General features: G+C 37.3%; 50 protein-coding genes and 1 pseudogene (1 of these 51 running past the window's edge). 13 read left to right on the plus strand and 38 right to left on the minus strand.

Annotated features, from left to right (window positions below; all coding sequences use genetic code 11):
* The 4 genes and pseudogenes from BM137_RS05700 to uvsE form a co-directional block, all read right to left on the minus strand.
* A pseudogene (locus BM137_RS05700) lies at positions 1-362 on the minus strand (helix-turn-helix domain-containing protein); the annotation flags it as partial.
* A 233-nt stretch (positions 363-595) separates the two neighbouring features.
* Complete coding sequence (locus tag BM137_RS05705; RefSeq protein ID WP_092480210.1) at positions 596-1573, minus strand: DUF308 domain-containing protein; 978 nt, start codon at positions 1571-1573, stop codon at positions 596-598.
* A 293-nt stretch (positions 1574-1866) separates the two neighbouring features.
* A complete protein-coding gene (locus BM137_RS05710; protein ID WP_244887660.1) occupies positions 1867-2559 on the minus strand; it encodes a nuclease-related domain-containing protein in 693 nt (230 codons plus the stop codon).
* A gap of 405 nt (positions 2560-2964) precedes the next feature.
* Complete coding sequence (gene uvsE / locus BM137_RS05720; RefSeq protein ID WP_092480212.1) at positions 2965-4221, minus strand: UV DNA damage repair endonuclease UvsE; 1257 nt, start codon at positions 4219-4221, stop codon at positions 2965-2967.
* 318 nt (positions 4222-4539) lie between these two features.
* Between uvsE and BM137_RS05725 the strand changes: the two genes are divergently transcribed.
* The gene (locus tag BM137_RS05725; protein WP_092480213.1) at positions 4540-5238 is read left to right on the plus strand and encodes a VIT1/CCC1 transporter family protein; all 699 of its coding nucleotides are present in this window, start codon (positions 4540-4542) and stop codon (positions 5236-5238) included.
* Between the two features lie 110 nt (positions 5239-5348).
* Here BM137_RS05725 and BM137_RS05730 read toward each other — a convergent pair whose 3' ends face one another.
* Entirely contained in the window at positions 5349-6050 is a 702-nt protein-coding gene (locus tag BM137_RS05730) for an HAD family hydrolase (RefSeq protein WP_177192506.1), read from the minus strand.
* Between the two features lie 289 nt (positions 6051-6339).
* Positions 6340-7650: an NCS2 family permease gene (locus BM137_RS05735; protein WP_092480215.1), complete on the minus strand. Its 1311-nt coding sequence runs from the start codon at positions 7648-7650 to the stop codon at positions 6340-6342.
* Between the two features lie 232 nt (positions 7651-7882).
* Here BM137_RS05735 and BM137_RS05740 point away from each other — a divergent pair, with 232 nt between their 5' ends.
* On the plus strand, positions 7883-8806 hold the full coding sequence (locus BM137_RS05740; protein ID WP_092480216.1) for a 1-phosphofructokinase family hexose kinase: 924 nt from the start codon (positions 7883-7885) through the stop codon (positions 8804-8806).
* Positions 8807-9175: 369 nt separating this feature from the next.
* Here the strand turns inward: BM137_RS05740 and BM137_RS05745 are convergent, their stop codons facing one another.
* Positions 9176-10336 carry a glycerate kinase gene (locus BM137_RS05745; RefSeq protein ID WP_092480217.1) on the minus strand — a complete coding sequence of 387 codons (1161 nt, stop codon included), beginning with the start codon at positions 10334-10336 and terminating at the stop codon, positions 9176-9178.
* 29 nt (positions 10337-10365) lie between these two features.
* Positions 10366-11637, minus strand: coding sequence for a GntP family permease (locus BM137_RS05750; RefSeq protein WP_092480218.1), 1272 nt, complete (start codon positions 11635-11637; stop codon positions 10366-10368).
* A gap of 169 nt (positions 11638-11806) precedes the next feature.
* Between BM137_RS05750 and BM137_RS05755 the strand changes: the two genes are divergently transcribed.
* On the plus strand, positions 11807-12925 hold the full coding sequence (locus tag BM137_RS05755; RefSeq protein ID WP_092480219.1) for a CdaR family transcriptional regulator: 1119 nt from the start codon (positions 11807-11809) through the stop codon (positions 12923-12925).
* A 56-nt stretch (positions 12926-12981) separates the two neighbouring features.
* Here the strand turns inward: BM137_RS05755 and BM137_RS05760 are convergent, their stop codons facing one another.
* Positions 12982-13704: a GDSL-type esterase/lipase family protein gene (locus BM137_RS05760; protein ID WP_177192507.1), complete on the minus strand. Its 723-nt coding sequence runs from the start codon at positions 13702-13704 to the stop codon at positions 12982-12984.
* 213 nt (positions 13705-13917) lie between these two features.
* Here BM137_RS05760 and BM137_RS05765 point away from each other — a divergent pair, with 213 nt between their 5' ends.
* A complete protein-coding gene (locus BM137_RS05765) occupies positions 13918-14091 on the plus strand; it encodes a type II toxin-antitoxin system HicA family toxin (protein ID WP_092480221.1) in 174 nt (57 codons plus the stop codon).
* Between the two features lie 32 nt (positions 14092-14123).
* Entirely contained in the window at positions 14124-14528 is a 405-nt protein-coding gene (locus tag BM137_RS05770) for a type II toxin-antitoxin system HicB family antitoxin (RefSeq protein WP_092480222.1), read from the plus strand.
* 139 nt (positions 14529-14667) lie between these two features.
* Here the strand turns inward: BM137_RS05770 and BM137_RS05775 are convergent, their stop codons facing one another.
* On the minus strand, positions 14668-15252 hold the full coding sequence (locus BM137_RS05775) for a YdcF family protein (protein ID WP_092480223.1): 585 nt from the start codon (positions 15250-15252) through the stop codon (positions 14668-14670).
* 356 nt (positions 15253-15608) lie between these two features.
* Here BM137_RS05775 and BM137_RS05780 point away from each other — a divergent pair, with 356 nt between their 5' ends.
* Both BM137_RS05780 and BM137_RS05785 read left to right on the plus strand, forming a co-directional pair.
* Entirely contained in the window at positions 15609-16700 is a 1092-nt protein-coding gene (locus BM137_RS05780; protein WP_092480224.1) for an AI-2E family transporter, read from the plus strand.
* Between the two features lie 139 nt (positions 16701-16839).
* Entirely contained in the window at positions 16840-19017 is a 2178-nt protein-coding gene (locus BM137_RS05785; protein ID WP_092480225.1) for a DNA topoisomerase III, read from the plus strand.
* A 1745-nt stretch (positions 19018-20762) separates the two neighbouring features.
* Here the strand turns inward: BM137_RS05785 and BM137_RS05795 are convergent.
* The 6 genes from BM137_RS05795 to BM137_RS05815 form a co-directional block, all read right to left on the minus strand.
* A protein-coding gene (locus BM137_RS05795; RefSeq protein WP_092480227.1) for an IS3 family transposase occupies positions 20763-21874 on the minus strand; the annotation gives its coding sequence in 2 pieces (ribosomal slippage) (positions 20763-21619 and positions 21619-21874; 1113 coding nt in all).
* A gap of 27 nt (positions 21875-21901) precedes the next feature.
* The gene (locus BM137_RS11215) at positions 21902-22039 is read right to left on the minus strand and encodes a transposase (RefSeq protein ID WP_143084242.1); all 138 of its coding nucleotides are present in this window, start codon (positions 22037-22039) and stop codon (positions 21902-21904) included.
* Between the two features lie 107 nt (positions 22040-22146).
* Positions 22147-23352 carry an ABC transporter permease gene (locus tag BM137_RS05800; RefSeq protein ID WP_092480228.1) on the minus strand — a complete coding sequence of 402 codons (1206 nt, stop codon included), beginning with the start codon at positions 23350-23352 and terminating at the stop codon, positions 22147-22149.
* 4 nt (positions 23353-23356) lie between these two features.
* Positions 23357-24031, minus strand: a complete 675-nt coding sequence (locus BM137_RS05805) for an ABC transporter ATP-binding protein (RefSeq protein WP_092480229.1) — start codon at positions 24029-24031, stop codon at positions 23357-23359.
* A complete protein-coding gene (locus BM137_RS05810) occupies positions 24024-25262 on the minus strand; it encodes an efflux RND transporter periplasmic adaptor subunit (protein WP_092480230.1) in 1239 nt (412 codons plus the stop codon). Before BM137_RS05810 ends, BM137_RS05805 begins: the two co-directional genes overlap by 8 nt.
* A 21-nt stretch (positions 25263-25283) precedes the next feature.
* Positions 25284-25817, minus strand: a complete 534-nt coding sequence (locus tag BM137_RS05815; protein ID WP_092480231.1) for a hypothetical protein — start codon at positions 25815-25817, stop codon at positions 25284-25286.
* Between the two features lie 328 nt (positions 25818-26145).
* Between BM137_RS05815 and BM137_RS05820 the strand changes: the two genes are divergently transcribed.
* Both BM137_RS05820 and BM137_RS05825 read left to right on the plus strand, forming a co-directional pair.
* On the plus strand, positions 26146-26691 hold the full coding sequence (locus BM137_RS05820; RefSeq protein ID WP_092480232.1) for a GNAT family N-acetyltransferase: 546 nt from the start codon (positions 26146-26148) through the stop codon (positions 26689-26691).
* Between the two features lie 31 nt (positions 26692-26722).
* The gene (locus BM137_RS05825; RefSeq protein WP_092480233.1) at positions 26723-27301 is read left to right on the plus strand and encodes a GNAT family N-acetyltransferase; all 579 of its coding nucleotides are present in this window, start codon (positions 26723-26725) and stop codon (positions 27299-27301) included.
* 160 nt (positions 27302-27461) lie between these two features.
* On the opposite strand, the gene licT is transcribed toward BM137_RS05825, so the two are convergent.
* The 12 genes from licT to BM137_RS05885 form a co-directional block, all read right to left on the minus strand.
* Positions 27462-28304: a BglG family transcription antiterminator LicT gene (licT, locus tag BM137_RS05830; protein ID WP_092480234.1), complete on the minus strand. Its 843-nt coding sequence runs from the start codon at positions 28302-28304 to the stop codon at positions 27462-27464.
* A gap of 36 nt (positions 28305-28340) precedes the next feature.
* A complete protein-coding gene (locus tag BM137_RS05835) occupies positions 28341-29807 on the minus strand; it encodes a glycoside hydrolase family 1 protein (RefSeq protein ID WP_092480235.1) in 1467 nt (488 codons plus the stop codon).
* A 59-nt stretch (positions 29808-29866) separates the two neighbouring features.
* Complete coding sequence (locus BM137_RS05840) at positions 29867-31711, minus strand: beta-glucoside-specific PTS transporter subunit IIABC (RefSeq protein ID WP_092480236.1); 1845 nt, start codon at positions 31709-31711, stop codon at positions 29867-29869.
* A 1007-nt stretch (positions 31712-32718) separates the two neighbouring features.
* Positions 32719-34911: an alpha-galactosidase gene (locus tag BM137_RS05845; RefSeq protein WP_092480237.1), complete on the minus strand. Its 2193-nt coding sequence runs from the start codon at positions 34909-34911 to the stop codon at positions 32719-32721.
* A gap of 28 nt (positions 34912-34939) precedes the next feature.
* Positions 34940-36382: a sucrose phosphorylase gene (gtfA, locus tag BM137_RS05850; RefSeq protein ID WP_092480238.1), complete on the minus strand. Its 1443-nt coding sequence runs from the start codon at positions 36380-36382 to the stop codon at positions 34940-34942.
* An 18-nt stretch (positions 36383-36400) separates the two neighbouring features.
* Complete coding sequence (locus BM137_RS05855) at positions 36401-37228, minus strand: carbohydrate ABC transporter permease (RefSeq protein ID WP_092480239.1); 828 nt, start codon at positions 37226-37228, stop codon at positions 36401-36403.
* Positions 37229-37240: 12 nt separating this feature from the next.
* On the minus strand, positions 37241-38173 hold the full coding sequence (locus BM137_RS05860) for a carbohydrate ABC transporter permease (RefSeq protein WP_425248177.1): 933 nt from the start codon (positions 38171-38173) through the stop codon (positions 37241-37243).
* Positions 38174-38236: 63 nt separating this feature from the next.
* Positions 38237-39508, minus strand: coding sequence for an ABC transporter substrate-binding protein (locus BM137_RS05865; protein WP_092480240.1), 1272 nt, complete (start codon positions 39506-39508; stop codon positions 38237-38239).
* 296 nt (positions 39509-39804) lie between these two features.
* Positions 39805-40641 carry an AraC family transcriptional regulator gene (locus BM137_RS05870; RefSeq protein ID WP_092480241.1) on the minus strand — a complete coding sequence of 279 codons (837 nt, stop codon included), beginning with the start codon at positions 40639-40641 and terminating at the stop codon, positions 39805-39807.
* 644 nt (positions 40642-41285) lie between these two features.
* Positions 41286-42698, minus strand: coding sequence for a PTS transporter subunit EIIC (locus BM137_RS05875; RefSeq protein ID WP_092480242.1), 1413 nt, complete (start codon positions 42696-42698; stop codon positions 41286-41288).
* A 33-nt stretch (positions 42699-42731) separates the two neighbouring features.
* The gene (gene chbG / locus BM137_RS05880; RefSeq protein WP_092480243.1) at positions 42732-43475 is read right to left on the minus strand and encodes a chitin disaccharide deacetylase; all 744 of its coding nucleotides are present in this window, start codon (positions 43473-43475) and stop codon (positions 42732-42734) included.
* A 21-nt stretch (positions 43476-43496) separates the two neighbouring features.
* On the minus strand, positions 43497-44807 hold the full coding sequence (locus BM137_RS05885) for a family 4 glycosyl hydrolase (RefSeq protein WP_092480244.1): 1311 nt from the start codon (positions 44805-44807) through the stop codon (positions 43497-43499).
* Between the two features lie 156 nt (positions 44808-44963).
* Here BM137_RS05885 and BM137_RS05890 point away from each other — a divergent pair, with 156 nt between their 5' ends.
* The 4 genes from BM137_RS05890 (at position 44964) to BM137_RS05905 (ending at position 48920) form a co-directional block, all read left to right on the plus strand.
* Positions 44964-45731 carry a MurR/RpiR family transcriptional regulator gene (locus tag BM137_RS05890; RefSeq protein ID WP_177192508.1) on the plus strand — a complete coding sequence of 256 codons (768 nt, stop codon included), beginning with the start codon at positions 44964-44966 and terminating at the stop codon, positions 45729-45731.
* Between the two features lie 19 nt (positions 45732-45750).
* On the plus strand, positions 45751-46479 hold the full coding sequence (gene chbG, locus BM137_RS05895) for a chitin disaccharide deacetylase (protein ID WP_092480246.1): 729 nt from the start codon (positions 45751-45753) through the stop codon (positions 46477-46479).
* A gap of 175 nt (positions 46480-46654) precedes the next feature.
* On the plus strand, positions 46655-47821 hold the full coding sequence (locus BM137_RS05900; protein ID WP_092480247.1) for a nucleotide sugar dehydrogenase: 1167 nt from the start codon (positions 46655-46657) through the stop codon (positions 47819-47821).
* Positions 47822-48056: 235 nt separating this feature from the next.
* Complete coding sequence (locus BM137_RS05905; RefSeq protein WP_092480248.1) at positions 48057-48920, plus strand: competence protein ComK; 864 nt, start codon at positions 48057-48059, stop codon at positions 48918-48920.
* A gap of 49 nt (positions 48921-48969) precedes the next feature.
* Here BM137_RS05905 and BM137_RS05910 read toward each other — a convergent pair whose 3' ends face one another.
* The 10 genes from BM137_RS05910 to rfbB form a co-directional block, all read right to left on the minus strand.
* Positions 48970-49518, minus strand: coding sequence for an RNA polymerase sigma factor (locus BM137_RS05910; protein WP_092480249.1), 549 nt, complete (start codon positions 49516-49518; stop codon positions 48970-48972).
* Between the two features lie 428 nt (positions 49519-49946).
* A complete protein-coding gene (locus BM137_RS05915) occupies positions 49947-51449 on the minus strand; it encodes a DUF4301 family protein (protein WP_280521791.1) in 1503 nt (500 codons plus the stop codon).
* Between the two features lie 269 nt (positions 51450-51718).
* Complete coding sequence (locus tag BM137_RS05920) at positions 51719-51970, minus strand: hypothetical protein (RefSeq protein WP_092480251.1); 252 nt, start codon at positions 51968-51970, stop codon at positions 51719-51721.
* 140 nt (positions 51971-52110) lie between these two features.
* Complete coding sequence (locus tag BM137_RS05925; protein ID WP_092480252.1) at positions 52111-52695, minus strand: YdcF family protein; 585 nt, start codon at positions 52693-52695, stop codon at positions 52111-52113.
* An 89-nt stretch (positions 52696-52784) separates the two neighbouring features.
* A complete protein-coding gene (locus tag BM137_RS05930) occupies positions 52785-53528 on the minus strand; it encodes a nucleotidyltransferase family protein (protein ID WP_092480253.1) in 744 nt (247 codons plus the stop codon).
* 149 nt (positions 53529-53677) lie between these two features.
* Positions 53678-54421, minus strand: coding sequence for a GHMP family kinase ATP-binding protein (locus tag BM137_RS05935; protein ID WP_092480254.1), 744 nt, complete (start codon positions 54419-54421; stop codon positions 53678-53680).
* A gap of 124 nt (positions 54422-54545) precedes the next feature.
* A complete protein-coding gene (locus BM137_RS05940) occupies positions 54546-54731 on the minus strand; it encodes a galactokinase family protein (protein WP_177192511.1) in 186 nt (61 codons plus the stop codon).
* Positions 54732-54754: 23 nt separating this feature from the next.
* Positions 54755-55771: an SDR family NAD(P)-dependent oxidoreductase gene (locus tag BM137_RS05945; RefSeq protein ID WP_092480256.1), complete on the minus strand. Its 1017-nt coding sequence runs from the start codon at positions 55769-55771 to the stop codon at positions 54755-54757.
* Positions 55772-55818: 47 nt separating this feature from the next.
* Positions 55819-56661: a dTDP-4-dehydrorhamnose reductase gene (gene rfbD, locus BM137_RS05950; protein ID WP_092480257.1), complete on the minus strand. Its 843-nt coding sequence runs from the start codon at positions 56659-56661 to the stop codon at positions 55819-55821.
* Positions 56662-56731: 70 nt separating this feature from the next.
* Positions 56732-57671, minus strand: the 3' portion of a protein-coding gene (rfbB, locus tag BM137_RS05955) for a dTDP-glucose 4,6-dehydratase (protein WP_092480462.1). The gene runs 89 nt beyond the window's last position; 940 of the gene's 1029 nt are visible here — the last part of the coding sequence; its start codon lies beyond the right edge, outside the window; its stop codon occupies positions 56732-56734.

Genomic DNA, 57671 nt, shown 5'->3' on the forward strand with positions numbered 1-57671 from the left:
GTAACTTCATCGAAGACTTTTTCTTTAAACTGCCGGTAAAGAGTTCGCATAGAACAGCTGATGATCATTTCTTTTCGTCCAATAATCACATCAGGAGTCCAGCCTTGATTTACTTTTTCCTTGATATAGGTCTGTTGTTCTTTTGGTAAGATGATTCTCTGTCTGCCACACCGTTTCTTATTTTCTTTATATTGTTGGTAGTAATCGAGGGCCGTATGGCCTTCTTTCAAGAAATGAATGCCATTATAAATGGTCGTTCGAGATCGTTTCAGGAACTCAGCAATTTTAGCGACTTTAATATTTTGGTGATAATAAGACTCTATCATCACTAATTCATCCGTGGTAAGATGGGTGTAGGTCATTCGTGATCACTCCTATGTTTTCTTTGGTCGGAAATACATTTTGAGTGTACCACGAATGGCTTTTTTATTTGTCTAGCTTAATTTTACAATCGGCGGTATTAGAAAAGTTAGGAGCTTTAATGAGTTTTTTTATTAATACAAATCGTACACCCTTTTGGTTAAATAATCTAGTCTTCCCATCCGCAAAGATCATAATCTTGAGATTGTGCGCTGCTGAGTGACATTTCTACCACCTAATTGGCATTATTTAATCCTCTGCAATTCGCACTGTAATGATATTTCGTTCCGCTGTCGGGCGCAACGTATACAACGTTAGAAATTTTTTCCGATTGTTTCGGTTGAGCTTGCGATTTTTGAGCTGCTTTCGACTCTTCAGCTTTTTTAGCTGCTTGTTTTTCTTCTTCTTTCTTCTCAGATGCAATCAGAGCTTGACGTTCTTCTTCTGCTTTTTGAGCAGCGATCTCAGCTTGACGTTCTTCTTCTGCTTTACGCTCCTCTTCAGCAACGCGCTCTTGTTCTTCAACGACAGTTTTTGTTTGTTGCAAACGTGAATTCAATGCGTCATTTTGAACCACTAGTCCAGCTGTTAGAACTTCTGCTTCTTCAACAGCAGCTCTTGTTTCTTCCTGTTCAGCTTTTTCGAGCGCAGCTTCTACAGCCAGGATTTTTTCTTCTTCAATTTTTACAGTTTCTTCTATTTTAGTTAAACGATCAGCAAACGATTCGTTTTCTTGAGTTAAGCTGCTGATCAACGTAAAGGCTTTATCGTAATTTTCTCTTGTTGGTTCGCTTTCAGCTAATTCTAGAGCACTTTCAATATCTTTCAGCTGTCGCGCTTGTTTTTCAGCTTCTTCTTTCTTTTCTTGCTCTTCCTGTTCCTTTTGAAGAGCAAGCTGCTCAGCTTTTTCTTTAGCTTCGATTTCTTGTTCAGCGGCAGACGGCTTCACTTCCACGATTGGCGACTCGCTATCAAAATCCCCATATTCATTTGCAAAAGCAAACATGATGACTCCTGCAAACAATATCCCAATAGCTTTTCGTTTATCTCTACGTCTAATAAGCGTATATACCAAACGTACTAACCCGAAAAGTATCGTGAACACTCCAATGACATACATAGTGTCAAAAAAACCGCCCGCTGTAATTAATATTAGAACAAATAGTCCCAAAACTATTCCTAAAACCACTTTTTTATTTTTTACCAAATTCATGCTTTTCCTCCTGTAACTCTTTCCCGACCTATGCATCCAACACGATTCTTATGTAAGTATTGTTTCTCTAAATGCCTTCTCCTTTCTTTATAAGTCTGTTATTTAACTTACTATAACAAAAAAACTGATGTCTTTAAGCTCAACATCAGCCTTTCGGGTACGCAAATAAATATTTTTTCGTTTTTGGTTCACAATTGTTTCACACATTTAACTACTTGGGCTTTAATTTAGGCCAATTATCTACTTTCAAAGTAGATATCCATATGTATAATGTTCAATATTGTTTACTAGAATCAACTCTTCCGTTGCAGCTTCTCATTGATTTTTTGGATGTGCACTTCTTGAACTTCTTTGCTGGCTCGTATATATGGTCTAAGTATATGATAATAGTTCTTTATATCTTCAGCAGTTAACTTCGTACTAGATCTTGCTAAGATTTGTTTAATAGTACTATTCAATCGATTTTTCTTTAATACATGTACATTATCACTAGTTACTGTAATTTTTTTCAACTCACAATCATCGCTGAAAACGATCAATGATTGGATCAGCGAGTCTTCTGTAACGCCCAGCACTTCTTTCAAAGCCGAAATATGCCCTTTATTTTGCCAAATGGGATTGAAAAATTTAAACTTTTTCTTATTTGGAAAAGTCTGGGTCCATTGCCGGTGTTTTTCATCACCGAAAATCCATCCTTGATAGTTTTTGGATTCAACCACAAAAAATCCATATTTAGTGATTATCAATAAATCGATCTCTGTAGTGCTTCCATCCTTTTTAGGAATATAAAGATTGGTTAAAAGCAATTTCGAGATCTTTAGTTGTTCTAATCTTCGGTAAATATAATATTCTCCGCTGTTTCCTTTATCAAAAAAGGTTTCCCAATATGTGTGGTTGCTGACTTTTCGATATCTTGACCGGTTAAATTCCCTATAATTCATGTAAAAAATGAATAGGGGGATAAATAATAGCATTAAAACAATCATTTGACTTATAATTCCTCCATTTCTATATTTTTCCAACCCATCTATTATATCAAAAAATCATGCTTAAAATTTGATAACTTCACTTACATCACTATTTTGACAAAACAAAGAATGCTAGTTGGAGCAAAAAAAATAAAAGAAATACAAAGGATTTTATCTCATGATTGGATACAGGCTAAAAACCTAGATGTTTCCTATTCTAAAATAATTTCACCAGACTTCAAACATACCGATTTTGGCCATTAGCTCCTCCAATCGCTTACTCATGGACGACTGCTACACACTAAACAGCCATGACGCATCTTTTGTAGATGCTCATGGCCGTTTCATTTATTCATTTCGTCCATGAGCTGCATTTCATGCTGACTCATGGCCAATTAAACCATTATTGTATTCCCATACAATCTATAAATCAAAATACAAAGAATGTTTCAAATACGTTTGGTCGTATTTATCGGTGAATCTTTTCAATTGTCGTTTCAGAGTAGCGAGTGTCGCCGTGTCTTCTTCGAATTTTTTCAAATTGCGTTTAAAAGCTGTCACGTCTTTCAATTCTGCTTGGTCTCTAAAGTAACCCCACACATGTTGGGCAGCATTGATAGCATCGCCTTTATCGATTTCTTGTTCCAAGGCTTGTTCGATCAGTTGATAAAATTCTTCTGCCGGGTAAGCCTCTTTGTCTTTCAAGAGAGTTCTGATTTGCTGGTATATCGGTTGCGAGCGTTCCAAAATCGTATATTTGTAGCGCGCCCACTCTTTCTCCAAAGCACCGATCCCTCTTTCAGGCTGCGTCGCATTGATGCATTTCACAGTAGAAATGTTTTTATCTTTCACTTCCAGCATAATGTCGATCGTCGGGTCTTCTAATTTGCGGTAAAACTCCATAAACGTGTCTAAGTAAATCGTCTTCGTATGTGCTCCATCACGTTTTCCAGGATCTTGCTGAGAGTAGTGCATTTTTTGGCGACCATCTTCCGGCTTCCACGTTTTTGACGTTTCATGGATCCAGTAATAGTCGTCTCGAGCTTCTTCTGGCGGATTGATCGCATGGTGCAGATTATCGTAGACAACCGGACTTCCAGTCTGCCGAGAAATTTCCAATACATCTTCCACCGTATACAACCGGTCATCGTTTTCGATGATCAATCGTTTTTGAATCGGTTCATCCAACCGAGCAAAATTTTGTACAAACCGCTCCATAGCCGTCTCTTTATCGCCGTAAACTCCGCCAACATGCAAGACCATTTTGTGGCTGTAATCCACCCCAAGGCATTCCATGATCAAATTGTGGTAACGCAGATCCTCGATCGCACGTTCCACCACCCCTTCATCCGGCGAATTCAATACCGTGTATTGACCTGGATGAAAGGACACGCGCATCCCACTGTTGATGATCTTTTGCCCAATACGCTGGAAGTCCTCTTTATACAAATCCCACCACGGCAAGCTGTTTACCGGACTCGAACCAAACGGAATCAAATCTGAACTGATTCGGTACAACATAATGCCTTCTTTGATATTGTAGTCGACCATTTTTTCAAATGCCGCTAAATTGTGCTGAATCACTTCCATCAATTTCTCTTCTGTCGCGTTCTTCTTGATCACGCTGCTCATGTTCGTGTCCGGAACTCCCACGACCAGACAAGCATACCCAATACTCACTGCCATCCATCCTTTTAATTACATATTTCGTTGCTTTTCCATAGTCTCTCTCATTTTGCCACATTTTTCATGAGGAATACAGAAAAGTGGACCGCAATTTGGCGTTGCGTGCGGGCCTATTAGTCAAGTGACCATTTAGGAAGAACCCACTTGACTAATAGACAGCTTCTATTGATCAAGTGAACCCCTTTTGAGTCACCACTTGATTAATAGAACATCTCAGTCTGCATATTGCTCAAAATTACACAAATAATCCTTGTATTTTGCATCATTGCGTTTTATAGTGGAATTGACAAAACAAGGAAAGAGGTGATTCTTATGAAAAGTAAAGCCAAACAATTTCAAGGCGGCGAATACATCAAGAGTATGGTCTACGGCGGTTTGGACGGGATCATCACTACTTTCGCTGTCGTATCAGGAGTTGCAGGAGCTTCTTTACCCCTCAAAATCGTCATTATTTTAGGTTTTTCAAACCTATTAGCGGATGGTTTCTCAATGGCAGTTGGAGACTATTTGTCCAGCAAATCGGAAAAAGAATACCAAGAAGGCATCACCCACCAAACGAAATTAGCTATTAAAAGCAACTATCAAGAAGAAGTCCACAAAATGACACAAGCCTATGAAGTGGAAGGACTCTCAAAAGAAGACGCAGAAACTATTGCTGCGACTTTAGCTAAATACGAGACTCCATTTGTGAATCAGTTATCAAGTCAAGCATACGGAAATAACCACAAAGAAGAAGATCCGATAAAAAATGCTTTAGTAACATTCTTTTCTTTTTTTGTTTTCGGTTTGGTTCCTTTGCTGGCCTACATTCTTTCAACATTTATCCCCTTCTTGCTGGAGAATGCTTTTTTGCTGGCTTCTATTTTGACCGGTACCACGTTATTTACTTTAGGAGCTGTAAAATCTCGCATCACTCAATCCAACTGGATGCGATCCGGCATGGAAATGTTGACGGTCGGGGGTCTAGCAGCAGTTGTCGCTTATTTAGTCGGATTTGTGTTGGGCGGATAACCATAATCACCTTTAGCAACTTGAAGTATCTGCATGCAAAGAAGCTGCCAACATCTAAAAAGGTGCTGGCAGCTTCTTTACTTTTATGGATTAACCGTACTGCTTCATCATCAAACTAAACTTTTAACGTATTCATAGACTTGCTGATCGCTGGAAAATTGAACAACGTTCTCGTCTTCCACCGATTCCTCATTCACATTGTAGTATACAGCTGCCCAATCGTTCTTCATGCAACCTAGTATGTCATTTTCATAGTGGTCCCCGATGTACAAAATCTCGCTGCCTGCCAACCCAAGGGAGTCTTCTACCACATTAAAAATTTCTCTATTGGGTTTAGCCACACCGATCTCATCTGAAATGAAACTCTTTTCAACCGGTATTTGCTTATCTACCCCTAAATACTGCAGCTTACTCGCTTGTGTTGCAGCAGCACCATTCGTTAACACAAACAATTCCATACCGATAGATCGAAGGTAATCGATCAGTTTCGCCATCCCGGGTCTCAATTCGATTTGTTTTTTATGGTAAAGATACAACTCATTGAACTTGAGCGCTTGTTCGTATTTGAGTGGATGACCCAATCTTTGATACGTCGATAAAACCCGATCGATCTTAAACGTTGTTTCTCCTTTTAATCCTTTAGTAAACTTTTGGAACTCAATCTGAGATTCCTCTTGAAAAACTTCATTGAACTCTTGAAAGGAAACCCCCGTTGTAACAACATCTTGTTCCATTGCTTGAAGAGTTCTCTCATATACTTGATTCCTGTCATACAATGTATCATCTAAATCCAACCCAACTGCCTTGATCACTTTATCCCGCCTTATATATTATTCCACTTCGTATTATAGGGAGCCTATCTACTATTGCAACCCCAGTTTTTGGTGCTAAAGGAACCAAAACTCCATTTGCGTGCCGTTTTACCAAATTTTAACCCTTAACCGGGACGCAAATTGGATTTGCGTCCCCTTTTTGAGAAAATTTTACCAATAATGAAACGCAACCGAATTTTGCGTTCCGTTTTTTCAAAAAATCACTGCAAAAAGGAACGCAAAAAAGCGAGAACTGGTCTAGTGAACCATTTGCTCGCTTTTTCTACTCTTATACGTTCAAGATCCACATGAACCCAACGAACACAAAGAACAATGCGTACATGATTGGTGAAACTTCTTTTCCACGTTTTGCAGCGATCATTGTGATCGGGTAGAAAATACAGCCCATTGCGATCCCGTCCGCGATACTATACGTCAATGGCATACCGATCAGAATCAAGAATGCTGGAATTGCGATTTCCAATTTGCTCCAATCGATTTGGCTCAACGAATGCGTCATCAACACACCGACTAGAATCAAAGCAGGCGCCGTTACTTGAGGAGTCACTACGGACAACAACGGTGAAAAGAACAATCCAAAGATAAAGAAGATACCAGTTGTCACAGCTGTCAGTCCTGAACGACCTCCAACAGCGATCCCTGCTGAAGACTCGACATACGCCCCAACAGGAGATGTCCCCAATAAAGAACCTGCCAGCATAGCTGTTGAGTCAGCCGCTAATGCTCTACCGACACGAGGCATCTTGTTGCCTTTCATAAAGCCAGCTTGATTTGCCAATCCGACCAATGTTCCAGCAGTATCAAAGAAAGTAACCAATAAGAACGTCAACACAACGACCCACAATTGGATCGAATTGATATCACCGACATGGTCCAACGCTACCAAGAACGTTGATGAAATGCTTGGTGCCGCTGAAACCAATTGATCAGGAGCTTGAATCAAGTCGGTTGCCAATCCTAAAAGAATGGTAGCGATCATTCCGATAAAAATACCGCCTGGTGTCTTTCTGATCATTAAGATAGCCGTTACCACTAAACCAAAAATCGTTAACCAAGTAGAGCCTACCGTCAATGAACCCATCCCAACAAGCGTAGATTCATTTGAAACGATCAGACCGCCTTCGCTTAATCCGATAAAGGCAATAAATAATCCAATACCGCCAGAAATCGCGTATTTCAAATCGGCCGGTATGGCTTCAATGATCCGCTCGCGCAATTTGAAAAACGTGATCAGCATAAAAATCAACGACGCCACAAATACTGCAGCTAAAGTCGTTTGCCATGGAATGCCCATTCCTACACTCACTGAATAAGAGAAGAATGCGTTGATCCCAAGCGCTGGTGCTGTGGCGATCGGGTAGCGTGCCAGAACCCCCATCAAAATACACCCTATAGCACTTGCTAAAGCTGTAGCTGTAAACACAGCCCCTTCGTCCATACCTGCTGCTCCCAATACACTCGGGTTTACAAATAAGATATACGCCATTGAAATAAAGGTCGTAAATCCGGCTAATATTTCTCGCCTAACGGTAGTATGTAACTGTTCCAATTCAAAATAAGAAGTGATTTTATTCTTCATGATGTTCCTCCAATAGTTAAGCTGTCATTAGTGCACAAAACAGCTCTTTTTCCTAAATCAACCTGAACCATCATATATCAAACCGCCCCTCAAGTAAATAAAATTGACGGAATTTATTTGATGAAAGCCTTATCTTACAAGCTTTTGGTCACAGAGGACATATCATACTGGATACAGATAGGATAAGTGCTACAATAACGGCAGAAATACCCATCTGAAAGGAGCTGTTCACATGATTTATACTATTACGTTGAATCCCACCATTGATCGGTTGTTGTTTCTCGAAGGCACTCTCACCAAAGGAAAAAATAATCGTCTGCGCAAGGTGACTTACGATATTGGCGGCAAAGGTCATCACGGTTCTAACGCCATGAACCAGCTGGGCGTTAAGAATCAAGCGCTCGGATTTTCAGGAACCACCAATGCCGGCAAATTGGAAAACATTCTATTGGACAAAGGTATAGACTACGATTTTGTGGAAGTATACGGCAAGGCTACTCGAGAAAGCTACGTCATTCTGGAAGAAGGAATCGGCGGCAGCATCTTGATTACTGAAAAAGGCTTCACGGTGACCGATTACGATATCGAATTGCTGTATGAAAAAGTCGAGAAGAAAGTTCAGAAAGAAGATATGGTATTGATTGCCGGCTCTACCCCTCCCGGATTTGATTTGAACGATTTAGAAGAGTTGTTGGAACGATTAAAAAGAATCGGGTGTTTCATTGCGTGCGATCTTTCGGGGGAAGCTTTGAAAAAAGCTGTTGAAGTAGGCGTTGATTTCATCAAACCGAATCGATTTGAAGTTCAAGAATTGGTTCCTTCTGACGATAATTTTTTAGACCACATCAAAGAGCTGTCTGAAAAAGTCGATTACTTGATCGTGTCTCTTGGAAAAGACGGCAGTATTTGCAGCCATGCAGGTGAAGTTTATGAGGTCAGCACTCCTCCGGTGGAACTGGTCAATGATACAGGTGCCGGCGATTGCTTTGTGGGAACCTTTTTAGGCAGTCTCTCGCTCAACCAGCCGCTGACAGAATGCTTGTCTCTCGCCAGTGCGTGCGCAGCTGACCATGTACAATACAATGACAGCACAACTTTCGACATCAATAATGCTCGCGAATTACAGAAAGTCGTTACGGTCAAGAAAATCAGCTAAAGGAACAAAAATTTGATCAAGAAAGCAATCAATATCCATAAAACAATGGAAATCAAAAAGCCGTTTGCAAATCCGATGAAGAATCTTCTCTTTTCCATAGCGCGCCTCCTTTACAGGTGAACCTTTGTAACCTTAGAAAGTGGTTTTATTGCAGCAATGACAGGAATGGTTTAAACGGAGTATCCGATGGAGTAGCAGAGTTGTTACTAATTGGAATCTTACTAGGTGAGTTTTACAAGTGAATGAAAGTGGATAATGCTTTTAGATGTGTTTTTAATATATCACAAGTCTGTTTAAGAATAAAAAAGTAACTATTTTGTTCTTTATTTTTTGATTTGGTTCACGATAAAAAAAGGAAAAACACCAAGGTTAGTTTTCCCTTGGTGTTGTTTCAGCAGTTCTGCTTATTTTGATGACACTTGCTACATTAGCCGCTGTTGCTTTCAAGTTTTCATATCCTTTTTCGAGAACCTCATCAAGAGAACTCAATTCTGTCAGGATACTAAATACCGCATCGATTCCTTCGTCATGAACACTTTCATATCCTTTTGATAACGTCCCGGCTACAGCAATCACAGGAACGCCGTGTTTCTTAGCGATTCTTGAAACGGCAACCGGCGTTTTCCCGAAAATCGTCTGATGATTGATGCCGCCTTCTCCAGTAATCACCAAGTCAGCCTGCTTGATCTGCTCTTCCAATCCCAGCATCTCAACCAGCAAATCGCCGCCCCTTTTCAATTCAGCATCCAGAAAAGCCAACAGACCTGCACCTAAACCACCTGCTGCACCTGCTCCCGGGACTTGATCAATGTCTTTTCCAAGCGTCTTTTTGATCACTTGCGCATAATGAGCTAAATGACTGTCTAACAATTCAATTTGCTCTGATGTTCCACCTTTTTGCGGTCCATAAATATGAGAAGCGCCATTTTTCCCGGTCAGTGGATTGTCGACGTCGCAAGCCACTTTGATCACAACTTCTTTAAGGCGAGGATGCAATCTTGTGATATCGATGCTTTTCAATTTGCCAAGGCCCTGACCATCGGCTGAAATCGAGGCGCCAGTTTCGTCTAACAGCTTTCCGCCAAGACTCATCACCATTCCGGCACCGCCGTCATTGGTCGCACTTCCTCCGATACCCAATAAAATTTCTTCCACGCCTTCTTCAAGCGCATCACAAATGAGTTCCCCAAAACCATAGGTCGTTGTCACTAAAGGATTGCGTTTTTCCATAGGTACTTTATCTAAACCAGAAGCCGCAGCCATTTCAATCACCGCTATTTTTTTATCTCCCGACAATCCGTAAAAAGCTTCCACCGGCTCGTACAATGGACCGGTTACCGTTACAGTTTTGATCGAACCGCCAGTCGCATCTACAATAGACTGGACAGTCCCTTCTCCTCCGTCTGCCATGGGAATTTTATAATAATTTTCATGTGGCAAGACCGAAGCAAAACCTTCTTCAATAGCTCTGGCCGCTTCCATTGCCGTTAAACTTTCTTTGAATGAATCTGGTGCAATCACAATGTACATCTTAAAGCCCTCTCTATCTATTATTTATTTTAAGCTATTTTCAGCAATCCAAACAAAATAACGGATACTGCTGTAATGACTAGTCCAATCAATGATTCATAAGGAACCAATTTTAAGCGTTCTTTAAAACTCAACGATACGCTTCCGGCTGTCGCATGGAAGAAACTTCCGTGCGGCAAATGATCTAAAACAGTTGCGCCGGCATGAATCATAGCCGCTCCACCTAGAGCACTGAAACCTGACTCAATCAACACTTTACTGAATACCGAGCTGGCAACAATCGAACCGGATGTTGTTGAAGCCGTTGCAGCTGACATCACGATTCCTGAAAGTGGTGCAAGTAAGTAAATCGGTAGTCCCAAGCTACTAATACTTTCAATTAGAATATCTCCTAAAGTCGAATTTGTGATGATTCCAGCAATGGTTCCCGTCCCAATCAACAAGACAGCTACAGATGACATTTTACTCAAGCCAAAACTCATTTGATCAACAAGGCGGTTGGCTTGTCCCATAATAAGGGAACCGATAATACCACCTAGAGGTAAAGCCACCATTGGATCGATTATGATTCCGGCTAATGGTCGAAGAGACAACAAGATAACGGCTGTAATAGGTCCTGCTATCGCTTTGATGAAGGGAGGAAGCTCTTTACTTGTATTAGCTGAATCATCTACTTCAACGGCTTCAACAAAAGACCCCTTTTTCGTCAGACGCTTAGCTAAAAAGTACGTCACAAATAAAGCCACAATACCTGGAATCACACCTGCTAGCATAACTGAAGTCAGCGAAGTCTGAAATGCTTCAGAAACCGCAATCGTGTTCGGATTGGGAGACATGATATTTCCTGCTTTTCCTCCACCAATCATAGCCAATAGAATAGCTGATTTGCTGATCCCTGTATCTTTTGCAATCACCAATGCTATTGGAGCTACCGTAATAACTGCAATATCAATAAAAACGCCTACTGTAGTGAGCAGCATGGTTGCTAGTGCCAGTGCAAATAAGGATTTCGTTTTCCCTATTTTATGTATGATCGTTTGAGCTATCGATTCTGCAGCTCCCGATTCAATCAGCACCCCAGCTAAAACTCCAGCTGCTAATATTCTTAAAATAGCAGTCATCATACCTTGTGCTCCACTCACCATCAATTCTACTGTTTCGACTAGACTAGCTCCGCCTATAAGTCCTCCAGATAAAGCCCCAACTAATAAACTATAGATCGGTGGTACTTTGATAAAAATCAATCCAATCGAGATCACTAATCCAATAATTGCTCCAAGTGCGGTAATTTGTACTTCCATTAACATTCCCTCCAAAAATAATGACGTTCATTTTCTACTTGAATATAGTATAATACGTATTGAATCCGCTTTCTATGTAATGCAGAACCTATTAACTAGGGTTTAAGGCTGATTATTTGGTATACAGGACAATCAAGAAGTACTATTAAGTTGTTAAGAGGTGAATCATATGATGGAATTAGCTGCTCCATTGGCTCAAGAAATCGTTACGCAAATGAAAGAAATAATCCATCAAGAAATTAATTTCATGAATAAACAAGCCATTATCATGGCTAGTACGGATCCTGATAGAATCGGAAAAATGCATGGCGGAGCTAAAGAAGTAATTAAAACGAAACGCCCACTCACTATTGCTACCGATTACTCTTACCCAGGGAGTAAAAAAGGCATCAATATCCCTATTTACTTTGAACAGGAAATCATTGGCGTTATTGGGATCACGGGTGACAAAGAAAAAGTACAACAACATGGTGAAATCATCAAAAAAATGACAGAGATCTTAATTAAAGAAGATTACTTAAAAGACATCCTCAGCAAACAAAGAGACCGTTCCAGACACATTATCAGTGCACTTTTGCATCAGGAAATTTCTAATAAAGCTGCTGACACGCCTGATCCTTTTAGTTATGATTATTCGATTCCTCACGTAGCAGTGATCGGAAAATGCACTTCAATTCCTTTAGGTTTAAGGAATGATCTTCACAAAATTATTGAACAATCTGCTATTTTGGATCATAAGCATATTTTCACGATTTTAAGCGATCAACTGTACATCTTATTTAGAGAAGAGACTACTTCTAATGTCCAACACATCCTTCGCCAGTTAGTTGACGAAATTCACTCTAAAACAACATTACCATTTCGCTTTGGAATCGGATTACTTGCTGAATCTCAAAAAGAGGCAAGACAGTCTTTTATTCAAGCAGCTGACGCTTTGAAATGGACCATTCTTTCGAATCATACATTGGAACTGTATCAAGAAATGGATAATGGAATTTTATATGCGGGGTTGTCAGAAGAAAAAGCGACTCATTATTCTCATAAAATACTTTCTGGAATTCCTAGTGACGAAAAAGAAGAATTAAAGCTTCTCTTTTTCACTTATGGAGAAACAAATAAGAGCGTGGCAAAAAGTGCTGAAAAGTTGTTTTTGCACAAGAACACCTTTCAGTACAAATTAAATAAAATCCAGCACTACACCGGTTATGACCCTAAAGTGGTTAACGATTATGTTGTTCTTTATTCCGCGTTTGTTTTAGAAAGTCTTTCTAGTTCAACAATTGTTTAATCCATTAAAAAGAGTGCTCAACACGTTGATCACCGTTTTAAGCACTCTTCATTTTATTAGTCTTTTGCATACTCCTCAATCTCACTCAACCAAACCTCGTAGCCTTCTTTGCTCAGATGCAATCCATCAACGGAATACTCTTCAGCCAGTTCGTTGCCAAACAGTTCTGCAACATTCAAGAAAGTCACACCTTCTAATTGAACCAACTTTTTGTTCAATTTGGCTACCGTTTCATTGATTGGTTTGCTTCGTTTGAATTGATTGTTCTCATACAATTCTCCCGCTACAGGAAAGACGCTTTGCACATAAATCTGCGTTTTAGGATTCGCTTCTTTTATCTTTTGGATGATTTTTTTATAGTTCTTCTCAATCGTTTCTACAGGAATATCTTGTTGGATATCGTTGATCCCAATCATTAAAAAGACTTTTTGTGGATTCAACTCTGTCACTTGATCGATGCGTTTCAGCAAACCATCTGATGTATCGCCGCTGATCCCTCTATTGGCAACTGTTATACCATCAAAATATTCGCCCCATTCGAAGTGATCCGTATGGCTGTCTCCGGCAAATACTACCTCTTTCGACTGCTTATCGTTAACTTCAAAACTATCTTTTTTGATTTTAATGACGGAATTTTCTTTGGGCTGATCCGCTGCAACTTTGCTTGGACCATTTGCTAAATAGACCCAACCTCCTTGTTTCAAAAAAATAACGGCTCCGGCTATAATAGCGGCTGCGTTAAAAAATAGTGACACTCTCAATAAATTCTTCTTCGACACTCTCATTACCTCCAATTCAACTCTTCATTAGTATCATAACGCAGGAACGTTAATCCTGCTAGGATTTAGCTTGAGTAGAATTTAGTATACCCTAGCTGGATAACCAACCAGTTCATTCCTTTAATAAAAATTATTCATTTTTCTATTACTTACCGATTGATTAGTACGTGTAAAATACGTATAATGAATCTGTGAAAAGGAGTTTAGGAAAATGTGAAGACGCGAGATTTAATCAAGCTTTTCGAGGAAAACGGTTGGTGGTTTGTAAAACATGGTGGTAACCATGATATTTATACAAATGGCAAAGCAAAAGAACAAATTGTTCGCCACAAAGAAACCAATGAACGTCTTGCAAAAGCACTCATTAAGAAGCATGGGCTTAAATAGCCCATCGCTTCATTGAAAGAAAGGTGAAAAAAATGATAGATAATAAAACATATATTTATCCTATTTATATAACGATTGATAGTGAACAAGAATTCCCCTATTTTGTTGAAATACCTGATATAGAAGGCTATACGCAGGGCAAAGACTTAGCAGAAGCTATCACAATGGCTCGAGATTATATCGGCTTTGCAGGTGTTGACAAATTAGAAAATGGAGAACCACTTCCACTACCAGATCAAATTAAATACAATAAAAATGATGCTCAAATAAAAACTCTAGTGGATATAAATTTCAAAAAATATAAAGCACAGCATGATAATAAAGTCGTCAAAAAAACTCTCACAATTCCTAACTACCTAAATGAACTCGGTAATGAACAAGGTATCAATTTTTCATTAACTCTTACAGAAGCGTTAAAAGAAAAACTAGGTGTTTAAAAACAAATTTTTTATTATATACAAAAAACTGTCTTCTGCTCTAGGAGACAGTTTTTTTTGTAAACTGATGCTAATCCATTTCAAAAATAAAAAATTGCACCATCCCATCAACATGTAATTCTCCTTCTGCACCAGAAAATTACACATCAATAAAATGATACAATCCCAATAAATAGCCCCAATATTTCCAAAATTCTTTCTTAGCGACTGCTTTTAATTCATCGCCTGCTTCATCCCACGGAACAAGTTCACCATCCACAACTTGATAAGCCGCCACAAAAGTCAGCTCAAAATCATAGTCACGATTGACGCGTTCATAAATCATTTTCGTGCGCAACATGTGATAATCAGAAGACGTAATAATGGCCGAATAATACCCATTTTTCTCCATGATTTTCAGCGTATGAACCGCATTTTCATATGTGCTGGTAGCCTCAGTCTCAGGGATAATCTGCTCAAATTCAACACCAAATTCTTCATAGATTTCTGCATTAGTGTCTACCATAGGCGAAATAATAATCTTATCAGAACGACTATAGCCTTCATGCAGCAGCTCCGAAGCCTTATTCGCTCTGATATATTCTTGCCCCTCTGGTACAATGATCACGTCCGATTTAACCGGCTTTTCATCCACAACGAGATGATTCATGATGATTGGATAACTCACACCAAGACCTAGGCAAATAAACAGAATAATACTTATAAAGATTCTTCTTTTTTTCATTCAGTTCTCCTCAAATAAGTATTTTAAGTTGAATCTTATATTAAACAAAAGGTTCACATCAAGCAACTGATAGAACAATCAAATAATAAAGGAGGAAAATCAGAGCGTATTGAAATAACTGAAATTATTGGATACATTGTAGATTGAATAACTTATAATAGAGTTATCGAATGAATTATTTGTTAAAATATTTGCTGCTCATTCAAAAAACCAGCTCTATATTGATCTAGCAGGGCAATCCCCTTATTCTTCTAGATAATTGAATGATCACTGTTTAATGCTTATCAGATCCAATTATAGTTAAATTCACACAAGATTATACTTAATAACACTATCTTAAGAAGGAGCACTATTTTATGAATACTTTTAAATCTTCAAAATTACTATTTTGGACACTGTGGATTTTAGCCGTTGTTCTAATTGTTTACTACGCAACTCAAATAAGCTTTGTTTTCCAACCCATATTTGTTTTGTTTTCGACATTGTTTATCCCCGTTTTAAGTGCAGGATTTTTATTTTACTTGTTGAATCCTTTAATCAATCTCATTGAAAAATTAAAAATCAAACGCAGTTTCGCTATTCTCTTAGTTATGGTTTTATTTCTTAGTGGAGCTGCTATTTTTATCATCAGTATGGTTCCTCTTCTTATGAATCAGCTATCCGACCTAATTGATAATATCCCTACTATTATTTCTGATATTGAAGCTCAAACTAAAGACCTTGCCTTTTTATCTTCATTGGACAATGTTAATGTAGAAGAATCTTTGAATCAATTAAACATTTCTTTGAACGCTCTATCCAAATCATTTTTATTTAATATCACATCCAGCATCAGTTCGATAATTGGAAAACTGGCTAACCTAACCATTGTCTTGATTACAATTCCAATTATTTTATTTTATATGTTCCATGACGGTAAAAAATTACAACTATCTGTTACCCACCTATTTCCTGATAAGTATCAAAAACATGTTTTTGAATTGTTGCATCTGACAAATGATGTGATTACCGCTTATATCAGCGGAAAAGGATTAGCAAGTATTGTTGTGGCTGTATTACTCTATTTTGGCTTTTTACTCATTGGAGTTCCTTACACGTTATTATTAGCTATTATTAATGGGTTCACCAATCTTATTCCTTATGTTGGTCCTTTTATCGGTGGTGTGCCTGCAGTCATTGTGGCCTTAACGATTTCTCCGACAGCAGCTATCTTAACAGCCTTACTCATATTTGTTGTTCAACAATTAGACGCTAATTTACTGACACCAAAGTTTGTCGGAAAATCTTTAGCCATTCACCCCTTAACGATTATTATCATTTTATTAGTGGCAGGAAAGATGCTGGGAATTGTTGGAATCATCTTTGGAGTTCCAGCTTTTGCTATCATTAAAACAGCCATCACTTACCTTAAAAACACGCGAAGCGCTGTAAAACAACAAACCATGTAACGTATAAGAATTTAAATTCGAAAGGAAGCCTAGTCACCACTGATAGGCTTTTTTTGATAGAATATATTTATGATTAAATACCCCATTCACCGATTATGCTATACTAAGTAAATAAGTAAAACACTAAAGGAGTTCTAACATGAAAAGTTTAGTTTTAGCAGAGAAGCCGTCTGTGGGGCGCGATATTGCTCGTGTGCTTGGCAGTACCAAAAAAGGGAAAGGCTACTTTGAAGGAGATCAATACATTGTGACTTGGGCGCTGGGACATTTAGTGACCTTAGCTGACCCTGAGACCTATGACCAAAAGTACAAAACGTGGAATTTAAATGATTTGCCGATGTTGCCGAACGACATGAAGTTGACGGTCATACGCAATTCCGGCAGCCAATTTAATGCGGTCAAATCGCAATTGAAGCGTAAGGACGTTTCGGAAATCATTATCGCTACAGATGCAGGGCGTGAAGGAGAATTGGTGGCGCGCTGGATCATCGAGAAAACCAATGTCAACAAACCGATGAAGCGTTTATGGATTTCGTCTATCACTGATAAAGCAATCAAGGAAGGTTTCAAAAATTTGAAGCCGGCTAAAAATTACGAGAACCTTTTCCAAGCAGCTGTGGCTCGTTCAGAAGCCGACTGGTACATCGGATTGAATGCCAGCCGTGCGTTGACCACCAAATACAATGCCCAACTGAATTGCGGACGCGTACAAACGCCTGTCGTACAAATCATTGCGCAACGCGAAGAAGAGATCAACCAGTTCAAACCAAAGACGTTCTATGGAGCGGAAGCTACTACAGACCACTCATTGAAACTCATTTGGCAAGACGCTCAATCTAATGATACAAAAACATTTGATCAACAAAAAATCCAACAAGTTGTGAAGCATACAGAAGGCAAAAATGCTGTGGTGACCGATGTAGTGAAAAAACCGAAGAAAACTTTTGCCCCTGCCTTGTATGATTTAACGGAATTGCAACGTGATGCGTATCAAGCTTTCGGGTATTCCGCGAAAGAAACCTTGAATATCATGCAAACTTTATATGAACAATACAAAGTCCTGACTTATCCAAGGACTGATTCGCGTTATTTGACGACTGATATCGTTCCTACGTTGAAAGACCGGATCAAAGTCAGCGCGCACGGAGAATACAAAGCGATCGCTAAAACGCTATTGAACCAGCCGATAAAAGCTCAAGGTTCATTCGTGAACGATCAAAAAGTTTCAGATCACCATGCGATCATCCCGACAGAACAAGTCGTCCCATTGCAAAAATTATCCGCAAAAGAACGCCACATTTATAATTTGGTCGTGAAACGATTCTTCGCTGTACTGTTGCCTGCTCACGAATACGAGCAATTTACGTTGACCGCGACAATTGGCAAAGAACGCTTCACAGCAAAAGGGAAAACAGTTACCAAAATGGGTTGGAAAGAAGCTACGATGAGTGCGGACGCTAAAGAAGACAGCTCAGGTGAATCCTTGTCTTCTATTAAAGTTGGCGACACATTGACCGTTTCTTACGTCAATGAAACCACTGGTCAGACAAAAGCACCAGCTTACTTCAACGAAGCTACTTTGCTGACAGCCATGGAAAACCCTGGTCAATACATGAATCATAAAGACAAAGCATTGACTCAGACATTGAAAGCCACAGGCGGACTTGGAACGGTTGCGACTCGAGCAGACATCATCGACAAATTGTTCAAGTCGTTCTTGATCGAGAAAAAAGGCAACCACATCCACGTCACGTCAAAAGGAAAACAACTCTTGGAGTTGGTTCCAGCCGACTTAAGATCACCAGAATTAACGGCTGAGTGGGAACAAAAACTAGAAGCTATTGCCAAAGGAAACTTGAAGAAAGAGCAGTTCGTGGACGACATCAAAACATTTACCAAAGAACTGGTCACTGAGATCAAACAAACCGACGGAAAATTCAGACACGAAAACTTGTCGACTAAGACTTGCCCTGACTGCGGCAAACCAATGTTGGAAGTCAACGGCAAAAAAGGCAAAATGCTGGTCTGTCAAGACCGCGAATGTGGCTACCGCAAAAACGTTTCTAGACAATCGAATGCGCGCTGCCCAAACTGCAAGAAAAAAATGTCTCTCAGCGGCGAAGGAGACGGTCAAATCTTTACTTGTACGTGTGGTTACCGCGAAAAATTATCCGCGTTCAAAAAACGCCGCGACCAATCTGGATCTGGTAAAGCTGATAAACGGACCGTTCAGAAATACTTGAAGAAACAAAAACAAGAAGAACCTGAAGACAATGGATTGTTTGATGCATTGAAGGGTTTGAAGTTTGAGGATTAAAGAACTATAAATAACAGAACATCCCTATTTGATGACAACAAGGTAGCGACCCCTAAAAGTTAGAGTAAAATCTAAACTTTTAGGGGTCGCTGCACGTTAAAGTTCTTGTGCTTAATTTATTGATTGTATATGGGTTAATCTTATTTTATTAAATACGTTAATAAAAAAATTAACTATTAAAAAAATAAAATTAATATCGAGAGGACGCTGTAATTGACCAAAATAATCTGGCGGATACACCTCAAGAATAGTAGCGAAAATGAAAATAAAGTACTTTAGTAATAGTAGATAAAAAAAAGTGAAAGTTAAAAAATGGACATTTCTTTTAAGTCCATTTTTAAATAGGAAATATATAATGAAACTGATAAATGTAATAAAAACAAGATTCTCCAATACAAGCGTTTGAAGAGATAGATATTGTATTTTCATTAACATATCTGCAGTTTGTTCACTACGTTGAGAAAGAAAGTTAGAAAATTCAAGATGCCTTGCTCTAACAAAGAAATAAAGTACATTGATAATTGTTAACGTTACAGCAAAACCTTTATAGGTCTTATCTGAGAAGCGGTTTACAAAATTGTACATATTATTGGAAAAAGACACTGCATAGCCTCCTTTGTGATCATAATAATTCTAAAAAAACATACATAAGAATTTAAGTCCTTATGTATGATCAATAAAACTATTGATTTGCTCCAGTTTGAATAGTGTGTGTGTGTCTTCCAAAATCAGCTGTTTCTCTGACCAATAATGAAGAAACAGTTGATTTCATAGTGTAACTTGCATCAAATCTAGCTGTTCGCCCGGAATAACTTGAAGAAACATTTAATCTATCAAGATATGGAGAAAACATCGATCCAAATATTGCTGTTTTTATAGTAACTCTTGTAGTACCTACTGAAGTAATGTTAAACGTACGAGTATCATATGAGAAGTTACCAGTAACAGTTACAATTCATTCTTTTGTAGGGTATCTTTTGTTGCGATCTTTTGCAGAGCGATAAAAATCCCTGCTTACTCCACGTCCTTGGATACTTTGTATACTATTTCTTGATTGTACATTGTCTAATGTATCAAATGATAGTGCAGAATATTCGATTCCATGAGATATTTCCAAATCATTTTCTTGAACGATGTAATGTATACTATCATAATCTTCTTGTATGTATAGCTTTGATGTTCCATCTATAAATTTCTTAGTTACATCGTTTCCTTCTGCATCTTTTACTAATAACCCACTTTTATTAGTAAAAGCTTTATCAATAAAACTTTTGAATAAGTCCGGTGCTTTAGATTCATCTTCAAAAGTAGTGACTTCTGTTGACTGAGAGACTTCATTTGATTCCTCAGAATACGTAGTTAAAGGCTAGGCTAAAGTTGTTGTAGCTCCTGCTGGACCTTTATTTTTTTGGCTACCCTAGCTAATTGCTTAAGTTCACTAGCAGAGAAGTAAACAAATGCTATAATAATAGATTTTCAATTGGCCAATTGAAACTTTTTGTAATCGATTACTATATAAACATACCATAAAAGAAATCAGAAACTAAAAACGTGTCATATATGACAAAAATGAAGTATGAAGTGACCATCCATTATTTCTAGTAAAAATCTTTTCTAAAGGTGACATAACTTAATAGTCTCGAGACGACTAATGCTTAGAGTGTCTATTTTGGGTGTGACCAAATAATACATTTAATAATGCTATCATTATAGGTTGGTATGTCAACACTTAATTAGACAACTTTTTAAAGGTTTGATAATTTGTATTCTTGTGGCGATAAGTAACCGAGCGACCCGTGAATACGAATCTTATTGTACCAATTAACGTAATCAAACAGTTCAAGGTCCAGTTCTTTCTGATGTTCAAAAACACGGCCATTAATCAATTCTGTTTTAATCGTTTTAGAGGTAGCTTCTGCTACAGCGTTGTCGTATGGAGTGCCTTTATTGCTTAAAGAGCGTTTGATACCAAAGGTATCTAGTGGTTTGTCGATGAGATGATTTTTAAATTCACTTCCCCGGTCTGTGTGGAATAATTTAAGAAGAGTTAAATTGTACGGAACCGTTGAAAAAGCGCGTTGAACTAACTCCGCGGTCTTATTTGGACCAGAGCTGTACCCAATAATCTCACGATTATATAAGTCTACCAGAACACAAATATAGTGCCATTTTTGTCTTACGCGCACATAAGTTAAGTCACTGACAATAACAGTCAATTCTTTCTCTTGATTGAATTTTCGATTCAGTACATTAACTGTTTCAGACTCATTAACGGTCGATTTACTTGGTTTGAATTGAGCAATCGTATATTTAGAGAGTAGACCTTGTTCTTTCATGATTCGACTAATTCGACGACGTGAGACTTGCCAGCCCAGCTTTTGGAGTTCGACTTTTATTTTTCGCTGACCATAAATGTTATGACTAGCTTTAAACACCTGAACAATTAACTGTGTTAGCTCTTCTTCTTGATGATCACGTTGTTTCGCTTCGTAATAGTAGGTGCTTCTTGAGATTTGCAGGACTTCGCACATTGCTGATACCGAGTATTTGTGAAGGTTATTCCGAATCACATCTACTTTCGTCCCATTATCAGCGCTGCTTGTTTTAAAATATCGTTCTCCATCATAAGACGTTGATTTTCTTTACGGAGCTTTATTAATTCTGTTTCTTCAGGCGTACGATTATCTTTTTCTTGAAATGAACCAGATGATTGGTGTTGACGAACCCATCTGTCCAAGGCCGAAGGCGTTAGATCATATTCTCTAACAATATCTGCCCGAGGCTTTCCAGCTAAATGCAGTTGAACAACTTGTTCTTTAAAGTCTTTAGAAAACGATCTTCTCTCTCTTTTAGTCATGATGTTTTTCCTCCGTTGTGATTTGACTTAAGTGTATAAGACCTTATAATTATTGTCCAACTTAGTGTAGCCTATCCACTTTTTCATTAATAATTTATAGCCCAAAGGACCTTCTAAGTATTCTTGGACAACTTGTAACTTAAACTCTACACTGTATTTCGCCATAAAAATAACCCCCAGAAGTTTAGATTTTACTCTACCTTTTGGGGGTCGCTACCCAATCTGTCTCAAATAGGGGTATTTCTTTTCTAGTGGTTCTACTGTTTTACCAACTAGATAATATCGATGATTTCTTTCTTACTGGCTGCATTAGCGGGTGCATAGCTGAACACTAATCCGACTAATGAAGAAACGCCTAACGAAATCAATACAGTGGCTAAATCTACTCCAACAGAAAACGGCAATAACGCTGCCGCAATAGAAGAAAATAACAGACCTAATAAGTAGCCGATCACTCCACCGATACTTGTCATCAATACGCCTTCTAGTACAAACTGAGCCCGGATACTGCTTTGAGAAGCACCTAAGGCACGTCTGATCCCAATTTCTTTCGTACGTTCAGAAACGGATATGTACATCATATTCATTACACCAATTCCCGCAATAAATAATGAAATTCCCGCTACACTGGCAATGAACAACGTGATTCCGCCTAAGACTTCTGAAATACCGTCATCTAGAGCTGACATATCAAAATACTCATACGTTCCCATAGTCCGCATCGTTCCTTCTTCTTCAAGCAGCATCATCGTTTCATCAGCTACATCTGAAGGCAGAGCTCCTCTTTCTAACGTGACGACCATAGTATTGTTCATCATCTCTTCATTGTGATAACGTTGGTAGCTGTTCGTCGGAAGCTCAATCTCTTCTGAAAGAAAGCCCCCTAACAGTCCTGAAGAATCCAATTCACTCTCGTAAACTCCGACGATCGTATACAACTGGCCACTCAACGAAATCCCGCGACCAACAGCATCTGCTTCAGTCTCAAATCGATCTTCTACCAATGAAAATGGGACGACGACTACGCGACTTTCATTCAAGTTGTCCAGCATATCGATTGATCTGCCCGCAATGACAGATCTGCCGACTTCTTCAGTCAAGGCCACGTCCAAGTAAGTTTCTTCGCCTTCTACCATCGTCGTTACCGAAACAAAGTCCATGTCGTCTTCTTCGACTTCTGCCTTTTTAACGCCAGGAATATTCTCGACCATTTGCAGATCTATGTCTGAAAATAAAGGGTCATTCGTTTCGAACATCCATTCCGTATCGTCCGCTGAAAACTGAATATCGACCGTCAATAATTCCCCTTCATCTGGGTTTAAAGACTTTACAACATAGTTTTCAAATCCTCGCCCAATAGACATGATGGTACTAACGGCAGCAATCCCAATGATGATCCCGATCATCGTTAAGAAACTTCTTTTTTTGTTTTTCCATAAGGAGTTCCAAGATCCTTTAAAAAACACTAATGGATTCATGTACTCACCTCGCTTTTTCGTTCAATTTGCCATCATGCATATGAACCACACGATTACAAAACTGCACTGTTTCCGGATCATGTGTTACCAAAATAATGGTCACACCCTCTTCTTGGTTCAATTGCTTGAAAACGTTCATGATGTCATTGGACGTTTTGGTATCTAAAGCACCAGTCGGCTCATCAGCAATGATAAAGTCAGGATTGTTGATGATGGCTCTGGCAATGGCTGCTCTTTGCTGCTGGCCGCCTGATAATTGCTTAGGCAGTTTGTTTCCTTTATCCCCAATGCCCAGCTTCTCTAGTAGTTCATCGACTCTTTTCTTTGTTTGACGGTAATTCCATCCGTCATAAAGCAGCGGCAACTCAACATTTTCTCGAATCGTCAAGGTTTCAATCAAATTGAACTGCTGAAAAACGAATCCTACACGTTGATTTCTTAGTTTTGACAAATCATTATCTGATTTAGACGTAATGATCTCGTTTTCTAAGTAATAGTTACCCAAATATTTGCGGTCCACGAATCCGATTAAGTTCAATAAGGTTGATTTTCCGGAACCAGACGGGCCCATTATAGCGAGAAAATCGCCTTTATGGACTTCTAAATCAATATTTTTCAAAACTGGTATCCATTCATTGTCTGCTTTATAAGCTTTTCTGATTTTCTCCAACTTAATCATACATCACCATAACTTCGTCACCATCTAAGAGAGCAGGATCAGGGTTTATTAAGACTTCTTCATCTGCTTCAAGTCCAGATTCTATGACATAGAGTTTGCTTTTCTCTGAAACAACCACTTCTCGTTTCTCAACAATGCCGTCTTTATTTAAGTACACCATTGTTTTGCCATCTTCTTCGATTACCGCATTTTGCGGCAGATACATTACGCCTTCACTGTATCCGATTTGCACCGAGAAACCATACTGGATGGATTCTTCTGGAAGAACGGTAAAATGGTAGCGAGATGAAGTAGATCCTTCTGCTTCAGCTTGCATCGGAAGTGAATCAATTTTCGAGATTTTCCCTTTCAACTCACGATCAGAGTTCAGTAAATAAATATCTACAGGACTATCTACTGAAAGCTTGTTGTAGTCGTATTCAGAAACGGACGATTCGATCTTCAAGTTGTTTGACATCAAACGTACAACAGGTTGTTCGCTCGATTGCAGCTTGTTCGGATCAACTCCGCTCAATTCCACGACACCTTTAAAGTCGGCTTGGATGGTTGTAGAAATCTCTTTTTTTAGTTTCTCGATTTCATAAGTGATATCTTCCATTTGTATCTCGAATTCATCCATCGTCATTTCTGCCCCTTCAATCGCAGCTTCTGCCTCCGCTTTATCGGATTCAGCTTCCATCAATTGGTTTTGAGCTTTTTCGGCTTCCGGACCGAGCATCAACTCTTCTTCACTGACCTCGTTGGGAGCTTGAGCTTGACGATTGCTTTCTTCAATATTCCCGTTTGCTGTAGCCAATGTTTTCTTTGCATTTGCCAATTCTGTTTCTGCTTCAGCATATCTTTGAGCTGAACGATTATACTGATGATTTTGTTCATCCAGCAGCTGTTGGTTTTCTTCGTTTCGATAAGTAAATAAATCTGTTCCTTCTTCTACTTCTTGACCATTTTCAACAAGAATTTCAGCAATCAGACCTTTTGAAGCATCGTAATATTCTTCTTGAACTTCAGCAGCTTGAACTTTCCCATCAAATAAAATAGGGTCTTCTTCCCTTACGATATGAATGGAATAAGAGGGTTCGGATTCGCTTCCATTTTTTGATTGTTGAAAAAATTGAGCTATCAAAATAATCACGGCGATAATGACAATGATGCCTATGGTTAAAAGAGCTCTTTTATCTCCGATACGCTGTAAAAATGAACGGTTCGTTTTTTCTTTCTTTGTCTTTTTCACTGTTATTTATCCCACTTTCTCCTAGACTCCTACACTATTAACAAAACTTAAAGCAGCAACACTCAAAATGATGTTTAAAATCAAGAACACTATTTGGACAATAATGGCTGCTTTCTTGACAGGCTTGTTTTTTTCTTCTCCCGAAAAGTAGAAGAATAGGAACAATCCCGCTGTTAAAATGCTTATCAGTATACTGAAGATAAAGTTCCCTTGGAAACCAAATTGTTGCACCAGCAAATTCAACCCTACAGTAATGGTATTCGTATAAAAAATAGCAGACCAAATGTCGTATTTATAAACTTCTGTTTCTTTCGAGATCCACTGAATCGGAAACTTTGTAAATAAGTACTTTAACCCAGCTCCAATAAACGCAAACAGTAAACTTGAAACAACCCCCACAGTACCAGCTATTGCTAGTATTTCTGGATCTGAACCTAACTCCTTTTCCAATGCAAGAGTAGTGTAAACTCCTGCCAGTAAAGAAACCACCGCAAAAAGTACAGCAGCTCCAACCGGAAACTTCTTAGGCTGCTTCATTTCGATATCTTGATTCATGTTCTATTCCTCCACTTATGTACCTATGTATTTTCATTCTAGATGAATAATTTATGTACTGTCTTTGTTAACTTGCTGCCCCTTTCTAATTTCTATAGCCCTTTATTTTTTAAACAATCAGACACCATTTCAAATACACTGATTAAAATTGTAACAAACTCGTTATTGAATAACAACGCGAATAGTAAGTAGAATTAACAGGTAACTGGTAGAGTATTTTATGATAAAATTAGGATGATCTTATTTAAAAAATAGTCCGCTATTATTAATAGGATAGATAGTTAAGCTTGTGCTGCTAAAATTCTTTTCGGAATAGGACGGTGTTAAAATGAACAGTGCAGAAGAAATCATTATTTCTCCATTAAAAGAGGAATTAATTGAGGATATCCATAAAACAAATGATTCTTTTAAAGTATTTGGTAAAGTTGTGCCTAGTTTTCAATCAGGAAAGTGGTCTTTTGAAGAAATACTATTTGACGAAGTGAAAAACATTCGATTCCCAGATGATCAACTTGATTGGATCGAATACATAGACAGTGAAGATAAAGCTTTATTTTTAGCTTATAGAAACGATGATTGCATTGGGCAAATCAGAATCATTCAAGATTGGAATCGCTTCTGTTATATCGAAAACATCGCTACTAAAGAAGACTTTAGAGGGCATGGCATCGGAAGTTTACTTTTGACTAAAGCAGAAGAGTGGGCAAAAGAAAGAAACCTTATTGGTATATCTCTAGAGGCCCAAGATGATAATTTAGGGGCCTGCAGATTTTACGTGAAGCAGGGATTCGTATTGGGCGGAGTTGATACCTTAAAACAATCTTCTAATCCACAAATAGATGCTACTTTATATTGGTACAAACTTTTTAAATAGTAAATTTACCCATAAGAAACGAGGTGCTCCTATGTTAGATAAATCAATTCCTTATGCAGAAATTTGGATGTATCGCGAGCGAGAACTTCCAGTCGTTGAAAAAACTCTGCCTGAAGGGTTTCGCTTTGAGCTTTACCAAGAAGGTGATGAACTGGAATGGGCAGCTATTGAAACAGCTGTAGCGGAGTTTGATGATGAGACAAAAGCAATCGCTTATTTTAATGAAAAGTTCGCGCCATACCCAAAAGAGCTGAAACAGCGGATGTTCTTTGTCACTGATCCTGCGGGAGAAAAAGTGGGAACTTGCTCCGCTTGGTGGAAGAAAACACCGGATGGAACTCGCTATCCATTGGTTCACTGGGTCGCTGTAAAGCCCGGTTATCAAGGAAAAGGTCTTGCAAAAGCAATGATGACTCAGACTCTTAAGCTGCTGCAAAATCTAGAAACTACTTCTCCTATTTATTTGCACACGCAAACTTGGAGCCATCCAGCCATCCGTTTATACCAAACATTGGGTTTTGAAATAACAGATAAAAACTTAGATGGCAGTCCAAATCCTGAGTATGATAAAGCAATAGCTATTTTAGCTGAATTAGAAAAGTCAACATAAATTAATGCGTCAAATATTAGCTCATTCTACTCAAAAAAGGCTTTAGTCCAAAAAACGACTAAAGCCTTTAGTTAACTTCTTTTAATTAGTAAAATCTTCTCCGTTTGCTTTCAAATAAAGATTGTTGGTTGAAGGAAAAATATTTATCGTGAGCGTGCCCTTACCCATTAGCATATTTCATCAATCGGTTGATATGAACGCCTAAATATACTACTTCATCGTTCGGAATTGTTTCATGATAGACCTTCTCAATGTAGTCTTTGATCTTAGCCGCACTTTCCATGGCAGAGGGATATAAGATCCACATTTGATTATAGAATTCTTCTTCGCCATCATCCAACAAAGCATCAGAATAGTATCTTTCTACAAAGAAACGCACATGTGTAATGAAGCGGGCATAATGGATTGAATTGGTATCAATATCTTTCTGCAACGAATACCGGACCATATTGACAATCCCGCCGATCATTTTTGCGTACTTGAATCCAGCTCCGCTATCAGGGTCTTCCGATTGCGCATTTATTAAATGGAAAGCAATATTTGAGGCTTCCTCCTTAGGAAGATCAATTCCATATTGCTCATTCAAAAGGGTAAGTGCGTACTTCCCAATTTGAAACTCTTTGGGATAATAGCTTTTTATTTCCCAGTATAAACGGTTTGCAATATTTACCCCTTTTTGTGCGCGTTCAACAGCAAAATGCAGGTGGTCTGTTAGGGTTAAATAGACTCCAGGATTCAGTTTTTTATCTAATCCTTTTTCTGCTTCAGAAACGATAGTACGAGTGATTTCAAAAAATTCAATAGGTATTTCTTCAACTAACTCTAATATTTGTGAAGATTTCTTTTCTTCAAAAGGCAGAAATATTTTATCTACTCTATCTCCTGATATTTCATCCCCAGCTTTCTGTCCAAAGCCTATCCCTTTACCTAATGCAATCATTTCTTTGCCATTTTCTTCAACCAGTACCACACTTGAATTCAACACTTTTTTTATCGAAATCACTCATTATCCCCCTATCGCTGCTTAAAAAGATCGGGACTACTCGAATAAGGATGCACCGTTTGTTTCGATCACTTCTTTGTACCAGTGGAACGAATCCTTTTTCAAGCGGTTATATGTCCCATTTCCTTCATCGTCTGCATCCACATAAATAAATCCATATCGTTTAGACATTTGAGAAGTTCCTGCACTAACTAAGTCAATTGGTCCCCAACTAGTATAAGCTATCAAATCTACACCTTCATCGATGGCTTCTTTCATTTGTTGGAAGTGTGCTTTAAAATAATCGATGCGATACGGATCATGAATTTTACCGTCTTCCACTGTATCAACTGCTCCCATACCGTTTTCCACGATCATCAATGGCACTTGATAACGATCATAAAGTTCGATCAACGAAATCTTCAAGCCTTTTGGATCGATTTGCCAGCCCCAATCAGTTGAAGGTAAATGAGGATTTTTAACCCCAAGAACAGTATTTCCCGGTGTACGTTCTGCATTTGGATCTGCAGATTCTGCCATGGACATGTAATAGCTGAAAGAAACAAAATCTACTGTATATTGCTTCAGAGTCTTGCGATCTCCTTCTTCCATTTTAATCTGAATTCCCCGATTTTCCAAATCCTTTTCGATTCTGGCAGGATATTCTCCCTTAACTTGAACATCTGCATAAAAATTATTTTCTAAGTTCTTTTTCAAGGTCAGTTCAACGTCTTCTGGGGCGCAAGTTAATGGATAAGTCATCAGTTTCGTTAACATACAACCGACTTGGCTTCCTGGAATTTTTTCATGAGCATCTTTTGTTACTAACGCACTCGCAACAAATTGATGATGCAATGCTTGATAGATATCTTGGGCTTCTTGACCTTCTGCGCTTTTCTCTTGAATAATTCCGGCTGTTGTAAATGGATGGCGATGGATGCTGTCGATCTCATTAAATGTCAGCCAATATTTTACGTATTTGCCGAAACGATCAAAACAAACATTAGCAAAGCGAACAAAATCATCTATTACTCGACGCTCCACCCAGCCATTATATTTAACCGCTAAAGCTAACGGCATTTCATAATGAGAAAGTGTGACGATTGGTTCAATCCCTAAACGATGCATTTCTTTAAAGACATTTTCATAAAATGCAATCCCTTTTTCATTCGGTTCCAATTCTTCTCCTGTAGGGAACAAACGAGTCCAGGCAATTGAGAGACGCAAAGTTTTAAAGCCCATTTCAGCAAATAAAGCTAAATCTTCTTTATAGTGATGATAAAAGTCGACGCCTCTTCTTTTTGGATACCATTTATCAGATTTGTCTTCACTAGCTTCTTTTATAGACTGCAGTGTGACATGCATATGAGCAGCAAAATCTTTGTTGTCTACATTTGGTTTATAAGTAGCCATATCAGCCACCGACAGGCCCTTTCCATCTACGTTCCAAGCACCTTCTACTTGATTTGCTGCTATCGCGCCGCCCCATAAAAATCCTTTTGGAAAACTTGTTGTGTTTGTCATTATTCTATTCTCCTCTATTCCTTCGTTCAATATGTTTTTTTATTTTCACTATCTTGTGTTTAAGCTATCGGACTGATGGCTAAGATATCACTGTCATTGGTGACTAATTTTTCCAGATTAAATGAATTGATCGTGTAGTTATCCTTATTAGTTACGACACAGATAACAATTGGGTCAAATCCTACTTCTTTAATCTGATCAATATCAAATGCAATCAGCTTTTGCCCTTTTGCTACTTTTTCGCCAGAATGAACAAATGTTTCAAACCCTTTTCCTTCTAACTGAACAGTATCTATACCAATATGAAATAGAAGTTCTGCACCATTAGCCGTTTTTAAACCAATAGCATGCTTCGTTTCAAATACCATCGTGATTTCTCCATCTTCAGGAGCTACCAATATCCCTTCTTCAGGAATGATCGCTACCCCATCACCTACCATACCACTGGAAAAAACAGCGTCTTTTACTTCTGACAGCGAAATCACTTTTCCATTCACTGGACTTGAAAGAACAGCATCTGAAACAGCGGCCTTTTCCATCTTAGTTTCAGTTTCATTGATAGACTCTTTATCTTTATAAAGAATCAATGCTGCAGCAAAAGCAACTACAAATGAAATTCCCAAAACTGCAAATGCCCAAATTAGATTCATCGGATCAGCTTTGTCAGCGAACATCGTGATACTTGCAATCCCAGGGCCTACTAGAGCAAAGGCTTGAAGAGCAACGATTCCCGCAAATGCTCCCCCGATCAGGCTAGAAAACATAACTGCATATAAAACTCGTTTGTGCAGAATGGTTACCCCGTAAAGAGCTGGTTCAGTAATTCCGAATAATGCGGAGATACCCGCAGAAACAGCCGTAGATTTCAATTTTTTGTCTTTTGTTTTGATGCTGACAGCAAAGCACGCGCCAGCTTCTGAAATATTGTGGGCCAATGAAGCTGGGAGATAAAGGAGTTCTGCTCCCAATTCACTCATGGATGAAACAGCGTAAGGAATCATCGCTTTATGCATACCCGTTACAACCATTAATGGCAGTACAGCTGCTAAGACTCCGGTTGCAACCCATCCAAATTGATTATACAAAGATACAATGATAGAAGAGAAAGCTGTTCCTACATTATAGCCTAATGGTCCTAGAAGCAATAAAGCGATAGGAACTGTAATCAACAAGCTCATCATAGGTACAAAGAAAATACGAATTGGTTTTGGTGAAACTTTTGTAAACCATTTTTCAAGTTGAGCATAAAATAAAACAGTTAAAATGGCTGGGAATACTTGAGACGCATATGCTATATTGTCCAATCCAAAAGATAAGAACGTAGCGCCTTCAGCCAGCATAGCTGTCATTTCAGGAAGGATCAATGCACCGACAGCAGATACGGCAACCAATTGATTGACTTTCAACTTATTAGCTGTAGTCATTGCCACCAGAATAGGCAAGAAATAAAGAGGTGCCCCGCCGACCAAATTTAAAATCTGATAGGTTTGAGATTGGTCACTAATCAGCCCTAAGATAGAAGCTAGCAGCAACAAAGACTTTAATACTCCTCCACCCGCAATCGCAGGAACTAAAGGTTGAAAAATAGAAATGACAAAATCTAATATAACTGAGCCTAACTTTTGCTTTTGTCTTGGTCCTTCTTCAGTATTTGAAACATTATCGCCTAATAACGCTTTCACTTCATCATACACTTCAACAACATCATTTCCAATAATCACTTGGCATTGCACATTTTGGCGAACGCCCATAACGCCATCGACTTTTTCTAACTGGCTCATATTTACCTTGCTATTGTCTTTTAATGTAAAACGTAAACGAGTTGAGCAATGCTCCAAATGGGAGACGTTTCCTTGCCCACCGATGTACTGCAATACTTCTTCTGCTGTTTGTTTGTAATTCATGGTGTTTCCCTCTTTTCTTTTTTGAGTAATGAACTTTTGAGTCGAAGTGGCCATCCTCAACACAAAAAACAGGCAGAAACTAAATAAATTGACAACAAAGCAAACGCGTATTGAAACGCATACATTGTTATTCAACTTATTTAGGTCCTGCCTGCATTACCAGTCACATGCCTGTTTAAGTTACATTTAATTTAACACATCAGAATGTAAACGTAAACAACAAATTGTTTTCCTAATCAATTTCTCATCTTTTTGATTCCACATAACTGCTCTGTTCTAAGAGGCCTCTCTTCTTTCCAAGGATATCATTCAACATATATTAGTCTTTTTTACCGTGCCATCATCTAGCAGATATGCTGCCTTTCTATGGCAATACATAAAAAGAATCACCTTCTTTTTTCTTTCTTGTAGATTTAGTTTTTTCACATAAAGATTTATTCAGCACAAAGAAATGGCATTCAATCTTATGCTATACTACTAAGAAATGATATTACAGTGAGTTAGATTAGTGTTCTATTAAATAATGGAACAGCATACCAATGCTGTTATTTCTTAATTTTTGCTGTTTAGTTAAGGAATAGAAGTGTATAGATTCTAGAAAGGACTGTTTATAAGATGAAGAACAATGTAGTAGCTTATGCAAACGAAAAATGCGATGAAATTGGTATCAGTAGCTCATATGCTAAAAATACACATTAGCAATAATACTTTTGAAAAACATATAACTGCACAAGTTATGCTAAGATTATTCATTACAATTTACTCAAGTGTATCATTGTATGGAATCCCAACTAAAGATGACTTTAAAAGCAAATAAAAAATAGGTTTTATATCCCTATTTCTTTGAAATAAATACTTCATTTACATTCTTTTTACTCTGGATTAGTTGGATCATAAATAAATTTCATCTTTATATTAACGATCAGAGCACAGAAAAAAATCTAAATTCTCTTTTATTTTTTACAGAAAAAAACAGTGAGTACTTTTTAGTACTCACTGTTTTGCTGTTACTCTATCGCTTTTAAAATGATTCGTTTACTTTGATAATCTCCATATAAATCTGGATCCAAATAGATGCCGCGATACATCAATTCATCTCCACCTAAAACTCGGCCATCATCTAATTGATAAACCTTTGACGCATTGAGTCCAACTAATTTAAGACGTTTAACCGGCTTATTTGCTTTATCCATAATTTGGAAATAATAAAAGACAGCTTGTTCTTTGTTAGAGTCTACAAATATCCAAGATGTATGATTAGCTCCATCAAATGGGCTTAAGATACGATGAAAATCTCCGTATTGTATCACTTGTCTATATTGCTTGTAAAACTCAATTTGATTTTGCACTTCTTTTTTCTCTTCAATCGTTAACTGTGTGATATCTAATTCATATCCTAGATTTCCAGACATCGCTACATCTCCACGCATTTTCAAGCTAGTTTCTCGGTTAACTTGATGATTAGGCACAGCAGAAACATGTGAGCCCATAGAACTAATTGGAAATACCATACTGGTTCCATATTGAATTTCTAATCGTGCTACTGCATCAGTATTATCACTCGTCCATGTTTGAGGCATGTAATAAAGCATTCCGGGATCATATCTTCCACCGCCTCCAGAACAACTTTCAAAGAGGATATTAGGATAAGCGTTGACTAATTCTTCCAATATTTCATACAACCCTAAGATATATCGGTGCGCTACTTCTCCAGGAATAGCATTTAAAGCGCCTGAGCCTAGTTCTGTCATGTTACGATTATAATCCCACTTAATATAGTCAATAGGGACTTCATCTAAGATGAGCTTTATTTGATTTAATATATTTTCTCTAACTTCTTTCCGACTGAAATCAAGCACTAACTGACTTCTTCCTCTAGACTTAGGTCGTCCTGGAGTATGGATACACCAATCAGGATGCTGACGATATAATTCACTATCTTCTGAAATCATTTCTGGCTCAAACCAAAGACCAAACATCATACCTTTTGCTTGAATAGCTTCGCTCAAAGACTTCAATCCTTTAGGTAATTTTTTATCATGTACAAACCAATCTCCTAAAGAAGAATAATCATCATCTCGTTTACCAAACCAGCCATCATCTAGTACAAACAATTCTACGCCTAATTGTGATGCCTGATCAGCAAGGTCTATTATTTTCTCCTCAGTAAAATCGAAATAGGTTCCTTCCCAATTGTTGATTAAGACAGGTCGTTCACTATATTGATGATTCCCCCTAACAAGGTGATTTTGGTATAATTTATGGAAAGTTTGGGACATTCCATTTAATCCCGCTTCACTATAGACCATGACTGCTTCTGGTGTTTGAAATGTTCCTCCTGGATTTAATTCCCAATTAAAATGCGTTGGACTAATTCCCATCTGTAATCGGGTCTGTGCATAAGAATCGACTTCTATGTTGCTGATAAATTCTCCAGAATATACTAAATGAAAACCGTATGCTTCTCCTAACATTTCAGTGGTCTGTTGTCTCACCAAGGATACAAACGGTTGATAGGTATGTCCAGTGGTTCCATGTTTACTGTCTAATGTGTGAATACCACGCACTAATGGAGAACGCACTAACTCCCGCTCTCTTCCCCAAGCACCTGGTAATTGAACTAGTTCATAGTCTGAGTCTGAAAAATCAACTGACATACTAAGAGCACGGTTCAAAATAATTTTACTATCTCCGTTATTATAATATTGTACAGACCGTGTAATTACGGGATATTTCTCAAAAATAGTATACGTTAATGTTACTGCCATTCCAGTCAAACTATCCTGTAAATACAGTTCTAATGTTTTAGTCTGACTAGATTCGGATGCATATGTATGAGGCAATCCTGGTAGCGAAGGCTTCCCTTCTTTGATAGCGTATCCACTATATTCTAAATTATTTGCACGCCACCCAGCTTCATCTGAATAGGTAAAAGCTGGCTCTCGAAAATCTCCAATATCTGATCCTGGATATTCTTGTGGTAATACAGCTAGTGAAAATTCTCTGTGTGTAATGGCATCTGGATTTGGCGCAAATGAACGATCTCTACGAGGGTAATCAGTAGTAGATCTTATATCTTTCACTCTTTTTCCCCAGTAATGATGAGCCAAGTATTTCTCTTCTTCTATGGCTATTACATAACTGATAAACTCATTGTATAAATGAAATGTTTGGTTGCTCTTATTGTAATGAACTTGCACGGTATCTCCTCATTTCTAAGATATTTTATCAGAATACAATTGTTTTTTGCTGGTTCTCTTCAGATATAATATGAAATTCTTTAGAGCTAAGATTTATATTCAAAGTCGCTTTTTCATTTTTATTGCTCCACACTATTTCTAAATGATGAGCATCAGAGGTACGAATATCCATCTCTCCGTTGAATGCATTTGATTTATTTCTAAATTCAAATAACTTAAACAACCTTTTTACAATTGGTCGTTCTATTTCTACTTCGATTTCCTCTAAGGAATAATAATGACGATTGATATTACGACCTTCTTTTGTGCTTTCTAACAACTCAATGTCATTTTTCCCAGCCAGCATTCCAACATAATAAACTTGAGGAATTCCAGGAGCAAAACACTGAATTGCGCGAGCAAGTAAATAGGCCTGATCGTCATTACCAAGAGCTGAGTAATACGTACAGTTGATTTGATAAATATCTAAGTTGTTATATGCTTCAGAGCTGTATATTCTCTTTATATTGGCTCCTTTTTCATAAAGTGAATTGACTGTAAAATCAATCTCTTCGTCTGTTAATAAATCTTTGACATCCACTACTCCGATTCCATCATGAGTATCCAGTGTAGTAAACTGTTCACGAGGGCATGTACGCAACCAATGTGCTAAGCGATCGGCCTTACCACTGAACAGAGCATGCAATACAAGCATAGGCAATGCAAAATCGTATACTGGATAGCCTTTACTAGCTATTTTTTGCTGAATACTATAATGTTCATGAATCTCTGGAAGCAATTTCACATTATATTGGTCCAGTATATCTTTACAATAATCTAGAAGTTCCCAAATATCTGGTTCGACAAAGAAACAATTTGTGTCTAATTTTTTTATTGCGTATGCGAAAGCATCTAATCTTACAACTGAAACTCCCTGCTCTGCTAAAAAAACAAGCATTTCTTTAATAAATTGACGAGTAGCCTTTTTACGGACATCAAGATCAATTTGTTCTTCTGAAAATGTGCACCAGACTTGATCTGTACTTCCGTCTTTAAATTCAACATCTAAAAAAGGAGCTTTTGGTTTCCGTTTATAAATTAAATCAATATCCTTTTTTGTCGGTTTTTTTTCTGGCCAATATTCTGAATAACGTATGAAGAAATCTGCATACTTTGATTTGTCGTTATTTTCAATAAAATCTTGAAAATAATGAGATTGACGCGAAATATGATTGATCATAAACTCATACATGGTATAGAAAGAAGAACTAATTAATTTTAGATCTTCCCAAGTTCCAAATGCTTCATCGACCTTAGTATAATCTAATGGCGCAAATCCACGATCCCCAGAAGATGGATAAAAAGGTAAAATATGAACTCCGCCTATGACTTCTTTTAAATGTTTATTCAGTACCTCATTCAAATCTCTTAAATTATTACCTAGACTATCTGGATAAGTAATTAACATTACTTCATTTTTTATACTTGTCATATGCTGAATTTCCTTTCTTTACTTCCCACCAGTAGTAGCAATCCCTTGAATGAATTGCTTTTGAAAGATGATGTATAAAATGATCATTGGAATAATCGAAATAACAGAGCCTGCCATCAGTTGAGGATAATTTGATGTAAATTGTCCTTGCAGACTAGCTAATCCGGCAGAAAGTGTCATTTTTTCTTGAGAAATATTGACAATTAAAGGCCACATTAAATCTTTGTAAGCAAACAGTGCAGTAAAAATCGATAAAGATACTAATCCAGATTTTGCTAATGGAAGATATATTCTAGCAAATATCTGCCAAATATTTGCCCCATCAATCGTAGCTGCTTCCATTAATTCATCCGGTAACTTCATGAAAAATTGACGTAATAAAAATGTCCCGAAAGCAGAAATTATACCTGGGATGATTAATGCTGTTACTGTATTCAACATTCCAATATTTTGGACTAGAAGGTATTGAGGTGTTAGAAAAATCTGAGCTGGAATCATCATTTGTGTTAAAACCATCCAAAAAAACAGGTTCTTCCCTGGAAATTCAAGTTTAGCTACAGCAAATGCAGCCATAGCACTGAATAAAGTAGACGTTACTACTCTTACAACAATCATAATTCCTGTATTTAAAAAGAAAGCTACAAATGGCAACACATTCCAGACATTTTTATAGTTCTCCCATTGAAAACTCTCCGGTAAAATAGTAGGCGGAATTGAAGTAGTTTCTGGTATAGTTTTTCCTGAAGTTAAAAACATCCAGACAAAAGGCAAAATCATAATAATAGATCCAATGATTAATACAATATGAATAAATAGTTTAGATTTTTTAGTTGGTTCGTTATGCATTATTTTACCTCCTTAATCGTAAGTAACCCATTTTTTCTGAGCAATTAATTGGATTGCTGTGATACACATGATAATAACAACTAACACCATAACTACAGCAGATCCATATCCTTTATCATTCAAAACAAATGATTCATTAAAGAACATATACACTAGAGATTGAGCTTTATTTAATGATGGATTAGTTACATCAAACATGATAAATATAATATCGAATATCTGCAAAGCACTAATCACACTTGTCACTAACACAAAGAATAATTGAGGAGTTAGTAATGGCACTGTGATTTGAAAGAATTGGCGAATCTTCCCTGCCCCATCAACGGTCGCTGCTTCATAATATTCTTGGGGGATTTCTTGCAGTCCTGCCAATAAAAGAATCATATTATATCCGATATTTGACCAAATACCTACAATGATAATTGACCACAATACTACATTAGGATCAGAAAGCCATTGTACATTTTCTAAACCAAAGTAACCGAGTATAGTATTAATCAACCCGAATTCAGAATTGTATAGCCATCTCCAGACCATTGCTACCGCTGCCGGAGCAGCAATCATCGGTAAGAAGTAAATAACACGATAAATTCCTACACCTTTTATTTTAGTATTTACTAGTACAGCTGCTATCGTAGAAAGAATGACTGTCAATGGAACCTGTATTACTGTATAAACTAATGTGTTTCTTAAGGATTGCCAAAACTCAGCATCTGAAAACATTTTTACATAGTTATCTAAACCAACAAAAGTAGAGGTTCCAAATGTACTAACATTTTGAAAGCTCATTAATAATGTCTGGAATACTGGTATAATATTGAGTACGATTAATCCTATTGCTGTTGGAGCAATAAGTAACCATCCCCACAAGTATGTGTTTCTATTTTTTTTAACAGCTTGTTTTTTCATTGTAATTTGTTTTTCTTCTAGTACGTGCTCATTCATAGAGTATTGCCTCCTTCAAAAAAGCGCCCACTTATGATTGCATAAGTGGCACTCTTTAAAATTTTATTCGTCAGCTAATATATCTTCAACTTGATCAGCGATATCCTCTGCGACTTCTTTAGCACTTTTTTCACCAGCAAAAACTGGAATCAACTGTTCATTTTCAATGTTTTCCCATCTAGTTGTTTGGTTAGTGTAAGGTTTAATGACACCAGATTCCATTTGATCAGTAAAAATTTGTGTATTAAATTCTGGATAAGCCTCATTAAAAGTTGTGTCTATCCCTTCTAAAGCAGGTATAGCACTTCCATTTTCTCCTTGAAGCTTCATTGCTTTTTCTGAAGAAAGAAATTCAACAAATTTTTGTGCTTCTTGTGGATATTTAGTATTTTCAGCAACTGAGTTAGCTAATCCATTAAAAATAGTTGCTTGTTTTTCTCCTTGAGGTAATGGTGCTACATCTACATTTTCTGCAGTATATTCATTATTAGCCATTTCTGCAGTCATCCAAGAACCAAAGAAAGCCATTGCTCCTCTGCCTGATTGGAAAAATGTTAGATTACTATTGTCCGCAAATTGGTTCTGTGTCGGAGAAACACCATGTTTTACACTTAGGTCTGCATACCATTGAACAGCATCAACTGTTTCATCTTTTCTAAATCCTGACTCTGTTTTGTCTTCTGATATCACATATCCGTCGTTTTGATAAATAAAGTTATGATAACCTTCTTGTCGGTTTAAAGGAGCTAAAACTCCATAAACTCCTGCTTCTTCATCCGTCAATTCTTGAGCAGCCACTAATAAATCGTCCCAAGTCCAATCTTCATCTGGATATTCTATTCCCGCTTCATCAAACAGTGATTTGTTATACCAAAGGCCTATTGTATCGTAGTCTTTAGGAACACCTAATAACTCTCCATCAGCTGAGTAAAGTTCAACTAGATCTTCTGGGAATTGATCTAGTTTTACATTTTCTGAGCTTTCGAATGTTTCTGATAAGTCCATCAATACATTACCTTCTGAGTAATTAGCAATTTCATTAGAGTGCATCCAAAATACATCCGGCATGCTTCCGCCTTGTGCTGAAGACTCCAACTTAGTCCAATATTGCTCCCAAGGGGTAACTTCAACATTCACTTTAATCCCAGGGTTTTCCTCTTCAAAAGCATCTGCTATTGCTTGCATACCAGGTTCTTGTATTGCATCCCAGATACTGTAAGTTAAAGTAACGTCTTCTTCACTTGATGCACTGTCCCCATTTCCACAAGCTGCTAAAAATAATGATAAACCTAATGCTAATGAAAGTGTTCTTTTCATACTCTTTTTTGTAAACATATTCTTATCTCCTTTTATATTTAATGAAAAATCAACAAAATAGTATACATCTCTATACTGTATTAAAAAACAAGCTCTCTTTGAAAACGCTTTATTGTCTTTGTTAGTAATATCTTAACAGACAATTATAAGTATAAAAATATATCTAGTCTTCTTAAAACATACAATTTTATAGATTAATGAGTATAACCAAAATAAATATTTTTTCCTGATCCCTTACCATTGAGTATAAAAATTCAAGGAACTGAGACAGGTTTGTCTTAGTTCCTTACAGACCCAATATATAAATGTTTACTTTATCTTTTTTTAGTTGTCTTTTTATATTCTGTAGGTGTCATCCCAATTTTCCTCTTAAAGACCCGCGTAAAACTTAATGGATTTTTATATCCTACTTTCTCAGCAACTTCTCTTACATTAAAATCGGTTGTCTCAAGATATTCTCTACTTTTTTGTATACGATAATCAATTAGATATTCATGGAGTGTTCTTCCAGTAACTTGTCGAAAAATAGAAGTTAGGTAAGATTCATTCAATGAAAGTTGTTCCGAAATATCACCAATTAAAAAATCTACATTTTGGTAATTTTGTTTAATCAAATCAATAGCATCATGAGTATATACAATTCTTCTATTGATTTTTTCAATTGGCTTTATATTATTATCCCGGGTCTTAGAATCTAAAAGCGAAATTAACCAATACAGCATTCCTTGTAATTGTATACGGTTCTCATGCTCAAAGGGTTGCATCCCTACCATATTTTCAACTAATTCTTTCGATTCATTAAAGTTTTTTATTGATCCGATTGGTGTTTGTCTATTTATACCCATAGAGGACAATATAGCTTCTGCCACTCTTCCATCAAAGCCAAACCAAATATATTCCCAGGGATTTTCTTCGTCAGCTTGATAAAATGTTTGTTCATCAGGAAAGATAACAAAAAATTGCCCTTTAGAAAGATTAAACTTAGACGTTTCTGTTTCACAATATCCTTTACCCTCTAAAATAATATGTATCAAGTAGTATTCTCTTATATTTGGACCATAGCTATGGTTTGGAGCACACTTTTCTCGTCCTTTTGTAACATAATATAAGTCTTGATATAATTCACTTTTTTGAAAGAAGTCTTCATCCATCTTGCTACCCTCCACCTTATTCTGTTTTTATAAAACATCTTTTACATAAATTGGGACTGAGATTAAACTTATTGCATAAAAAGCGATTTTTAATAAGAATAACCTCCTATTTTATTATAGCTTAAAGATATAATAAAAGAATAATATAGAAGTGATTTACGATGTCTGTCATTAAAGATGTTGCGAATATACTGACCTTTCTGTATCTATAGTATTTTCAGTATCCAAGTATCACAATGACCATCTACATGTATTCTGAAGAAAAAAGAAAATATATAAAAATACTATGGAAGTAATTAGTTAATTACTTCTATAACGGTTGGAATAGCTACTTTCCTTTTAGCTTTTATCTTAACTAACTTGTTTGTTATAAAAAAAGAGAATCCCAAAACGGTTAGGTGGGATATAAGCGTGGCAGCAGAATAACTCCACTATAATAAATTATGTAATTGATGCATGCCTGTGAATATACCTCATAGGCATGTTTTATTTCGTTAAATGATATATCTCAAGACAAACCTTCAATAAAAGTTAACACATACTCGCAAAAGTCCACCTCATTCAAAAAAAAAACACCAAAAGCTAGAACTTACTCTAACTTTTGGTGTTTTGATTTGTACACATTACCTTCCATCAGCTCATTTTTAATTCCCGATCAACTTATTAAACTCACTCATAACATTAGTCACTTCTGGACCGATGACGACTTGGTAATGAGTCGCAGAAGGTTTGATCAATCCGCTGATACCCGTTTGTTTAATTCGATCTTCGTTAACTAGTTCTGGGTTTTGAACTGTAACGCGAAGACGAGTAACACAGTTATACGCATCTTCGATATTCGATTCTCCACCGAAAGATTGCAACAAGCTTTTCGCTAGATGAGCATAATTATTTGTAGCTAAGTTCAATTCTTTCTCTTCCTCTGAAACTTCTTCAGTAAAAGATTTTTCATCTTCTCGCCCTAACGTTTTCAGGCTCATTTTTTTGATGACAAAGTAGAATGTAAAGTAATAGAGTGCAAAGAATGCTGCTCCAACCGGTAAGATTAACAAAGGATTGGTAGCAATATTGAAACTGAGTACATAGTCAACCAGTGAAGCTCCAAATGAAAAGCCCATCCGGATATCTAATAAATAAGTTACGATACCCGCTAAGCCAGCATAAAACGAATGAATAACATACAATATAGGAGCGGTAAACATAAACGTAAATTCTACAGGCTCAGTGATGTTTGTAATAAATGAAGTCGCAGCTCCACTTCCCATAATTCCTTTGACCCGCGTTTTATTCTCTTTATACGCAGCATTATAAATGGCTAAACAGATACCAGGAACACCGAACATCATTATAACAAAGAATCCTGCTAAGAACAGACCAGCGGTTGGATCGCCGTTTAAGAAACGAGGAATTTCTCCGGTTACCACTTCTCCTGCTGCATTAGTGAACTCTCCGAGATCAAAATAAATGTACGAGTTGATAACGTGATGCAACCCTAAAGGAATCAACAAACGATTCAAGAACATGAACAGTCCGACACCAAGTGCTCCCATTTCAACCCAACTTTGAGCAAAAGTATCTAATGCCATCTGAATCGGCGGCCAAATGAAACCGAATACAAAAGCAGCCACTGTCATGAACACCATGATCATGGTTAAAGGGAATCGTTCTCCTGCAAAAAATGAAAAGATTTGCGGCAATCGCTGTTCTTTAAAGCGATTATAAGTCCAGCTTGCTATTAGTCCAGAGATAATCCCGCCAAATATCCCCATACTGATTTCCGGATCCATCACTTCTAAACCAGTTCGTAATGTTAAAATAGCTAATACTGCCGTCAAAGCTGGCATACCTTTATCCTTTGCCTTGGCAAAACCGAATACGATACCAATAGCAAATAAAATATCTAAATTTCCAAACACAGCATTACCCGCTGCAGAAAGGATCGGTACATTCAACATGTCTTCTGCTGAGAAACGCAATAAGATCCCAGCAAGCGGCATAGCCGACACAGGTACAAGCATCGACCTTCCCATTTTTTGTATATTCCCTTTTACATCCATTACTACTCCTCCTTTAAGTTCATTAGTTTAATCTCAAATATCTCGATAAGTTCCAAATTGAATCTGATTCTTTTCCAATACTTCTTTGTAACTAGTATTCTGTAACTCTTTTACCGTAAATACCCTGCTATCCAATAAGCTTGAGTTTGCCATTACCACATCATCCAAGTAACCAGGATGACACATCACTTCTACAGTACCATATACCTGACAATCCTGAACCAAGTTTTGGATTGTCATTTCCTTCCATATTTCTTTGTTTTGGCTAAGACCATCAAATTCTGTAAAAAAGCGATTCACAGTTCTAAGTGTTTCTGGAACGTCAAAATTATTGCGTACAGGCAGTTGGTATTTTTGTGCCAGTTCTATAAATACTTCTTTCATTGGCGAAATCCGATTTACATGATGGTGACTATCTAAATGAGTCGGTTGAATCCCTGCAGCAATGATTTTCTTGATTTGTGCTTCCCATTCTCTATAAAGCTCTTCTGGATTAATCGAAAACTCTTTTTCATAAAATGAAATTTTCCGAAACTTATTGCCTTCCATCAAACTCGTTCCATCACTCAATAGTGGTTCTCCACACGTTAAGGTTAAATGCACTCCTATACCCAAGTCTGGGTTTTGTCTTGCCAATTCTACTCCATGATCGAAACCAGGCATGTTAGCCATCATAGTAGTAGATGTCAGTATCCCGTTTTGATGAGCTGCCACGATACCTAAATTGATTCCTGGACTATAGCCAAAATCATCTGCATTAACAATGAGTAATCTCATAACATTCTCCTCACATTTCATTTAACTTAATTCCACCCAATACTCTCCATTTGCTTCAATCAATTCGTCTAAAACTTTTTTCGCTACATCTGCATTCGGAACAGATTGATTTAGAGTGAATGCTTGCAATGCCTTTTGGTATGAACCTTCAAAGAAAGCATCTACTAATAACTTCTCAGAAGCTACTTGTGCTTCCATCAATCCTTTATGAAAATCCGGGATATCCTGTCTCAATGAGATGGGTTCTACTCCATGTGCATTGACATAACAAGGCACTTCCACTACAGCATCTTGACGCAAATTGGGAATCGCACCTTTGTTCGGCATAATCAACATAAATCGTTGATTTTGGTCATTTAATATAGACACCGCGATATCTACAATGTATTGTCCGTGAGAATCACTAGAGTAATCAATGTCCTCTATAGAAGAAGCTGAGCGGATTTTTTCAGCCGTCTCTTTAATTTTTTTCAATCTTCCATCCATGATTTCATTTGCTCGAGTGTATGTTGGATTAGAGCTTTCAACGATACGATTTGGATACAAGTAGTATTCCAAATAATTGTTCGGCAAATGTTCTGGGAAGGTATCTACCATGTGCTCCATCAATTTGAAAGCCTTAGCCCAGCTTGGATCTAAACCTTCTGTATTGAACCCTTGAGTACGTATCTTTTCAATAATTTCTGGCATAATATCTCTTTTTTCTGCGGTATCATAAATACTTTGATACCATCCAAAATGGTTCAATCCATAATAGTAACTGATCCAGTTCGTTCGGTCATACCCAAATGAATCAGCAATCAACTCTTCGACCGATATCGTCATGTCACATGCATTGATGATTTTAGCTTCCGGGAATTTTCTTCTTACCGCTTCAGAGATGATTGTTTCCGGATTAGTATAGTTCAAGATCCATGCATCTGGTGCATACTCTTGAATGTGCTGCACCATCTCCAGAAAACCTTTCATGGAGCGCATCCCATAAGAAAAACCTCCTAATCCGCAAGTTTCTTGTCCAACGATTCCATACTTCAACGGAATCTTTTCATCAATTTCACGCATTTGGATACCGCCAACACGTATTTGAGAGAAAATAAAATTCACTCCTGTGAAGGCTGTTTTTGGGTCATGAGTAACTGTCAATGTAATGTCAGACTGATTCTTTTTAATCAAATAATCAACAATAACTTCCATGTCTGAATTTCTTTCTCTGTCGGTGTCGTATAGACGAATCTCCTTGATTGGAAAGTTTGCTTGGTTCTTTAAAAGAGTCAATACGATTCCGGGAGTATATCCGCTTCCGCCTCCAGCTATAGTAACAATATTTTTCATTTGCTCATCCTCTTCCTTTCATTTACTTATTCACTACCTTATTTTTATCACTTCTTTGTGCTATAATAAATATCAATCGCGGATATATAAAGCGTTTTCATAAGTCGTAATTTTTTCCATTTCATGAAATTTTTTCCACCTCTGGAGGGTATGCATATGAATCTCATCGAAAAACACCTAAGTCATTTCTCACATGAATTGTCAAAAAACGATATTGAAGTAGTGAAGTGTATCAATACACACTATGCAGATATTCCAAAAATGAAAATTAAAGACCTTGCAGCCGTTTGTTATACTTCTGTTTCAACACTACATAGAGTGATTAAAAAATTGGGCTTCGAGGGTTTTAGTGACTTTAAATATCGATTAAAAGATGATAAAGAAGAAGCTATTCCAAAAGAAATGAACGATGAAGAATATATTCAAAAAGTAATGTCCAATTTAAAACTGACAAAGCGATTAAACGAAAAAGAAATCAGTCATGTCGCTCAAGTCATATTAGAGAAACAAAAACGATATTGTTTTGGAACTGGCTGGAAACAGCAGCAAAGTGTTGACAATTTTTCTACAGATCTTCTCTATTACGGAGAGAGTTTCACTTTCTTAAGGACAATCGATGATCTTCGTAGTGTGTCAAGCAGTATGGATAAGGATACGCTGCTGTTAGTCGTTTCTCTCAGTGGCAACGCTCAAGACTATTTAACAGAAATTGAACGCTGCACTTTAAAAAACTGCACCATCATCAGTGTGACCATCGATTCCAACAACACACTCAGCTCATTAGCCGACTATTCTATTTACTACAGAAACGATACATTAGACAACACAAAAAAACATTGGAACAGCCTGACTTTAAACTTTTTGCTGGATTACTTATTGGAAAATATTGTGAGTCAGAAGGCTCTTCTGGAAAACTCAAGATAAAAGGAGCAGTAACTTAGTTATGAAAAAACTAATCATCAACGCGGACGACTTCGGATATTGTAAAGGCGTAAATTACGGGATTATCGAGGCTCATATAGATGGTGTACTGACTTCTACGACCATGATGGCTAATATGCCCGGCTTCGATCACGCAGTAGAGTTGCATCATCAGTACCCTAACCTTGGTATCGGCGTTCACTTAAACCTAACTACAGGCTCTCCAGTTTTGAACCACTTGAAAACTATCGTAGATACTGAAGGAAACTTCCGCAACCAAGCGTATTACAAAGGTTCTTTCATCATTAATCAGAAAGAAATTTATGACGAATGGAAAGCGCAAATTGAAAAAATCTTAGCTGCTGGCATCCAACCTACTCATCTCGATGCGCATCATCATGCGAATCTTTTTGGCGACTTCAACAGAATCTATCTAAGACTGGCTGATGAATACAACTTGCCGGTCAGAAACAACTTCAAAAACCAAGATCCAACACGGAAAACTACCGAGGGATTCGTGTATACAATGGAAACTGCTCTTCAATCAGAAGATACTTTAAACGAGTTATTTGAAATGCACGATTCGGTCGAGATCATGTGCCATCCTGCTTTTTTAGATAAGTTTTTATTGGCCAGTTCATCTTATACTTACCCTAGAACAGAAGAACTGGATTTGCTGACTCATCCAACTACTAAAGAGCTGTTCCGCAGCCAAAGTCTCTTCGAACTGGCTACCTTTAAGCAGCTATAAAGATATCCGTTTAATAATTTAGATGGATACTTCTTTTTTATATCAATTCTCGTACCAAATTAGTCACCAAATTTCCTTATTTTACATTGGTATATCAAAGAAATAATTGTTTTAGCGGGCTTTTTTTGATACGATTAAAACGCTATATACATAAAAAAAGAGGAAGTGCAATTGAATGAAGATTACAGTAGTAGGATTGGGATATGTTGGTTTATCTAATGCCGTTCTATTGGCTCAGCACAATCGTGTGCGTGCGTTAGAAATTGTCCCTGAAAAAGTGGACATGATCAACAATAAAAAATCACCAATCGTAGATAAAGAGATTGAAGAGTACTTAGCAACAAAAGAACTGGATTTGACGGCTACAACCGATAAAGCATTCGCATACGAAGGTACAGAATTAGTCGTCATCGCTGCACCAACTAATTACGATGACAAAAAGAACTATTTTGATACTTCTGCCGTAGAAGTTGTCATTGAAGACGTTCTAAAATATGCACCCGATGCTACTATGATCATCAAATCAACGATTCCAGTTGGGTATACAAAAGAAACCAATGAAAAATACCAAACAGAAAACATCATCTTCTCTCCAGAATTTCTGCGAGAAGGAAATGCGTTATATGATAACTTGTATCCTTCAAGAATCATTGTTGGTGCTCAAACGGATAAAGCTAAAGCATTTGCGGACTTGATGGTTCAAGGAGCTCTTAAAGAAGACATTAATGTATTGTTTATGGAGGCAACAGAAGCAGAAGCTGTTAAACTGTTCTCTAATACTTATTTAGCTTTACGTGTAGCTTATATTAATGAACTGGATACGTATGCTGAAGTGAGAGGGTTGGACACGAAATCGATTATTGATGGTGTTGGATTGGATCCACGTATTGGTACTCATTACAATAACCCTTCATTCGGATACGGCGGCTACTGCTTGCCAAAAGATACGAAACAATTATTGGCTAATTATGAAGAAGTTCCTAACAATATCATTGGCGCTATTGTAGATGCGAACAGAACCAGAAAAGATTTCTTAGCCTCTCAAGTAATCGCTAAAAATCCTAAAATTGTTGGAATCTATCGTTTGACGATGAAGACTAATTCAGACAACTTTAGAGCTTCTTCTATTCAAGGCATTATGAAGCGTATCAAAGCTAAAGGAATTGAAGTCGTCGTTTATGAGCCGGTTTTAAAAGAAGACGAGTTTTATCGTTCAAAAGTTATTCGTGATTTAGAAGAATTCAAGAAAATCTCAGATGTGATTGTGACGAACCGTTTCACAGAAGAATTAGCGGACGTCGAAAATAAAGTGTACACGAGAGATTTATACAACGATAATTAAGCTCTTGTTATAAGATTTGACCTTTTCAAATAAGATTTCATGCTGCTATTTAGAGTATTGGCGAGATTATACGCCAATACTCTTTTTATTTGTTAAATAAATAAAAAACTAGTGCTTTTTTATCTGGCAACGCTTACAATAGAGATGTACGGAATGTTGCTAATCTCTAATGGAACGAGGACGAAAGGATGAAATCAGACTTTGAAAAGAATCAACATTATGGAGCTTTTACTAATTGGAAAAAAATTATGATCATATAGAAGGACCGCTTCAAAATAAGGTCAGTGACGAAACAGACATTATGTACACCTATGAAATGCAACTACATCCATCCAAAGTAAAATCACTAGTGATTGATGACGAAAATCTGTCATTTTTTTTATCAATCAGTCAGGAAAAACAACATATTTTAATTGATCATACGACATTTTATGTTAAAGATATCCGCGATCAAAAAAATACCCATTTCAATACAATTGTTTTTAATTTAAATGAACTGCCTTTAGTGACAACTGAACTCTCTCGAGTCGTCATGGAACGCTATTTCGAACAGAAATTATTATCTTATGCCTTTATTCAGTACATAGGAAAAAGTTTAGGTTTCCACCAGCGTTGTCCTTTCGTATCTGGTCATGAAATTTTTATCCCTGAAAAGGGTTCTACTAACGATTCTACCAGTTGGTATGCAGCTCACCATATTTTGGAAGGGGTTCTCGTAAAAAAGACCAATCAAACCGTAGCCCTTGTTCGCAATCATTACGAATTATTGCTCAATATTTCAATAAAAAGCTTCAATGAACAAATCGAACGTGCAACCATTCTTTCGTATTTCCAACAAATAATTATAAGTAGACTCGTCAGTTGCTATGATGATACAGCTGCTTATCGTCACGATAATGTATTGAACATTGTAGAAGTTCGTTTAAAACGGCAGTCTTTTATTCAGATGTCTTGTCCTCTAAAAAAATTGTATCATTTTGTACAAAATTACCGCATCAGTGAAACGTTAGAAAAAATATTCGGTGAAAAAAATCCCTATATAGAAGAAGCTAGAGAAGATTTGCTTAAAGGTTATATAAAAGATAAGCCTTCTAAATAGCGCTCAAAGAAGCTTATACCACTTTTCATGGCATAAGCTTCTCTTTATTTTATTCCTCTTTCAATACAGATAAAAAGTGTCCTAACTTTTCTGCCACCTTTTTCTTCCACGCATAAACGGTCTTTCGACTAACGCCCTGCTTCTGTGCAATCTCTGTCATCGTCAACCGATTGACAACTACATCGACTAGGTAAGACTGCTCCTTCAAGGTCAATAAAGGCAGCATCTGTGCTAACAGATCCATTTCTTGATATCCTTGCTCGATAGAAGGATGTTGATCTGGCTGTTGTCCCTCCAACTCTTCTGGCCAAGACATCTCGCTTTCCCATTTACGTCTCTGCTTCCGTAACAAGTCAATCATGTGCCAATAGACTTTTTGATACGCATATCCGCCGAATTGCTTTAAATATTCCTCTTGCTCCAAGTCTCTTGGGTATGTTTCATAAGCCTCCACTAATTTTATGAGACCTTGCTGCACAAAATCCTCGTAATCTGGATGCATGCGCCACATTCCTAATCGTTTCAACGCTCCATGAACCATTCCTGAATACTGATCAAAAAAATCCCGTTCCTTTTCTTCCGTCAATTTTCTTATCATTCATTGTCATATCCTTCAAGTGGTGTTACAAGGCCTTGTACACTTGTAGAATACCGCTCTTATGAAAATACGACAAAGAATCAAAATAGTAAAAAAACCTTCAAAATTTCCATTTACAGAAAGTTTGGAGGCCAATTGTGTAAGTTTATAAACAGCACTACTACTAGGTTTCTAAACTATTGAACGTTGTAAATAGACTGCAACTATCATCAATAAAATACTAAAAAATGCATTAAAACAGCTCTCTAATTGTGTCTATCTCCCAAACTTCCCAGTTTTAAAAGCAAACTAAAGTTTTATAGAATTTCATAGGTAATAAGTCTCTTTTATCAAATAGTATCAAGATGAGCGCCACAAGTAGAAACAGTCATAGAGCATTAAGTTTTTTCACTTAAATGTTCTATTTACTACTATAGATTACTTTATTTTTATTTCACAGCAAGCGTATCATAGTGCCCTTCTCGCAATAGATCATTGATGGTTTTCATTGGATTAAAGGTTTCAGCAGGTACTTCCACAAACAATGTATTCCAATTGTGCATCGCACCGTTCCATAGACCAGGATGCTCTAACGCTTTTATTTCTTTGCCTTGATGCGTTTTTTCACTGATGAAATAGCGATCTTTGTTTGAGTAATCACGTAAATCAAATTTCTCCCCTTTGTAATCTTTTACAAAACAAACGATATCAACTGGATTGAAATATTTCGATGAATTAAATATTTCTTGCTTTTCTTCATCTGCTAAATTGATTTCTGCTTTTTCACAAATCTGCAAATCTAAGTAGTCTCCATTGTCAACAACGAACGGACCGCCACCTGGTTCGCCACTATTTTTGACCATGCCGCATACTCTTAGAGGTCGATCCAAAAGCGCTAATGCTTTGTCTTTTGTTAGTTCAGCTTTCAAAGTGATATTTAAAACCTCTTTAGTAAACAGACCAATCTCTTCTAAGTTATACTCCTCAGATAAAAGATCGGATATATATCCTTTGATTTGTGTTTTTACTTCCAACCCTATAGAAGCAAGTTCTTTTTTCGACTGAATAGTCGCTTCAACCTGACTCTTGTGGCAGACGTTATCAATATTTTTAATAAACACAATATCCGCATCTAAATCATTTAAGTTTTCCAGTAAAGCCCCATGACCGCCTGGACGATAAAAAACTTCTCCGTTTTCTAAGTAAAACGGTTGGTTCTCCATATCCACCGCCACAGTATTAGTCACTTTTTTTTGAAAAGAATATGTAATCTCTATATGTTCTTTTCCTTTTAGAGCTTGGTTTACATACTGATTAAACAGTTCTTCGTGCTCTTCCCCTATGGTAAAGTGCAAATGGACAGAGCCTTCATTTAAATAGTGTTCGCCTTCCAATATATGCTCATCAATGGGAGTAGTGACCCCCTCTTCAGACGCGTGTACTTTGAGTAAAGCTTTTGGCAGATTGCCGTAGTCTAATTTGCTTTTCACTACACTATCGGCGATTTTCAAACGGCCCTCAGTTGTATTCTTGTCTATTTTGTTAGCTTCTATGTACTCTGCTAGATCTTCATAAAAAGCAAACTGTTCCAAATGAGAAAAAAAGTGCTCCGTAAAATCAGTCTCTTTTTCGTCTTCCAAAAACGTATATAAATCTTTAAACATTCTAGTCGCTGCACCACTTGCCGGAACAAATTTCACACATTTTTGTTCAAGGTAGTCCTCAGTAACAGCCGTGCCCTTCATCAGTTCTTGTTCCGTGACAGCTGACACAATCTCTACGTATTGCGTTCCTTTGCGGAATTTTTCGATAAACTTCTCCAACACAATTCTCCTTATACCATTATTAAAAAGCTCTACATCAAATAATGTTGGTAATCTCGTGATAGACTTCTCCAGATTACTTTCTGAATAAATCGCGATACCACTTGTAATTGACTCAGCTAAATTCACTTTAGCAGTAGCCAGCTCTTTTCTTATAAGTCCATTGTACTATAGATTCACTCTTTTGTTTCATCAATATAGTAGCTTAGTCTCAACAACCTAACCTTCTAGATCTATTTTTTATCTCTCAGAAACTGAATGATTTTTCTTACAAATTAAAGATGTAAAAAAAGAACCAAAAAACTAATTAGTGTAGATAATTAGTTTTTGCTTCTTTAAAAGTTTAATTATTTCATATTAGCTTAAGATACATGTATCCATTTACAATAAATGAACACCTAATCCCCTAACACCAACTCTAATCCTCTTTTATGAGCTGTTTCAATATCTTCGAACTGCTGTGGTTCTTTCTCTAAATAGTCCATCAGATCCATACAGTATTCATAACTCTTTAATAACTCAGTCTGCGTAGTGAATTCATAAGATACAGCTCTTCCAGGTTCACTTGCATAATAAATAACCATTTCGTTTGTATTTAAAATAATTGCTGCAGAATCATACGTTACTTTGTAAATCATCTCTGATTCCATACTCATTTCTCCATCCTATTACAATTTTGAATACGCTTTGTTTTACCACCTGTAAAGTATTTTGTAACTACTTATTTCATTATAAATCAAAAAAAGATTGAACCATTCACTTAATTTTTAACTACTCTTTCAACGGATAATTATAAATTAAAGAAATGATACAATCCTAGCAAGTAACCCCAATACTTCCAAAACTCCCGATTAGCAGCGGCTTTTGTCCCAGTTCCTGCTTCGTACCATGGAACGAATTCATCCTCCACCAAGTGATAGGCCGCTACATACGTCAAGTTATAATTATAATTTTCGTTCACTCGTTCGTAAATCATTTTTGTCCGCAACATATGGTAATCAGAAGAAACGATAATGGCTGAATCATATTCATAGTCTTCCATCATTTCTAATGAAATTACTGCATTTTCGTAGGTGCTTGTCGCTTCGGTCTCAGGAATGACTTGTTCTTTGCTAACTCCAAATGTTTGATAGCCTTGAGCATTAGCTTCAGTTATGGGAGAAACGATTATTTGTCCCGAGTTACTAAAGCCTTCATGTAATAACTCTGAAGCTCGATAAGCCCTTACAATCATTTGTCCTTCTGTCACAATAATGACATCAGATTGTACAGGCTCTTCATCTATAATTAGATTGCTAATAATAATTGGATAACTAACCGCAAACACTAGGCATATAAATAAAATTCCACCTATGATGATTCTTCTTTTTCCCATCAAATTCTCCTTACTAGATATCCTAGATTGAATATTATATTAAACGAAAGGATTAAACCACTCAAGTGATTTAATCCTTTTATTGGTTCTTATTTTGTTTTGTCAGCGAATATACCTTGGACTCTTTCGTAGCTCTCTAAATTCCCTATGTCATACCGTTTTCCGTCAAATAAGTACGCATGAACTGGTTTATATTTAATCAAGAAAGGAACAAAGTGCCCAGGTGCGTCTGGGTTGTTGCCTTCTAATAGGTATTGCTTAAACTTTGATAAAGTGTCTTTTTGATACAAGTAAAAAGCAGGTACACAATATGAAGATTTTGGTTGCGCTGGTTTTTCTTCAAAAGAAAGAACTTTTCCATCATTATCCAGTTCTACGATCCCTGCACGTTTAAGTTGATCGTCATTTTCCTCGTGATATGCAGTGATACAGTCCGTTCCAACTTCATCAAAGTAGCTTGCGAAATCAGTTAGCTCAAAATCAAATAGGTTATCTCCAGCTAAGACCATTAAATCATCTTCTACTTTTAATTGTTCCAATACAAATTGAATGTCTCCGATAGCTCCTAAACGTGTTTCGTTTGTTAGGGTTCCATCATTGACGACAGTTAGTTTTTTAGTATAAGAAGCTGACTTTGACCATTCTTCAAAATGAGTGGTAAACTTGTCATTCGTAACAATAATAACCTCGTCAATCTGCGTCACTTTATCCATTTTTTCTACAATGTAATCTAAAATGGTTTTTCCAGCTACTTCAAGCAATGGTTTTGGACGATCTTTTGTCAATGGATACAAACGTGTTGCATATCCTGCAGCAAGTACAATAGCTTTCATTTATTTTACCGCCTCCAAATCTTTTACCAAACCTGCTCCATCCGCAGTCTTACAGAAATTCACTTCGTAAGCATCTTTATGCTGAGGATGTCTTTGGGGATATTCTTGATCGATTTTAGCTTTAATTTGTTCTTTATAGGCCGGATTAATTAATCCAATAACGGCACCTCGATAGCCTGCGCCACTGGACGTGCACCATAAACGCCCTGATATTCGTGCAATAAATCGTAAATATCTTTCATTTCTGGAATACCAGATTCGTATTGATAGAACGAACTTTCACCAGACTCAAACATCATTTGACCAAAGGTTTTGATGTCTCCAGCGACCCATGCTTTTGACCCTTGCTCTACACGAGCCTGTTCAGTATAAAAATGTGCGGCACGTTTACGAAAACGCTCAGGGAGTTGCTCTTTATATTGCAGATAAACTTCCACAGGAATGTCACGTAAATGGACTTTCTCCAACGAAGGCGTAAACTCTATTCCACTTAACTCTTGTAATAACCAACCTGCAACGCGAAGTTCATCAGTGCGATTATTGAAGTCGGTGCTGATTAGTTGTTTTGAAATACCAGAATACACAACTACGACTTCAAATTCTGGCATATCTGCTCCTTTTTGAATCAACTCATAGTCATTAGTTTTGCAGTCCATTACCATTAAATGGTTGTCCATGCTCAAAATATTGGCAGATTGATCTAAGATACCATTTTTCAAACCAATGAATTGCGTTTCTACCCAGTGACTGTATTTAATTAAGTCTAACTTAGATACTTCAATGTCATTTACATCGCATAAAGCCATCAAATAAGCTGTAGTTACTGCCGCAGAAGAACTTAATCCACCGATTGGCAACTTACCGCTCACAATTGCATTCAATCCCTTTTTCAAGACAAAATCTTGTTTTTAAAGCTAATACTGCACCGCGAATATAGTTCCCCCAAAAACCAGGTAGGTATTCTGAATCATGATCGATATGAAAATATTCTTTGTCTGGAAAATCTTGACTTTCAACTCAAACATAGCCATCATCTGTAGGTGAATATACCATATCCACACTTGCATCTATCGTCATCCCCGTCACACGACCGAGCTGATGATCGGAGTGCGCTCCGATAGGACAAATTCTTAAAGGTGAACGCACTGCACGGATATCAGCTTTACCATAAATCCTTTGAAATTTCTCAATTAATGCTTTCAAGTTTATACCTCCATACACATAGTTTACTTTTTATTATAATATTTCACATACCAATCAGTGAATTTTTGAAGACCTTCTTGGATAGTCGTTTTAGGCTTAAATCCTATTTCCCTTTGTAACTTATCAGTAGAAGCATAAGTAGCAGGAACATCACCTGGTTTTATTGGTTCGTAAATCTTTTCAAATTCTACTTCTCGTCCTAAAGAATTACTTAAGGATTGTTCTAAACTAGTAATGAAAACCATTAATTTTTCAGGATTATTGTTTCCAATATTAAACACAGTATGAGCTGCCTTGTCTTCTGTTTTGATAGGTGCATGTCCGAGTAAACCAATAATACCTTTCACAATATCATCAATATATGTAAAATCACGGTATAGATCATTGTCAAAATCACCATTGTTAAAAATTTGGATAAGTTCATTATTAAAGTACTTATCTGTAAATCCAAAATATGCCATATCAGGTCTTCCCATAGGGCCATATACAGTAAAGAAACGTAATCCTGTCGCTGGTATATTATATAAATGGCTATACGTATGCGCCATTAGTTCATTAGATTTTTTTGTTGCAGCATATAAAGATACTGGATTATCGACAAAGTCTGTTTCTTCAAATGGAACTTTTTTATTAGATCCATAAACTGAACTTGAGGAAGCATATAGTAAGTGTTCTACTGGATGATGACGACAAGCCTCTAAAATATTGTAAAATCCAATAATGTTACTTTGAATGTATACATCAGGATTTTCAATAGAATAACGAACCCCTGCTTGGGCCGCTAAGTTAATAACCAGACTAGGATTGTATTTTTGAAAAACATCTTCTATTTTTTTTTTATTTGAAATATCCATTTCAATAAAAGTAAACAATTCTTCGTTTTTTATCTTGTTCAATCGACTGTGTTTTAAGTTCACATCATAATAATCATTAAGATTATCAATTCCGATAATTTCGTAACCTTCATTAATTAATTGTTTAGATAAATGATATCCAATAAAACCCGCTGCTCCAGTTACCAACACTTTTTTTGTATTCATCTTATTCTCCCAACTAGTTTTTATTTTTCGAAATTTAAAAATAACTATTATAGTTTATTTATATTATGTTTAAAACTAGATAATGCTTCTTCCCAGCTCGGAATCTTAAATCCTGTATTTTTAGCTCTAGTCAAATCCATCACAGAATGTCTTGGACGATAAGCTTTTTGAGGGTATTCTTCAGAAGTTACAGGTGCAACTTCCATCTCTTCATCTTTCAAAATCTCTTGCGCAAATTCATGCCAAGAACACTGCCCATCGTTAGACAAATGATAGATGTCATATGCTTGATGCGCTGAAGTCAAATGGACCATAAACTCGACCAATGTTCTTGTCCAAGTTGGTCGCCCCACTTGATCACTGACGACTGTTAACCTGTCGTGCGTTTGTGCCAAGCGTTGCATCGTAAAGACAAAGTTTTTGCCGAACTCTCCAAACACCCAAGAGGTGCGAACAATGTAGTACTTGCTGCATATTTCTTGCACCGCTTGTTCGCCAGCTAGCTTCGCACGACCATATTCGTTTTTAGGATTGGTTGGCGCATCTTCACTATATTCGCCTTCTTTTGTCCCATCAAACACATAATCGGTACTGATGTAAACCAGTTCAGCTCCAACTGCTTCGGCAGCTTGCGCCACATGCTTCGTTCCTTGCACATTCACTAACCAATTGCGCTCTTTGCCTTCGTCTTCAGCCGCGTCTACCGCAGTATAAGCGGCACAATGGTAAATAATACTTGGTTTTAAGTCAGCTATAAACTGGTCTACCGCTTTAGCATTGGTAATATCCAATTCTTTAGACCCAACCGCTACGTAATCGACTTTGTTTTCATCTACTAATTTTCGTAATTCAGATCCCAACTGCCCTGTTCCACCGGTGATTAAAATCATCTCTTGACCTCCTCTAAGAAAAAAAGATAGGACAAGTCCTACCTTTTTTATCCTCTGCTCGTTTTATTTTTTATTGATTATTTTCCGCATACTTCGCTTCGACAGCGGATTTTTCTGCTAGCCACCAGTCTTGATGGTCAGTGTACCATTGAATCGTATCGGCTAAGCCCTCTTCGAAGTTGGTAAAATCAGGTGTCCAGCCTAATTCTTCACGCAATTTAGTGGAATCAATCGCATAGCGCAAATCATGTCCCACGCGATCCGTAACATGATCATAAGCGTCTTTGGAGTGACCCATCAACTCTAAAATCAATTCCAGTACGTCTTTATTGGTTTCTTCACCATCGGCACCAATCAGATACGTTTCGCCGATGCGTCCTTTGGTCAGAATCGTCCACACCGCTGACGAATGATCATTGGTATGAATCCAATCACGCACATTTTTTCCTTCGCCATACAATTTCGGACGAATGTCGGATAAAATATTGGTGATTTGACGCGGAATAAATTTTTCAATGTGTTGGTAAGGACCGTAATTATTGGAACAATTCGAAAGTGTCGCTTTCAAGCCAAATGAACGTACCCAAGCTCTGACCAGCAGGTCAGAACTTGCTTTGGTAGCCGAATACGGGCTGGATGGGTTATACGGCGTATCCGCGGTAAACTTCTCCCCTGGTCCTTCTCCGTATCCTGGCAGGTCGGCGCGTAACGGCAAGTCGCCATACACTTCATCCGTTGATACATGATGGTAACGCACATCATATTTGCGGCACGCTTCAATCAAAGCATAGGTCCCGATAATATTAGTCTGTACGAATGGGAAAGGATTGTTAAGTGAGTTGTCATTATGCGATTCAGCCGCGTAATGTACTACGCCATCGGTCTCTTTCACTAAGCGATCGACTAATTCCATGTCTGCGATATCGCCAACCACTAATTCAACGCGGTCCGCTGGCAAGCCAGCCAAGTTAGCTTTATTTCCAGCATACGTCAATTTATCCAGGACAGTT

It is taken from the genome of Desemzia incerta (genome assembly GCF_900115825.1).
In the GTDB taxonomy this organism is placed as follows: Bacteria; Bacillota; Bacilli; order Lactobacillales; family Carnobacteriaceae; genus Desemzia; species Desemzia incerta.

Excerpts from the sequence above, each read along its gene's own strand:
- BM137_RS05705 (WP_092480210.1), bottom strand. The coding sequence starts at position 1,573 with ATGAATTTGGTAAAAAATAAAAAAGTGGTTTTAGGAATAGTTTTGGGA.
- BM137_RS05710 (WP_244887660.1), bottom strand. The coding sequence starts at position 2,559 with ATGATTGTTTTAATGCTATTATTTATCCCCCTATTCATTTTTTACATG.
- BM137_RS05725 (WP_092480213.1), top strand. The coding sequence starts at position 4,540 with ATGAAAAGTAAAGCCAAACAATTTCAAGGCGGCGAATACATCAAGAGT.
- BM137_RS05735 (WP_092480215.1), bottom strand. The coding sequence starts at position 7,650 with ATGAAGAATAAAATCACTTCTTATTTTGAATTGGAACAGTTACATACT.
- BM137_RS05740 (WP_092480216.1), top strand. The coding sequence starts at position 7,883 with ATGATTTATACTATTACGTTGAATCCCACCATTGATCGGTTGTTGTTT.
- BM137_RS05745 (WP_092480217.1), bottom strand. The coding sequence starts at position 10,336 with ATGTACATTGTGATTGCACCAGATTCATTCAAAGAAAGTTTAACGGCA.
- BM137_RS05750 (WP_092480218.1), bottom strand. The coding sequence starts at position 11,637 with ATGGAAGTACAAATTACCGCACTTGGAGCAATTATTGGATTAGTGATC.
- BM137_RS05755 (WP_092480219.1), top strand. The coding sequence starts at position 11,807 with ATGATGGAATTAGCTGCTCCATTGGCTCAAGAAATCGTTACGCAAATG.
- BM137_RS05770 (WP_092480222.1), top strand. The coding sequence starts at position 14,124 with ATGATAGATAATAAAACATATATTTATCCTATTTATATAACGATTGAT.
- BM137_RS05775 (WP_092480223.1), bottom strand. The coding sequence starts at position 15,252 with ATGAAAAAAAGAAGAATCTTTATAAGTATTATTCTGTTTATTTGCCTA.
- BM137_RS05780 (WP_092480224.1), top strand. The coding sequence starts at position 15,609 with ATGAATACTTTTAAATCTTCAAAATTACTATTTTGGACACTGTGGATT.
- BM137_RS05785 (WP_092480225.1), top strand. The coding sequence starts at position 16,840 with ATGAAAAGTTTAGTTTTAGCAGAGAAGCCGTCTGTGGGGCGCGATATT.
- BM137_RS11215 (WP_143084242.1), bottom strand. The coding sequence starts at position 22,039 with ATGGCGAAATACAGTGTAGAGTTTAAGTTACAAGTTGTCCAAGAATAC.
- BM137_RS05800 (WP_092480228.1), bottom strand. The coding sequence starts at position 23,352 with ATGAATCCATTAGTGTTTTTTAAAGGATCTTGGAACTCCTTATGGAAA.
- BM137_RS05805 (WP_092480229.1), bottom strand. The coding sequence starts at position 24,031 with ATGATTAAGTTGGAGAAAATCAGAAAAGCTTATAAAGCAGACAATGAA.
- BM137_RS05815 (WP_092480231.1), bottom strand. The coding sequence starts at position 25,817 with ATGAATCAAGATATCGAAATGAAGCAGCCTAAGAAGTTTCCGGTTGGA.
- BM137_RS05820 (WP_092480232.1), top strand. The coding sequence starts at position 26,146 with ATGAACAGTGCAGAAGAAATCATTATTTCTCCATTAAAAGAGGAATTA.
- BM137_RS05825 (WP_092480233.1), top strand. The coding sequence starts at position 26,723 with ATGTTAGATAAATCAATTCCTTATGCAGAAATTTGGATGTATCGCGAG.
- BM137_RS05835 (WP_092480235.1), bottom strand. The coding sequence starts at position 29,807 with ATGACAAACACAACAAGTTTTCCAAAAGGATTTTTATGGGGCGGCGCG.
- BM137_RS05840 (WP_092480236.1), bottom strand. The coding sequence starts at position 31,711 with ATGAATTACAAACAAACAGCAGAAGAAGTATTGCAGTACATCGGTGGG.
- gtfA (WP_092480238.1), bottom strand. The coding sequence starts at position 36,382 with ATGACAAGTATAAAAAATGAAGTAATGTTAATTACTTATCCAGATAGT.
- BM137_RS05855 (WP_092480239.1), bottom strand. The coding sequence starts at position 37,228 with ATGCATAACGAACCAACTAAAAAATCTAAACTATTTATTCATATTGTA.
- BM137_RS05860 (WP_425248177.1), bottom strand. The coding sequence starts at position 38,173 with ATGAATGAGCACGTACTAGAAGAAAAACAAATTACAATGAAAAAACAA.
- BM137_RS05865 (WP_092480240.1), bottom strand. The coding sequence starts at position 39,508 with ATGTTTACAAAAAAGAGTATGAAAAGAACACTTTCATTAGCATTAGGT.
- BM137_RS05870 (WP_092480241.1), bottom strand. The coding sequence starts at position 40,641 with ATGGATGAAGACTTCTTTCAAAAAAGTGAATTATATCAAGACTTATAT.
- BM137_RS05875 (WP_092480242.1), bottom strand. The coding sequence starts at position 42,698 with ATGGATGTAAAAGGGAATATACAAAAAATGGGAAGGTCGATGCTTGTA.
- chbG (WP_092480243.1), bottom strand. The coding sequence starts at position 43,475 with ATGAGATTACTCATTGTTAATGCAGATGATTTTGGCTATAGTCCAGGA.
- BM137_RS05885 (WP_092480244.1), bottom strand. The coding sequence starts at position 44,807 with ATGAAAAATATTGTTACTATAGCTGGAGGCGGAAGCGGATATACTCCC.
- BM137_RS05890 (WP_177192508.1), top strand. The coding sequence starts at position 44,964 with ATGAATCTCATCGAAAAACACCTAAGTCATTTCTCACATGAATTGTCA.
- chbG (WP_092480246.1), top strand. The coding sequence starts at position 45,751 with ATGAAAAAACTAATCATCAACGCGGACGACTTCGGATATTGTAAAGGC.
- BM137_RS05900 (WP_092480247.1), top strand. The coding sequence starts at position 46,655 with ATGAAGATTACAGTAGTAGGATTGGGATATGTTGGTTTATCTAATGCC.
- BM137_RS05910 (WP_092480249.1), bottom strand. The coding sequence starts at position 49,518 with ATGATAAGAAAATTGACGGAAGAAAAGGAACGGGATTTTTTTGATCAG.
- BM137_RS05920 (WP_092480251.1), bottom strand. The coding sequence starts at position 51,970 with ATGGAATCAGAGATGATTTACAAAGTAACGTATGATTCTGCAGCAATT.
- BM137_RS05925 (WP_092480252.1), bottom strand. The coding sequence starts at position 52,695 with ATGGGAAAAAGAAGAATCATCATAGGTGGAATTTTATTTATATGCCTA.
- BM137_RS05930 (WP_092480253.1), bottom strand. The coding sequence starts at position 53,528 with ATGAAAGCTATTGTACTTGCTGCAGGATATGCAACACGTTTGTATCCA.
- BM137_RS05945 (WP_092480256.1), bottom strand. The coding sequence starts at position 55,771 with ATGAATACAAAAAAAGTGTTGGTAACTGGAGCAGCGGGTTTTATTGGA.
- rfbD (WP_092480257.1), bottom strand. The coding sequence starts at position 56,661 with ATGATTTTAATCACCGGTGGAACAGGGCAGTTGGGATCTGAATTACGA.